The sequence below is a fragment of the Vulgatibacter sp. genome, from assembly GCF_041687135.1.
Classification (GTDB): Bacteria; Myxococcota; Myxococcia; order Myxococcales; family Vulgatibacteraceae; genus JAWLCN01.
In genome coordinates this window covers 114,085-161,798 of the sequence record NZ_JAWLCN010000011.1, presented here as the reverse complement: position 1 = coordinate 161,798, position 47,714 = coordinate 114,085, and the positions used below count along the sequence as shown (strand labels likewise).

Below are 47,714 nucleotides of genomic sequence, written 5' to 3'. Positions count from 1 at the left end.
CTACCTGAGCCGCGATGGGGCATTCCGTGGCGGGGCTCTCGCGGGCCTCCGGCCTCCGGACCGCCGATCGCGGAAGGCGTTTCTTTCACAGTCTCTGAGTCGCGGCGGCGCAGGCCTTCGAACTCGTGCAGCGATCACCTTCCGATCCAGACGAAGCCCACGACGACGGGATCGCTCGGCGCTCGCTCGTCGCGCATGTCAAGGCGGACCTGACGAAATGCAAGCATTCGCTGGATCCCATGTGGCAGAGCTAGCCCGACTACACGGTGCGCTTTGCGCTCTGTGAGCCGTCGTGCGCTTTACCGAAGCGAACCGGCCCGTCCCGGGTAGGGGCGGCTCGGTCCTTCCATTCGCAGGAACCGACTTCATCCCCTCCCCGCTTGGTGCGAGACTACCTTCGCCTCGCAGCACGGGCGGGACGAGGGACCATGATCCGAATCTTGGGGGCAGTCGCTGCTTGCGTGCTTCTCGCCGCCTCGGCGGGATGCGCCTCGACCGGCGCAACGCCCGCAGCCACCGAAGCAGCAAGCACGTCACCTTCCCCGGCACCGGCATACAGGTCGCCGGGACCGTGCACGTACCCGCGGGCGATCCCGGCACCCGCCACCCGGCGGTGGTCCTCCTCCACGGCAGCGGCCCGCAGGCGCACGCTCAGAAGAGCGGCGACCAGCTCAACATGGGCTTCGGCTTCCAGATCCCCGTCTTCGACGAGATTGCAGAAGTCCTCGCCGATCAGGGCTTCGTGCTGCTGCGCTACGACAAGCGGAGCTGCGGTCCCTTCAACGGCTGCGCGGATAGCGGCTACGTCCTCGATCCAGCGACCACCGTCGAGAGCTTCATCGGCGATGCGGTGGACGCCGTCGACTACCTCGCCGCCCGCCCCGCCGTGGATCCGCAGCGGCTCTTCGTCATCGGCCACAGCCAGGGCGGCACCTTCGTGCCCTCGGTGCTCGAGGCCCGGCCGCAGGTGCGCGCAGGCGTGATGCTCTCCGCGAACCACCGGCCTATCGACGCCATCCTCGAGGCGGAGACCGCTTTCGCCCGCACCATCCTTGGCGGGGCGGGCGTGCCGGCGGAGATGGTCGCCGCGGTTGCGGCGACCCTCGACGAGCTCGTCGGCGAGAGCGTTGCGAGCCGCGCCGGCACCATTCAGCGTGAAGGCGCCGGCGGAACATCGGTCGCGTTCTGGAAGTCGGCGCTGGCGCACGGGGACGCGGTCCCTGCCGTCGCCGCACGGATCGACCGACCGCTGGTCCTCCTCGGCGACACCTACGACTGGAACGTGCCGCCGGCGGAGATGGAGGCCTAGCAGAAGACCTTAGCCGCCGCCGGCGCCTGCCTGCATCGCACGAAGGACCTTCCGTGCGTGACCCACCTTGGCAAATCCGTCGACGAGCCGAATTACCTCCATTTGAAGCCGGCGATGATCAGCCAGAAGGTGGCCCCGAGGTCGTCACGTAGATCGCCAGCTTCCTGCGAGCTGGCCACGGGACGTAGGCTGCGGTGATGGAAGGTCGATCCCTCTGGACGGGCAAGCATGCCTCCAACCTGCACGAAGTCCGGCTGGATCCATAGCCGCTAGTCGGCAACAAGCGGGGGGAGCAGGCAGTGCTGGTCGAGCCGGAGCACGAGGCGAAGCTCCGCGCCTTCGTCGACTACGCCCGCCGATCGGTGAAGGCGTTCTGGGCGCTGCTCGTCGCCTCGCTGGTGCTCTGCCTTGGAGGCACGCTGCTCTCGCTCGCCTGGGCGCCGGCGATCTGGGCGGTGCCGGCGGGGCTGCTTCTCACCTGGATGCTCGTCGCCTACCCCTTCGCCACGCCGGAGACGATTCGGGCGATGGGGATCCGGCGGTCGGTGATCCTCGCGCGGGTCGGTGCCGGGATGATGTTCGTGCTGGCGGTGGCGACGGTGCTGCTCGCGCTGCGGGCCGATTGAGGGCAACGCGTCAGGAGAGGCCCAGCCGTGGGCCGAGAAGGCGGCGCACGAAAGCATCATCCTGCCCCACGATCTCCCGGAGGCGGGTGGTGGCCTCCTCGGCGCGGCCCAGCCGCTCGGCGGGCAGCATCGCCCGCTGGTAGGCATCGAGCACGTCGGCGTTGGTCACGTCGTAACCGCAGCCTGCGGCGAGCCAACGCGTCGCGGCGATCCCCGACGCCATGGCGATGGCGGGCTCCTTCTCGGCGAAGTCGCGCGCCGCGCGGGCGAGGGTCGCGGGGTTGCAGGGGCTGCTGCTCATCAGGCGGATCGCCTCGTTGAACAGGCCTGCGTCCTTCGCGGCGGCAAACCACTTGCCCTCCTCGCCGGGGGTGCTGGCGGCGAGGGCGGCGAGGATCTCCGCGGCGCTCTTGCCCGGGTACTTCTTGGCGAGGCCGCGGAAGCTGGCGAGGTGGGTGTTCCCCGCCGCGGCCTCGATGGCGTAGCGCTTCCAGGCTTGGTCGACGAGGCCGGAGGAGAGCAGGATCTGCTCGCACGCCCGGGCGACGGCGACGGCAGGAGTCCAGGGGCCCCGCGACGCCTCGGCATAGCGGACCGCCTCGGCATAGCGGACCGCCTCGGCATAGCGGACCGCCTCGGCATAGCGGACCGCCTCGGCCTTGCGCCCAAGGGCAACGAGCGCCTTCACGCCCCATTGCCGCGAATGCCACGAAGCCCGCGGATTCCGCTCGATGAGCCGGAGGATCTCCTCGTAGGCGCCGGCGCGGAGCAGCGAGCTGAAGACCGCGCCCTCGCCCCGGAAGAACGAGCCGTCGGCGAGCGCCTGTTCGAGGATGGGCCGCAGCCGCGCAGCCCACGCCGCCGCCACCTCGGCGCTGCCGCAGACCTCGCCCCAGTGGTCGGCGAGGGTCTCGATGTAGGGGATCTCGTCGGCCTCGAAAGCGTCCCACAGCCGCTCGAGCCAGGCCTCCCGCAGCGCGGGCTCGGCAGGGGCCGAGCCGATCAGCGCGGCGAGCTCCTCGACGGCGGCGTTGACGGCGCTGCCGATGCTCCCGGAGGACGAGTCGACGTTCTGCAGCGCGCCGGAGACCTTCTCGAGGAAGAGCGCCGCGCCCTCCGCTGCCGCCACGGGCTCGGTGCGGGCGACTTTCCGGATCTCCGCCACCGCCTCGCGGACCCGCGTCACCGCAGGCTGGGATTTCCAGCCGAACGCCCCTTTGCGAAAGCGGGTGCGGAAGGCCCACGGGTGGGCAGGGGCTTTGGGCTTGCGGGTGGCCATCGACTCGGACTCGGGCGCGGTTTTGGAGGCGCGTTCTACCCCGCGCCTCCGCACGCGGCCAAGGGACGCGCTACTCCGCCTCCTCGTCCTCGGCAGGCAGCTCCTCGGCCCAGGCGTCAGGAGCAGCCTCCTCCTCGGCGGCCACCGCAGCGACCTGCGCCTTCTCCTGGTACTCCTGGAACGCAGGCACGGCCACCGCGGCCATCACCACGGCGACGTAGACGACGATCACCAGCGCGATCGACGCGCCGCCGCCCGCGGCCACGCCGAGCATCGGCGCCAGCACGAAGCCCGGCACGCTCCGCGGCACGGGCCGCAAGGAGCCCGGCGCCTCGAGCTCCGCCAGCGCCGCCACCCGCTTGCACAGGTAGGGGTGGCTCGCGACCAGCTCGTAGATCGACATCCAGAAGCCGCCGGTCTCCTCGCGCTGGGCCATGAAGGCCTGCAGATTCATCTCGGCGGTGAGCTTGCCGCCGGCGGCGAGCACGCAGAGGCCGCGCATCGACGCCTCGAGATCGCCGACCACGTGGTGGCCCGCCCGATCGCAGGTGTACTCGCACGCGCGGCTGTAGGCGGGCCCGAGCCAGGGCACGAGGTGGAAGGGCAGCAGCAGCGCCTTCCACTTCAGGTGCCCGGCGGCGAGGTGCGCGATCTCGTGGCCGATGACGAAGTCGAGGTGGCGCACGTCGTGGCAGTTGTCGACGAGGTCGGAGTAGATGACCACGAAGCGCCGCGAGAAGAGCTTGGTGGCGAAGGCGTTCAGGCTCCCGCCCGCCTGGAGCACGTAGACATCGGGCACCTCGTCCAGGCCCAGCTTGCGCGAGGCGAGCTTCACCCGCTCGTAGAGCCCGGGCAGCTGCTGCTCGGAGATCCGCACGCCGTTGCCCCGCACGTAGGCGAGGAAGAGCGCGTGGGCCATGAGCACGCCGAGGAAGATCATCGCGCCGTAGAGCAGGCCGATGATCGAGATGACCATCCCGAGCCATACGAAGGCGGAGAAGATGACGCCGATGATGAAGAGCGGCTGTTCCTTCGGCGAGCGAAGGCGCGGGTCGAATGCCATGTGAGTCCCCCAAAGCGCGGCGGCCTGGCGCCGTGAACCTGCAAAGCGCGCAGGGTAGCCCGGGAGCGATGTCGCACTTCAAGAGCCAAAAGCTCGCTCCAGGCGATGGAATCGCGCCCAACCCCGATATGCGAAGTCCCCAACTCCTGCCGTGGCCCGGGCCCCCTACGACGCAGGTGACTAGTTTGAGGGGCTGCAACGGCGGGTATAGGCTCCCCTACTTCACCCAGGGGGAAAAATGGACGCCAAGCAGCTGCTCGACCTGGTCCAGCGCTACCACGAGAATCGTGAGTTCATCGGGAACGAGGAGACCGCCAAGGTTGCCCTCGTGATCCCGTTCATCAAGCTGCTCGGCTACGACCCGAGCATGCCGCGAGAAGTCCGGCTCGAATACTCGGCAGACTTCACCGTCGGCGACGGCAAGCGGCTCCCGGATCGGATGGATTTCGCCATCTTCGATCGAACGGGTGCCAAGCCGCTCATGGTGATCGAGACGAAGCCCCTTGGGACCGACCTCCTCTCGAAGTCGCAGCAGCTGGCCCGGTACCTCGCCCAGATGAAGGACCTCCACTTCGGCATCATCACGGACGGCTGCCACTACTACTTCTTCGGCGACCTCGAGAGCCCCAACCAGATGGACGGCGAGCCGTTCTTCACCTTCTCGCTCGATGACACGAAGACCGATTGGACCAAGGTCGCCAACTTCCTGGGCAAGTTCTCCCGCGAGTCGTTCAACGCCGAGACGCTGATCACCGATGCGGAGAACAGCCGGTATCGGCAGGGGATGATCGATCGCCTGGTCAAAGCGCTGCGCGCTCCAGCGGACGACGAGGCCTTCCTCCGCTGGCTCACGGAAGACGTCTACAAGGGCAAGCGGACTGCCGCGGTGATGACGCGCCTGGGCGACGTCGCCAGGGAGGCGGTCGAGCCGGCGCTCCTGCGGGTCATGGGCGATGATTTCGTCGAGAAGCTCAAGCAGCGCATCCAGAAGCTGAACGAGAGCGGCAGCCCCGACGGCAAGGAGACGAACACCGTCCGTGATGTGCCGACGAACCTGCAGCCGGTCACGAAGCCGCAGCCCACCGACGAGGCGCAGAAGCCGCCGGCCAGTGGCGTGGAGACGACGGCAGAGGAGCTCGAGTTCTTCGAGACCGTGAGCGGCATTTGCGTGAAGGCAGGGTACGAGCGAGCCGAGATCCTCCACCGCGACACGGTGAACTACTTCAACGTCTCGTACCGCCGGCCGACCAAGTGGTTCATCCGCTATTTCAGCGGCGGTCGTCGCCGCAACATCGTCACCCTCGTGCCGGTCGAGGAGGCGAAGCAGCTCTGCCCCGGCTTCGAGGTGGAGGAGTCGCCTGCCACCTTCGGGATCTCCCGGGTGAACATCGACAGCGTTGCCCAGCTCTGGGCGCTGTCCGCCCTCGTGACGCGCAGCCTCCAGCTGCTGCAGGCGAGCAAGGACGAGGGGGACGCAACGACCGTCGCCTCTACGCCGACGGTCTGACGATCTCCCGCGACGAGCGCGCCGCCTCGTGCGGCGCCTCGCACCCGCCACAGCAGCCCGCCCTTCAGCGCACCGGCTTCGCCTCCGGGAACCGCCAGGTGCCGTCGAGGATCTCGCGGCGGGGCCGGTAGAGGCGGACCATGTAATTCCACCCGGGCACGATCGGCAGGCAGTTCGGCGCCCCGCCGTCGCAGCCGCCGAACTGGACGGTGACCGAACCGTCGCCCTCACGCCGCGCGGTCACGCCGTTCACCGTGTACGCCTCCCGGTCGTTCGGCTCGAAGTAGCCGGCAGCGTTGTAGACGCTGATCGACCAGAAGCCGTCCACCGGCACGTCCCGCAGCGACAGCCGGTGCACCGTCGTGCCGTCATTCCGCTCCGGGACGACGTTCAAATAGAGCGCATCCTCGTCCGGATTGCCGCCCCACGCGCTCGCGCTGCCGATGAGGTGGCGCACCGGATCGACGTCCTCCCGCTTGCCGAACATCCGGCGGGTGTCGCCCAGGGTCGAGCCGAGCACGAGCAGCGCGTCGCGGATCTTCTGCTGGCTCGCAGCGTCGAACGCCTGCGCCTCGAAGACGCCGCGCCCCGCCTGCTCGACGCCGATCGCATCCTGCAGCCGGTGCACCTCGGCGAGGTCGGCCGGGTCGTTGGGATCGACCAGGATCCGGATGGCCGTGAGCACATACCGCGTCCCGATTCGCGATCGCTCGAGCGTGTGCCTGCCAGCGCCGTAGGCGACGAGCGGCGTGTAGTGGTCCTCGTCGATCACCTGCAGCGAGAGGAAGCGCTCGCCCACCTCGGGCAGGGTGAGCGTCACCGGCCCCGCTTCGAGGTCGAAGACCGCCGCCGAGTAGAGCGTGTCGCGGTTCATCCGGATCACGGTCTGGTCGTCGATGGGCGTCACCGCCCGGTTGTGGTCGAAGAGGCCGATCCCCCGCCGTCCGGCGACGGACCGGAAGTAGAGCGTGCTCTCCGCCCGCGCGAAATTGTCCGGAGTCACCGGCACTGCAGCAGCCATCGTTCCAGCCCTCCCGCGGCGAACGCCGCCGCCGTCCGGAACCTTGCGTCGTGCAGGTGGTTCAGGGCGAGCCCCTGTGCGGGCGCAGCCGTCCCTCGAAAACTCGCACCGGCAGTTGAACCACCTCCCCGCCGCCGGCGTACCGTGCCCGGAAAGCGCGCAGGCGCTGCAGGGGGGAAGAAGATGCTCTCGATCGAAGGACTCACCCACGTCTATCCGAACGGCACGCGGGCGCTGGACGGCGTAAGCCTGCAGATCCCCAAGGGGATGTTCGGCCTGCTGGGCCCGAACGGCGCCGGTAAATCGACGCTGATGCGCACCCTCGCCACCCTGCAGCAGCCCACCGCGGGCTCGGTACGCTTCGGAACGATCGACATCGTCGCCGAGCCCCACCTCCTCCGCCGCACGCTGGGCTACCTGCCCCAGGACTTCGGCGTCTACCCCCGCGTCTCGGCGTACGACCTCCTCGACCACCTCGCCCTGCTCAAGGGCATCACCACCAAGGCCGACCGCCGCGCCACGGTGGAGACGCTCCTCCACCAGGTGAACCTCTGGCCCCACCGCAAGAAGGCGATCGCCGGCTTCTCTGGCGGCATGCGCCAGCGCTTCGGCATCGCCCAGGCGCTCATCGGCAACCCGCAGCTGGTCATCGTGGACGAGCCCACCGCCGGCCTCGATCCCGAGGAGCGCAACCGCTTCCTCAACCTGCTCGCCGCCATCGGCGAGAACGTGGTGGTGATCCTCTCCACGCACATCGTCGAGGACGTGGCCGATCTCTGCCCCCGCATGGCGGTGCTCGCCGAAGGGCGCATCCTCCTCGAGGGCGCGCCGCTCGCTCTCGTCGACGGCCTCGCCGGCCGCATCTGGAAGAAGGCGATCGACCACCGCGAGCTCGACGACTGGCGCGCCCGCTGCGAGGTGATCTCGAGCCGCCTCTTCGCGGGCCGCACGGTGATCCACGTGCTCGCCGACGCGCCGCCGGACGAGGGCTTCGTCGCCGCAGCCGGCGGCCTCGAGGACGTCTACTTCTCCACCCTCGCCCAGTCCCGGAAGGCAGCGTGAGAGCCCTCTCGCCGATCGCGGCCTTCGAAGTCCGCTACCAGCTCCGCCAGCCGCTCTTCTGGAGCATCTTCGCGATCTTCTTCCTGCTCTCCTTCGGCGTGATCGCGCTCGAGCAGATCAAGGTGGGCGCCGGCGGCAACGTCCTCAAGAACTCGCCCTTCGCAATCGCCCAGCTCCACCTCGTCTTCACCCTCTTCTTCATGTTCGTCACGACCGCCTTCGTGGCGAACGTGGCGCTCCGGGATGACGAGACGGGCTTCGGCCCCATCCTCCGCGCGACGCCCATCGCCAAGGCCGCCTACCTCTACGGCCGCTTCGCGGGCGCCTTCGCGATGGCGGCGCTCTGCTTCCTCGCCATCCCCTTCGGCGTGCTCCTCGGCACGGCGATGCCCTGGGTGGATCCGCAGGTCGTCGGCCCCAACAGCCTGGCAGCCTACGCCTACGCCTACCTCTTCCTCGCGCTGCCGGGGCTCTTCGTCACCTCCGCCGCCTTCTTCCTCCTCGCCACCTCGACGCGCTCGCCCACCGCGACCTGGATCGGCGTGGTGGCCTTCTTCGTGGTCTACCTCGCCGCGAACGTGCTCCTCGACGAGCCGGGCTACGAAACGATCGTCGCCCTGGCGGAGCCCTTCGGCCTTTCGGCCTTCAACGAGACCACCCGCTACTGGACCGCCGCCGACCGCAACACCCAGCTCGCCGGCACCGCGGGCCTGCTCCTCTACAACCGGCTCATCTGGATCGGCGTGAGCGTCGTCCTCCTCGCCCTCGCCCACCCGCTCTTCCGTTTCGGCGAACGCAAGCGCAAGGCGAAGCCCAGCACGGACGAGCCTGCCGCCCCGCCCCCGCAGCGTCCCCTGCCCGCGCCGCGCTTCGGCCCCCGCACCATCACCCTCCAGCTCGCCGCCCAGGTGCGCTTCGAGACGCGCCAGGTGCTGCGCAGCCGCGGGATGATCGTCCTCCTCGAGCTCGGCGTGGTGAACGCGGTGATCGCGCTCGCCAACGTGAGCGAGCTCTTCGACGTCGATCTCCACCCGGTGACCCGGGTGATGATCGAGACCCTCGAGGGCTCCTTCGGGCTCTTTCCGCTGATCATCGCCGCCTTCTACGCAGGCGAATTGGTCTGGCGGGAGCGCGACCACCGGATCCACGAGATCGTCGACGCGACCCCGCTGCCGGATTGGGCCTTCCTCGTTCCCAAGACGATCGCCCTCGCCCTGGTGCTCCTCGCGATGCTCGGTGTGAGCGCCGTGGCGGCGATCGGCGTACAGGCCTGGCAGGGCTACACCCACTTCGAGCTCGGCAAATACCTCGGCTGGTACATCCTCCCTGGCGCGATCGAGTGGACGCTACTCGCTGTACTCGCGGTCTTCCTCCAGGTGATCGCGCCGAGCAAACCGATGGGCTGGGGGCTCATGCTCCTCTACCTCGTGGCCACGATGGTCCTCTCGAACCTCGGCTTCGAGCACGGCCTCTACCGCTACGGCGGCGGCCCCACGGTACCCCTCTCCGACATGAACGGCACCGGCGACTTCGCCGCTGCGGCGAATTGGTTCCGGGCCTATTGGTCGGCCTTCGCCCTCCTGCTCCTCGTCGCCGGCCACCTCCTCTGGCGGCGCGGCACCAACCGCCAGCTGCGCACGCAGCTCCGCAGCCGCTTCCGGCCGACGACCGCCGCCCTCAGCGTCTTCGCCCTCCTCCTCCTCGCCGGCATCGGCGGCTTCGTTCTCCTCAACACCCACGTGTGGAACGACTACGCCACCGCCGAGGAGAACGACGAGCGCCTGGCCGCGATGGAGAAGGAGCTGCTCGCCTACGAGAAGGTCCCGCAGCCCGCGATCACCGACGTGAAGCTCGATCTCGATCTCCACCCCCACGAGCCGCGCCTCGTCACCACCGGCAGCTACCGCCTCGAGAACCACACCGCCGCGCCCCTCGCCGAGGTGCACATCGCCCACGCCGACGGGCTCGAGGTGGCGCACCTCGCGATCGAGGGCGCCCGCCTCGAGAAGGAATACGAGCGCTTCGACTACAGCATCTACCGCTTCGAGCCGGCGCTCGAGCCCGGGCAAGCCCGCACCCTCTCCTTCCGCACGGTGCTCGCGCAGAAGGGCTTCAAACACCGCGGCAACACCACCCGCCTCGTGGACAACGGCACCTTCGTGAACAACGCCGAGTTCGCCCCGCTCCTCGGCTTCCACCGCTCGGGCCTGCTCAAGGACCGCGCGAAGCGGCGCAAATACGGCCTGCCCGAGGAGCTGCGGCCCGCCCGCCTCGAAGACGAGAGCGCCCGCGCGCACAACTACGTGCACGTGGACTGGGTGAACGCGGAGATCACCGTCACCACCGACGCGGACCAGACGCCGATCGCCCCAGGCTACCGGGTGAGCGACGAGAGCCGCGACGGTCGCCGCACGGCGCGCTTCGTCACCGAGGCGCCGATCCTCCACTTCTTCTCCGTGCAGTCGGCGGCGTACGAAGTGGAGCACGCCGAGCACGAAGGCGTGGAGCTCGCCGTCTATTACGACGGTCAGCACCGCTACAACGTGGACCGGATGATCGAGGCGATGAAGGCCTCCCTCGCCACCTACCGAGACGTCTTCGGCCCCTACCAATTCCGCTACGCCCGCGTGGTCGAGTTCCCCGCCTACGCGATGTACGCGCAGGCCTTCGCGGGCACGATGCCCTACGCCGAGGGGCTGGGCTTCATCGCCCGCTTCGAGGACGAGGAGGCGATCGACTACGTCACCTACGTCACCGCCCACGAGGTCGCGCACCAGTGGTGGGCCCACCAGATCATCGGCGCCGACGTGCAGGGGGCCACCGCGCTCTCCGAGACCCTCGCCCAATACTCGGCGCTTCTGGTGATGGAGCGGCTCTACGGCCCCCACCAGATCCGCCGCTTCCTCAAATACGAGCTCGACCGCTACCTGCGCTCCCGCGGCAGCGAGGCGGTGGAGGAGCTGCCCCTGGTGCGCGTGGAGAACCAGCCCTACATCCACTACCAGAAGGGCTCGCTGGTGATGTACCTGCTCAAGGAGCGCATCGGCGAGGAGGCGGTGAACCGCGCCCTGCGCACGATCCTCGAGCGGCACCGCTTCCAGGCCGCGCCCTTTCCCACGGCGCAGCACCTGGTCGATCTGCTCCGCGCCGAGGCGGGCCCCGAGCACGACCAGCTGATCACCGATCTCTTCGAGCGGATCACCCTCTACGATCTGCGGGTCGAGGAGGCGAAGGTCGCTGCCCGGGGCGACGGCCGCTTCGACGTCACGCTGCAGGTCCACGCGCGCAAGCTCTACGCGGACGGCAAGGGCGTGGAGACCGAGGCGGCCCTCGGCGAGGGCGAGAGCTTCGACGTCGGCCTCTTCCTCGAGAAGCCCGGCAAGGCGGGCTTCGGCGACGACGACGTGCTCCACCTCGCCCGCCTCCCGCTGCGGGAGGGGGCGCAGGAGGTGACGCTCACCGTGGAGCGGCGGCCGGCCTTCGCCGGGGTCGATCCCTACAACAAGCAGATCGACCGCAACTCCGACGACAACCTGGTGGCGGTCGCCGACTGACGGAGCGCTACTCCGTCTCGAGGGTCAACGCAGGCAGCGAGTCCGTCGCCTCCGCACCGAGCCGGTAGGCGGCGTCGGTGGACGAGAAGGTCCGCTCCTCGCAGCTGACGAACTCGTTCTCGAAGTAATAGGTGGGGCCGACCTCGGCGCCACGTTCGTAGGCCGTTCCCATCGGCAGGACCCCGATTACGTCTTTGCACTGCCGGGCGACGTACTCGATCAGGATCCGCGGGGCGCTCCCGGTGCAAGAGGAGGCGACGCCGATGCGTGCCGCCTCCCCGCACGTGGCATCCGCAAAATACATCCCGCTGATGATCCCGCGATCGCTGGGGACGCAGACGAAGTCGCCGCCGGCGGTCTGCGCCACGAAACAGATCTCGTCCCGGCTCGTGTCCCAGAATCCGCGCACGTTCCCCAGCGGCGCCCCGTCGGCGTCGGTGTAGCGCATGCCCTGGAGAAGTTCTTCGCCCTCGCGCGCGATCGTCGCGTGCGGGATCGCGTCGTCGGAGAGCGCCTCACCGAGGCGGTGGTAGCGATAGCTGCCGACCGTCGTGGAGGTGCAGGTGCCGCCGGCGTCGCGGAAGTAGACCTGCGCGGGCGTCACCTGCGCGCCGAGTGCGTAGATGCGCGAGCCGCTGTAGCAACCGCTTCCGTCGCGGTCCTGGAAGACGATGAGCGACGGTGCGGTGGCGGTTGCGGTGGAGAACATGGCGATCGGATCGGTGCAGCCCGCATCGAGGAAGCGAGCCACGGCGATCTGCGGCGGCACGCAGCGCCCCTCGTCGTCGAACTGGCAGCGGTAGCCCAGGGTGCCGTGGACGGTCTCGAGCAGGGCGCGGCTGCCGTCCTCGCCGTCGACGAAGCGAGCGACCATGCCTTCGGCCCGGACCTCGTCGTCCCGGGTGCCCCGCACGAAGGAGGCGGAAGGGACGTGCTCGGCGACCCACTTCGGACCGCTGGTGTCGACCCCAAGCGCCATGCAGCTGCTCTCGGAGCGGTAGTAGATCCGCCCCTCGGTGAGCACGGCAGGCTCGTCGGTGCGCCGGTAATAGGCACCGGTGGCTTCGCTGCGCGCCCAGCCGGCACAGCCCTCCGCGTCGGCCTCGAGGTAGACGGGCTGGGTGCAGCCCTCGTCGGCGAAGTAGACGGACGCCGCGCTCGCGGGCAGGCAGCGGAGCGCGTCGTCGGCGGCGGTGGCGAAGGTGCAGGCGACCTCGAGCTCGCTGTCCCAGAAGTCGGTGGTCTGCCACGCGCCGGGTGCTGCCTCGAGGTAGCGGCGCCGCAGGCGGGTGCCGCTCGAGCCGGTGGGGTCCTCGTAGCGCAGCTCCTCGCCGCCGCCCGCACCGCCGATGCCCCCGGCACCGCCCGCGCCCCCCGTGCCGCCGGCACCGCCTGCTCCGCCTGCTCCGCCCGCGCCACCGGCGGAACCCGCCGTGCCGCCAGCGCCACCGCGCCCGCCGCCGTCGTCGTCGTCTCCGCAGCCGGCAGCGAGCGCGGCGCAGGTGAGCCCGGCGACGAGCAGCACCGTCCACCTGCTTCGAATGAAACCGTTCATGGGACCCCTCCCGGTGGGCGGTCCCGGCCGCCCACTTTCGCCGCAACCTACCGGGGCCAGCGTCCCAAGCCAATCCACCGGGAGTCCGGTGCCACCCTGCCCGACACGGCAGGCAGATCTACGGGCCGGCGAAGGCTGCAGCCGCCGCTGCGGGCCGGGCGAGGATCCGCGCGGTGATCGCCCGGATCGCCTGCCGGGTGGCGGGCGCTTCCGTCACCGCCGGCCAGGGCTGAACCTCCTCGAGCATCTGCCAGTTCGCGACGCCTGGCGGCGACCACCGCTCGCGTGCGAGGATCCGGGCCAGCCGTGCGGCGCAGACCTCCGGTGCCTCCCAGCGGCGCTTCACCCGCTCGAGGAGCCAGCCGAGGGGCCCGGGGCGCTGGCCCAGGTCGGTCCGCACCACGCCCGGGTGGACGACGAGGACGTCGACCGCCGGGTGCTCCGCCGCCACCTCGCGCATCGCGATGGCGAAGCAGAGCTTGGTCGTCGCGTAGGTGCGGATCGCCGAAAAGTCCGCGCCGCTCGGCGTGCGCTCGGGATCGAAGCGGCCCTTCACGAGCAGGCCGGCGCTGTTGACCAGCACCCGCCGCAGCTTGCCCGAGGCGAGCAGCTCCTCCTGCAAGGCGAGGGGGCCCAGGTGGTTCACGGCGAACGCGGTCTCGAAGCCGTCGACGGTGAGCGTGCGCCGGGAGGGCCAGAGACCGGCGTTGTGGATCAGGGAGGCGCCATCCTCCACCCATGCGGCGAGCTGGCCACCCAGGGCGCGGGCTTCGCCGAGCGCGGAGAGATCGCCCGGGAGCGCGACGGCCTCGCCGCCCCGCGCACGGATCTCCGCCGCCAGATCCTCGAGACGCTGCTCGTCCCGCGCGACGAGGACGAGCCGATCGCCGTGTCCCGCGAGCTCGAGCGCCAGCGCGTGCCCGATCCCCCGGGATGCCCCCGTGATGATGAAGTCCGCCATGCGGAGCAACATCTCCCTGGCCACAACGACTTGGAAGTTTTCTCCAACTACAAGCCATCGACCCGGCGTCTCTCATTGCCTACAATCGGACGCATGGTCGTCGGAGCAAGGCGGGACGGAATCGAACGGCGGGACGCGGTCCTCGACGCGGCGCTGCGCTGCTTCAACGATCGCGGGGTCCTGCTCACGGGGATCGAGGAGATCCGCCGGGCTGCCGGCGCGAGCCCCTCGAGCATCTACCATCTCTTCGGCGGGCTGCCCGGCATCACCACCGCGCTCCTCGTGCGGATCTTCGAGCAGCTCTTCGCTTCCCTCGCCGCCGCCATCGCGAAGAAGCGCACCGCGAAGGGATCCGTCACCGCGCTGGTCGCCGCGCACATCGACTGGATTCTCGCCCACCCGGACGAGGGCCGCTTCATGTACCAGGCGATGTCGCTCGAACTGGGCCCCGCGGTGCAGGAGCCGCTGCAGCTGCGCAAGGCCGAGCTCCTCGCCCCCATCGCCGCCCACCTCCGCCGCTTCATCGAGCGGGGCGATCTCCCGCGCTGGTCGCCGCTGCAGCTCGACGTCGTCCTCCTCGGCCCCAGCCACGAGGCCCTGCGCCGCCACCTAGCCGGCGCCCCCCTCGATCCCGCCTGGATGCGCACCACCCTGCCCGCCCTCGCCTGGCAGAGCGTCGCGCCGCGGGGTAGGCTTCTCATGTGAACGCTGCTGTCACGGAGCGACTGATGACCCGAATCGCGTGGGCCCTTCCCCTCCTCTTCGCCGCTTGCGGCGCCGACGACAACCAGCTCGGCGATGGCGAGTACACGCAGCACTGCCACCTCACGACGACGATGACCGTCGAGAACTCGGATCCCGTCAGCCGTTGGATCGCCACAGGCTGGGGGGTCGAGGCGTTCGAAGAGGTAGAGGAGACGAGCGTCACCTGGCGCGCCACCCATTGGCACGGCGAGGCCGTCGACCTGCGGATCGAACAGGGTGTCTTCCCTCCGCAGCAGCTCTACCTCCCGCACGGGGAGGGCGACGGCGGTCGCTGGGTCGAAGCCGAGGGCACGTGTTCACGCACGCTGGTTCCGTCCGGCGAGTTCGGCGACCTCCCCCGCTACACGTGCTCGCTGACCGCCACCTTCGATGGTGCCGATCGGCCCGTGACGATCGACGTCGGTGAACTCGAGGTCTGCGCCGTCGAGTGAGGCGGCAGCGACCCGCTTGACAGATCGGCTCCGCCGACCTTCTACTTCGCCCTGCATCAAGAGCGGCCCCGCCTTCCGGCGCGGGCCCGACAACCTGGAGACGGACCTCCAAGGTGTCTTGAACGATGCGGTCCTGGCTCTGGTGGCCAGGGCAATCCAAGCGTCCGGAGCGAGGCCCTCCTCGGCATCCGGGAATGAGGGTCTGCACGTGGCTTCGACGCCATCCATCCGTCTCGATCGTTCCTCGTCCATCCAGCTTCGTTCCGACCGGCTCACGGCGCTCCGCCTGGCCCTCGCGACCCGTGTGCTCGTCCTCGACGGCGCCATGGGGACGCAGCTCCAGCAGGCCGGGCTCACCGCCGCGGACTTTGGCGGCGCGCCGTACGAGGGCTGCAACGAGCGCCTCGTCCTCACCCGCCCCGACGTCGTGCGCGGCATCCACGCGAGCTACCTCGAGGCCGGCGCGGACATCGTGGAGACGAATACCTTCGGCGGCACGCCGCTGGTCCTCGGTGAGTTCGCGATCGCCCACGAGGCCGAGGGGATCAACCGCGCCGCAGCGCAGCTCGCCCGGGAGGCGGCGGATGCCCACGCGACGCGGGAGAGGCCGCGCTGGGTGGCGGGCAGCATCGGCCCCACCACCAAGGCCCTCTCGCTCACCACGAGCATCACCTTCGCCGAGCTGGTGGAGCATTTCCGCATCCAGGCCCGCGCGCTCCACGAGGGCGGCGTCGACTACTTCCTCGTCGAGACCTGCCAGGACACCCGCAACATCAAGGCGGCGCTCCTCGGGATCGAGCAGGCCCAGGTGGATCTCGAGCCGAAGCTGCCCGTCGCCGTTTCCGCCACGATCGAGCCGATGGGCACGATGCTCGCCGGCCAGACCGCGGAGGCCCTCGCGGCTGCGCTCGACCACATCGGGCTCCTCTACCTCGGCCTCAACTGCGCCACCGGCCCGCTCTTCATGACGGACCACATCCGCTCGCTCGCCGCACTCTCCCGCACCCGCATCGCCTGCGTGCCCAACGCCGGCCTGCCGGACGAGGAGGGCCGCTACTCCGAGACGCCCGAGGCCCTCGCCCTGGTTCTCCAGCGCTTCGGCGAGAACGGCTGGCTCAACCTCGTCGGCGGCTGCTGCGGCACGGGCCCTGCGCACGTGCAGGCGCTCGCCGCGATGGCGCAGCGGCTGCAGCCGCGTGCGCCCGCGGCGCGCACGACCTCGACCCTCTCCGGCCTCGAGCTCCTCGAGGTCACCGAGGAGAAGCGCCCCATCCTGGTCGGCGAGCGCACCAACGTGATCGGCTCCCGCAAATTCAAGCGGCTCGTCGCCGAGGGGCTGCTCGAGGAGGCGGCGGAGATCGCCCGCGAGCAGGTGAAGGGCGGCGCCGCCATCGTCGACGTCTGCCTCTCCAACCCCGACCGCGACGAGCTCGCCGACACCGACGCCTTCCTCGAGCGGCTCACCCGCACGATCAAGGCGCCGGTGATGATCGACTCCACCGACGAGGTGGTGATCGAGCGCGCGCTCACCCACCTGCAGGGCAAGGCGATCATCAACTCGGTCAACCTCGAGGATGGCGAGGAGCGCTTCGCGAAGGTGGCGCCGATCGCCCGCCGCTACGGCGCCGCCCTCGTCGTCGGCTGCATCGACGAGCAGGGCATGGCGACCACCGCCGCCCGCAAGCTCGAGGTCGCGCTGCGCAGCCACGAGCTCCTCACCACGCGCTATGGGATGCGCCCCGAGGATCTCTACTTCGATCCCCTGGTCTTCCCCTGCGCCACCGGCGATGCGGCCTACCTGGGCTCGGGCCCGGCGACGATCGAGGGCGTGCGTCGGATCAAGGAGCAGCTGCCGCATTCGAAGACGGTGCTCGGCATCTCCAACGTCTCCTTCGGCCTGCCGGATGCGGGGCGCGAGGTCTTGAACTCGGTCTTCCTCTACCACTGCGTGCAGGCGGGCCTCGACCTTGCCCTCGTCAACACCGAGAAGCTCGAGCGCTACGCCAGCATTCCGGAGGAGGAACGCCGGCTCGCCGAGGAGCTGCTCCACGGCAGGGGCGCGGATCCGGTCGCCGCCTTTGCCGCCCGCTTCCGCGATCGCAAGAGCGCAGTACGCGCGAACGACCGGGACCTGCTTCCCATCGACGAGCGCATCGCCCGCAACGTGATCGAGGGGAGCCGCGCCGGGCTCCTCGAGGATCTCACCGAGAAGCTGCGGACGCAGGACGCGCTTTCGATCGTCAACGGGCCGCTCATGGCCGGCATGGACGAGGTCGGCAGGCTCTTCGGCAGGAACGAGCTCATCGTCGCCGAGGTGCTGCAGAGCGCCGAGGTGATGAAGGCGGCGGTGGACTTCCTCGAGCCGCACATGGAGAAGGCGGCGATCGGCTCCCGCGGCAGGCTGCTGCTCGCCACGGTGAAGGGCGACGTCCACGACATCGGCAAGAACCTCGTCGAGATCATCCTCGCCAACAACGGCTTCGAGGTGATCGACCTCGGGATCAAGGTGCCGCCGGAGCGCCTCGTCGCCGCGGTGCGCGAACACGCGCCCGACGCCATCGGACTCTCCGGCCTGCTGGTGAAGAGCGCGCAGCAGATGGTGGCCACGGCGACCGACCTCCGTGCGGCGGGGATCGCCCTGCCGCTGCTGGTGGGCGGCGCCGCGCTCTCCCGGGCCTTCGTCGAGCGCAAGATCGCCCCGGCCTACGACGGGCCCGTCGCCTATGCCCCCGACGCGATGGCGGGCCTCGAGCTGGCGCGCGGGATCCTGACCGGCGCTCCGACCGAGCGCCCGCGGCGCGCCGCCTCCCCCGAGGTGCCCACGCGGCGCGCCCGCCCGATCGTCTCCACCCGCCGCTCCCGCGAGATCCGCCCGCTCGACGAGCTGCCCACGCCGCCGGACCTCTGCCGCCACGTCCTCCGCGAGCTGCCCCTCGATGCGATCTGGCGCTACGTCAACCCGATGATGCTCTACGGGCGCCACCTCGGGCTCAAGGGCCGGCTGGTGCGGCAGATCGAGGAGCTGCCTGCAGCCGAGCTGCAGCGCACGGAGCTCGGCCGCAAGGCGCTCGAGCTGCGCGGCGTGGTGGACGAGGTGAAGGCCGCGTGCAGGGACGGCTGGATGCACGCCCGGGCGGTCTACCGCTTCGCCCGGGTGGAGGCGGAAGGCAATTGCCTGCACCTCGCGGACGAGCGCGGCGAATGGGCGGGCACCTTCACCTTTCCCCGGCAGCAGCGCGACGGCGGCCTCTGCCTCACCGACCTCGCGGAGCGGAGCGACACCATCGGCCTCTTCGTGGTCACCGCCGGCGAGGGGATCCGGGCCAGGGCCGCAGCGCTCAAGGCGAAGGGGGCCTACCTGAAGAGTCACGTGCTCCAGGCGCTGGCGCTGGAGACCGCGGAGGCAGCGGCGGAGTGGATCCATGGCGAGCTGCGTGCGCAATGGGGCTTTCCCGACGCGCCGGAGCTCACCATGCGCGATCGCTTCCGCGCCGCCTACCGAGGCAAGCGCTACTCCTTCGGCTACCCGGCCTGCCCCGACCTCGAGGATCAGCGGCTCCTCTTCCAGCTGCTGAAGCCCGCACAGATCGGGGTCGAGCTCACCGACGGCTGCATGATGGATCCGGAGGCGAGCGTCTCCGCCCTCGTCTTCCACCACCCGGACGCGAGCTATTTCTCGGTGGAGGCGGAGGTCGACGAGGGCGGCAGGCTGGGGGTGGCGCGGTGATCCTCCAGCACGTCACACCTGCCGTTTCCAGTGTGCGCGAGCGGCTCTTCGATCGCGCGCCGTGCATCTCCTTCGAGATCTTTCCGCCCCGCACTTCGGAGGGAGCCGCGCAGCTCGCGCACACCCTGGACGACCTGCAGCCCTTCGATCCGGGCTACGTCTCGGTCACCTGCGGCGCCGGCGGCTCCAGCCACGAAGGCACGCTGGAGACCGCGCGGCTCGTGCAGGCGCGCGGCGTCCGCGTGCTCGCCCACCTCACCTGCAGCGGCCAAGACGGGGCCGAGCTCCACGATCTGCTGCGGCGCCTGCGGGACGAGGGCGTCGAGGATCTGCTCGCGCTGCGCGGCGATCCGCCGGCAGGCGAAACGCACTACGAGCCCCGCCCCGGCGAGCTGGCCCACGCCAGCGACCTGGTGCGCTTCATCCGCGCGAGCAGCGCGCCCTTCTGCATCGGTGCGGCCTGCTACCCGGAGGGCCACCTCGAGAGCGAGAGCAAGGCCGCCGACCTCGACCATCTCCGCGCCAAGGTGGCGGCAGGCGCCGAGTTCCTCGTGACCCAGGTCTTCTTCGAGAACGCCTTCTACTTCGACTTCGTGGAGCGCTGCAGGCGCGCGGGGATCTTCGTCCCGATCGTGCCGGGGATCATGCCGGTCACCTCCTACGAGCAGATCGAGCGGTTCACCAGGAAGTGCGGGGCCACCGTGCCGCGGCGTCTGCAGCTCCAGCTCGAGCGCTACCAGCACGCGCCGGAGGCGGCGCGGCAGGCAGGCGTCGAGCACACCTCCGAGCAATGCGCCGAGCTCCTCGAGCGCGGAGCGCCGGGGATCCATTTCTTCACGCTCAACCGGAGTGACCTCGCGAAGCGGGTTCTCGCGTCGCAGCGGCTCGCTGCGCGGGTGTCTTTTCGCTGAAAGCTCACGGCAGCTCGGCGAGCTCCTCGGCGATCTCGGCGTGCTCGTCGAGATCGAGCTCCTCGCCATCGAGCGGCGCGAAGGCGATCCCCGGGCCGGAGCGCAGCACGAGGAACTCGCGCCCGCCGAACTGCTGCACGACGAGCTCCTCGCCGCCGTACACCCCGACGCCCGACCCGGCGCCGTAGACCCCGACGCCCGAGCCAGCGCCGTACACGCCGACCCCGGAGCCGGCGCCGTACACCCCGACGCCCGAGCCGGCGCCGTACACCCCGACCCCCGAGCCGGCGCCGTATACCCCGACCCCCGAGCCGGCGCCGTACACGCCGACGCCCGAGCCGGCCGCCGCCGCTCCGGGGCCCACCACCGCCACGAGGACCAAAGCTGCCTTGCGCATCCGGCTCATGCCTCGAGCTTGCGCACGCGCCCGCCCCGGCGCGAGCCTCACTTCGGCCGGCGCGTCCAGCTGAGCAGCGGCGTGAAATCGACCCGCCCCCGCTCCACCAGGCCGCCGATCAGCGACCTGCCGAGCTTCGCCAACTCCACCAGGTTGGCGGTGCGCTCGCGGCCGAAGCGGCCCGCCCGGCGCCCCTGCGCGTCGCCGATCTTCGCGGAGAGATCGAAGAGCTCCGCTGCCTGCGCGAACGACTCCAGCGCCCGCTCGATCTGCACCAGCTCGCGCTCGCGGTAGACGCGGGAGACCATCTTCCAGATGTCGGTCTCCGCCTCGAAGAAATCCTTCCGCTCGCCGGGCGGGCGGTGGCGGAGCACGACGCCCCAGCGCTCGAGCTCCGCGAGCGACATCGAGGCGGCGCCGGTGGAGATGGAGAGGCGATCGCAGAGCTCGGAGGCGGAGAGCGGCTTCTCGCTCAGGTAGAGGATCGCCCAGATCCGCCCCAGCACCGCCCGGAAGCCCCAGAACTCGATGAGCCTTCCGACCGCTTCCGCGACCAGGAGCTCCGCCTCCGCCTGCCGATCGTCCCGCTTGGCGCCCATGCGCCGGGCACCATAGCCCAAAGCAGTGCCGCCGGGCGCAACGGATGCGAGGCGTGCGAGGCGCGTTCACAACAAGCGCCTGCCTCGCGTACGATGCCCCCACCATGCGCCTTCTCCTCGCCCTCCTCGCCCTGGCGCTCCTCGCCGGCTGCGCCGAGACGCCCATCGCCTACCAGGAGCGCAAGGCCCGCGAGATGCGGGCGGCGCAGCTGGTCCCCGCAGCAGCCCCGCGCCGCGAGGTCCGCACCGCCCGGGTCCGCATCCACGCCGATCCCGCCTACCAACAGGAGGTCCTGCGCTGGCGGGAGCGGGCCCGCGCCCAGGTCGAGCGGGCCAGCGTCCTCACCGCGGCGTGGTTCGGCGTGCGCCTGCAGGTGGTCGACGTGGTCCCGTGGCAGGGCGCCGGCGGATCGGATCGCCTCGCGGACGTACTCGCCGCCCTCGAGGCCCACGATCGCGGCACCGACGTCGACTGGGTGCTCGGCTTCACCGGCGCGCTGCCCACCGTCACCGCCTCCCTCCACGAGCTGGGCATGGCCCGCCCCCTCTCCCGCCACTTCGTCCTCCGGGCCATGGACGACGCAGCGGAGAGCGCCGCCCTCGACGCCACCTTCGACCTGATTGGCGAGGGCGAGAAGGCCGGCCTCTACCGGCAGCGCAAGCAGCACAAGGAGACGGTGGTCCTGCTCCACGAGTGGGCCCACACGCTGGGCGCGGTCCACGTGCGGGGACGGGAGGACGACCTCCTCGATCCGCTCTACGCCCCGGAGCGCACCGAGATCGGCGGGACGAACCGGAAGCTGATCGAGCTCGGCCTCGCCCACCGGCCCAACTTCGGCAAGGCCTGGCACGAGGCCCTCGAGGCAATCCTTGAAAGGCCCGCCCCGGACCTCGATGCCGAGGCCCTCGCGGAGCTACGGCGGGCCTCGGTGGGCGAGACGCAGCAGTTTTTCGTCCCCCTCGCGCCGGACGACGCAGCCACCTACAACGAGGCCCGCCGCCTCGTCGGCGAGGCGAAGTGGTCACAGGCCTGGAGCGTGCTCGCGCCGCTCGCCTACGCGGCGCCGACGCACCCGCAGGTGCAGCTCCTCGCCTGCCACGTGGCGCTGCGGGCGAGCACCGTCGCCGAGGAGGTCTGCGGTCGCGCGGTGGCAGCGGCGCCCGCCGATCCCGATCTTTGGCTCGTCCTCGCCGAGGGGCGCATGGAGAAGGGTGATCGCGCCGGCGCCGCACAGGCCCTCGAGCAGGCCCGCCTCGCCCTGGGCGAGAGGGAGCAGCAGCAGGCGTGGACCAGCCTCGCCGTGCAGTACATGCGGCTCGACGAGGTGAGCCGCGCGGAGGCTGCGGCGGCGCGCGCAGGCGAGGGGCCGGCGCCGGCGGAGGTGCGGCGCTGGAGCCTCGCCACCCGCAGGCAGCTCGGCCTCACGCCGGGCACCGTCTCCGCCGCAGAGGAGGCGACCTACGTGGCGGCGGTGCGCGACGCGCTGCAGCTCGCCGCCGCCCGCAAGCTCCGCGAGGCGGAAGCAGCGGTGCGCGAGGGGCTCGCGCGCTACCCGAAGGCGCCGGGTTTCCTCGTGGTGCGCTGCGATCTGGCGCTGCGCCGCGGCAACCTCGCCGCAGCCCGGGCCCGCTGCGACGAGGCCCTCGCGGCCTGGGACGAGCTGCCCTGGGCCCACTTTCTCGCGGCCCACCTGAACCGCGGTCCTGCGCGCGCCGAGCAGCACCTGCGCCGTGCGATCGAGCTGGAGCCCGAGGGCGAGCACGCCTGGCGCGAGCTCGCGCGCATCTACCAGCTGCAGCGCAAGGCGGAGGCCCTCGCCGATCTGCAGCAGCGCTTCCGCGATCGGTTCGGCAGGGAGCTGCAGCTCCCGGACGGCAGCTGATCGCCGGCACCTTCTTGGTGCCCCGCCGCAGCCGGCTCGTGTAGCCTCGAACTTCACAACCACGCACCACCCCCGGAGTGCCGATGCGCAGCCTTCTGCTCCTGCTTCCTCTCGCCCTCCTCGTCGCCTGCGGCGGCGGGGAGAAGGCTGCGCCCACCTGCGAGGAGGGCTGTGCGGTCAACCAGGTCTGCGAGGAGGGGCTCTGCGTCTGCGACACGGACGCGGTCGACTGCGACGCCGACATGTCGAACGGCTGCGAGCCGGCGAGCACCTGCTTCTGCGCCTTCGAGGGCGACGCCGCCTTCTGCGAGCGGAACGGCGCGAGCTGCGGCTTCCTCGCCGCCGCCGACAATTGCGGCAACCGGCGGGTGATCGACTGCGGCGCCGGGAGCTGCCCGGCGGACCAGAGCTGCGGCGCCGAGGTCCGCAACGTCTGCGGCGAGGGTGAGTGCCGCGCCGAATCGATCGAGGGGATCTGCGCCGCGCTCGAATGGCAGTGCGGCAGGGGCATGGGCACCGATCGCTGCGGCGAGGCCCACGAGATCGACTGCGGCGACTGCCCCGCCGGCTTCGCCTGCAACCCGCGCCGGGAATGCACCAAGGACGGCATCGGCCCCTGGGAGGTCTGCTTCGCCATGGGCGTCGACTACGGCCCCTGCGCCCCCAACCTCGAGTGCGTCGGCGGCGAGTCCTATGCGGTCTGCGTGCCGCTCTGCTCCGAGGAGGTGGCCTGCCAGTCGCCCTGGCAGTGCGCCGACAGCTACTTCGGCAACGGCATCGGCCTCTGCGGCGATCTCCGCATGCACCTCGAGAGCTGCCAGCCGGAGATCGAGGGCCCCGGCTTCTGCTGGGACGACACCGGCACCCTGGCCTGCGTCTCCAGCACCTGCCACTACGTCTGCGACGTGCAGGGCCAGGGTGAGGTCCCCTGCCCCGCCGGCCTCTTCTGCGGCAGCACCTGGCGCGACGCACCCGAGCTGGGCAACGGGGTGCGCGTCCGCGTCTGCCAGTAGATCAGCGCCGGAAGAAGGAGACCTGCTGGAAGCGAAGGCCCGCGAGGATCTGCTCCACCCGCCGCTCGGAGAGCGAGCCGATCCGCTCGCCGAGGCGGGCCTTCTCCACCGAGCTGATCTGCGACACCACCACCACGCTCTGGCGGGGGAGGTTCGCCTCGCCGGGCTCGAGGAGCACGTTGCCGGGCTCGGTCGCGCGGTGGAGGTTCGAGGTGAGCGCGCAGACGACCACGGTGGTGATGCGCGAGTGGTTGAAGAGGTCGTCCTGCACGACGACGTGGGGATGTGAATAGCTTGGGGCCGGGCCGCGGCTGTCGTCGGGGGCGAGCCAGAAGACGTCCCCGCGGAGGACCTCCGCCGGGCGCGATGCGTCGTCTTTCATCCTGCCGGAGGATAGCGCGCTATGGCGTCCGTGCCAGCAGCTGCTTGAGCGCCTCGAGGTCGGGCGGCTTGGACATGTGCTCGTCGAAGCCGGCCTGCTTCGCCTTCTCGACGTCCTCGGGGAGGGCGTAGCCGCTCAAGGCCGCCAGCACGACGTCCCGGAGCTCGGGGTCCCCGCGAATCGCCGTCGCGACCTGGAAGCCGTCCATGCCAGGCAGGCCCAGATCGCAGAGGATCACCTCGGGCCGGAACTCCCTGGCGCAGGCGATCCCCTCCACGCCACTGTGGGTCAGCGCGACCTGGTGGCCTTCGAAGTCGAGGACGTCGCGCAGGGTCTCGGCGGCGTCGACGTTGTCTTCGATGAGGAGGATGCGGCGCGGGATGGGCTGGTTGGTCGCGGCCACCAGCGGCTCGCCCTCGACGGCTCCCGGGGACTCGACCCGCAGCCGCAGCACGAACGCTGCCCCCTGCCCCACCCCCGGGCTCTCGGCGCTCACCTCGCCGCCGTGCATCTCGACGAGGCCCTTCACCAACGCCAGCCCGAGGCCGAGCCCGCCGCTGCGGCGGTCGAGGGTGGTGTCCGCCTGCACGAAGGGCTCGAAGAGGTGGGGCAGCAGCTCCGGCGCGATCCCCTGCCCCGTGTCGGCCACCCGGATCTCGGACCAGCCCTCCGCCCCGCGGGCGAGGGAGACGGTGGTGCTGCCGCCGCTGCCCGTGAAACGCGCTGCGTTCTGAAGGATGTTGCCGAGGATCTGGGTGAGCCGGTTGGCGTCGCCGCTGGTCCAGATCGGATCGTCGGGCAGCACCAGATCGAGCGAGGTGCCGGCGCGGTCGAAGACGTCGCGGTGATCCTCTACGATCCGCTGCACCAGCTCGCCGAGCTCCAACCGGTCGACCTTGAGCTGGATCTTCCCGCGGGAGATGCGGGTGAGGTCGAGCAGATCGTCGATGAGGTGGGCCATGTGGCTCACCTGGCGGTCGATGATCCCGAGCGCGCGCTCGGCCTTCTCCGTCCCCGGGGCCCGCTGGATCACGTAGAGGCCGTTGCGGATCGGCGCGAGCGGGTTGCGCAGCTCGTGGGAGAGCACCGCGATGAACTCGTCCTTGCGCCGGTCCGCCTCGCGGAGCGCCTGCGCGAGCTCGCGGAAGCGGTGCTCGCTCTGGCGCAGCGCCTCCTCGGTTTCCCGCTGCCGGGTCACGTCGGTGTTGGTGCCGAACCACCGCAGCACCTTGCCGCTCTCGTCGTGGATCGGCTTGGCGCGAGAGAGAAACCAGCGGTAGGTGCCGTCGTGGCGCCGGAGGGGAAACGTGTCCTCCCAGGCGTCGCCGCTCTCGATGCAGGTCCGGTACCTCTGCTCCACCCGATTCACGTGATCCGGGTGGTGGACCTTGCGCCAGCCCCAGCCCTGCATCTCCTCGAAGCCCATGCCCGTGTATTCGAGCCAGCGCCGGTTGTACCAATAGATCCAGCCACTCTCGTCTGCGATCCAGGCGAGCTGGGCAATGTTGTCGGCGAGCGCAGCCAGCTCCCACTGCCCCACGCCATCTGGCTTCGTCCTCCCGGACATCGACCCCTCGGAGTTGCCGCCCCTCCCCCCGGGGCGCAGTCGTCGCCCGCATCGTACGCACCGAAGCCGTAGGCTGCACACCAACTTCCCGGCTGGGTTCTATTCCCGGCCGGGGGACGAGGCCACTTCCGACACCCAGCTGCGCGATCAGTGCAAGGTCTGCCGCGCCTCGCGCCGCTCCGCTGCGGGAACCTCCTGCGCCACCTCGACCGCAGCCACCGCCGCAGCAGGGTCGCGGAAGATCGCAGGCGACCAGAGCCGCTGCAGCTGCCAGCCCTGCCCCTCGAGGATCGCGGCGCGGAAGAGATCCCATTCCACCGCGTCGTCCGCCTTCTCGTAGCGGCTGCCGTCCACCAGCACGCCCGTCGCATCGTGCGGTCTGCCCGGCGGGTGGAGCGCCACGTCGACGCAGAAGCCGTCGTTGCCCCAGTGGACCTCGCCGGCGAGCCCCGCCTCGGCCCACGCAGCGCCCAGCGCCTGGGCCACCGCCGAGGGGCGGCGGCTCTGCCGCACCTCCATCGACGCGGAACCTTCCTCCTCCACCGTGCCGTAGGCGGCGGCGAGCTCCTCCGCGTACTTCAGGTACGAGAAGAGCAGCCAGCCGCCGTTGGGCTGCTGCCCCTGCGCCACCGGCGGCAGCACCCGGTAGATCTCGGGCGGGATCGAGGTGACCAGATGGACCATCTGCCGGGCCCTGGTGACCAGCACGTTGAGGCGCCTGCCGCCGCCGGGCATGCCGAGGGGACCGAAGCGCCGGTAGAATCGCCCCCGCCCGTCGGGACCGTAGGTGGTGGAGACGATCATCACGTCGCGCTCGTCGCCCTGCACGTTCTCGAGGTTCTTGACGAAGAGCCCCTCGAACGAGCCCGCGCCCCGCCGCTCCCGCGCTGCGGCGAGCCGCGTGGCGAACGAGGCATCATCCGCGGCAGCAGCGTCGAGCGCGTCGGCGATGAGATCCCGCTGCGCGAGGTTGAAACAGGCGATGCCGATGCTCGGCGGCGCCTCCGCAGCGAGGAGCTCCCGCACCAGCTCCACCACCGCCTTCGCCTCTGCGGGGTTCTGCCGCTTCTCGTAGGTGCCCGCCACCTGGAGCAGCCGGATCGGCGGCACCTCGGCCCGGTTCTTCGGATGGCCCGGGATTGCCTGGAGCCGCGACTCGTAGAAGGCGTGGTTGGAGAACTCGATGAGGTCCGCGTTGGCGCTGCGGTAGTGCACGTCGAGGTGGCTCTGCTCGATCTCGAGGTTCAAGGCCGCACCCAGCAGATCCTCGACGTCTGCCTGCTGCTCCTCGAAGAGCCCCTGCTCGTCCTCGGCCTCGAAGGCCCCCTCGCTCTGCGCCACCGCGCTCTCGAAGAAGCGCGTGGGCGGCAGCTGCTTCGGGTCGCCGGCGATCACCACCCGCCGCGCCCGGAGCAGCACCGGCAGCGCCTCCTCGAGCCTGCACTGCGAGGCCTCGTCGAAGATCACCACGTCGAAGATCGGCGCCGCCGGGAAGATCTGCGCCACCGTCTGCGGGCTCGCCATCCAGACCGGCCGCAGCTCGAAGATCGGATCGCCGCCCTCGATCCCCTGGCCCGTGGCGATCACCTGCCGCACCCGCATCGCCCGCTCGCCGCGGAGCATGAGCCGCCTGCGCACCTCGGTGCCGGCGCCGTTCAGCCGGGTCCCCGTGGCGGCGAGGAGCCGCTCGCGCTGCACCGCGGTCCAGCGGTGGAGGATGGTGCGGCGCACCAGCTCCTGCTTGCGGTCGTGCAGGGCGCGGAGCCGATCGTGGGAGGCCTGCAGCCTGCCTGCGTCGAGCTCGACCAGCTGCGGGTGCGCTGCGAGCCTCGCGCGGATCGCTTCGCCGAGGCCGCTCTTGCGCAGCAGCGAGAGCGCCTCCTCCGTGCCCCGCCGCTCCGTCACCAGCTGCAGCGCCGCGTCGGCGAGGGGCCCGGGCAGCAGCCCCAGGGTGCGGCGCATGCGCAGCAGCCCCTCGACGCTCCCCTGCCGCCGTACCAATGCGGCCAGAGGCTCTGCGATCGATCCGCCGCTCCGCACGTCGCGGCGCACCCCGTCGAGCCAGCCAGCAGCGAAGAGCTCCGTGGCCGCGAGCGAGGCTTCGGCCCGCGCCACCGCAGCTGCCCGGGCGGGCGCGGCGCGCAGCGTCGCGAGGAGCGCCACAGGATCCCCGAGTCCCGCCGGGATCGTCTCGCGATCCGCGGCGAGCTCCGCCGTCTGCTCGACCACAGCGAGCAGGCGCAGCACCGCCCGGTGGGCATCTGCGCCACGCAGGAGAGCCGCGTCCGCTGGGAGGCCGGCTCCCGCTTCGCCGCCAGCGAGCGCCAGCTGCACCGCGTGGAGCTGCTGCCGGATCTGCATGCCGTGCAGGTAGGCCGCGACGCGATCCCCCGCCTCCGGATCCGGCGTGAAGCCGAAGCGCTCGAGCACGAGGCGCGCCGCCTTGCGCCTGCCGAAGAAGAGGAAGCCGTACCAGCGCCGCGCGACCTGCAGCCAGCTCACCAGGCGCACCAGCCAGACCGCGGCGTCCGCAGGGCCGGGCCGCTGTACCAGCGAAAGCTGCGGATCGAGCGGCGCCTTGCGGACCTCCTCCACCTGCGGCGCCACCGCCACCAGCTGCGCCAGGGCCTGCGCCCGCGCCTCCCGGGGCTGCGCCGCCCAGTGGACGAGGTCGCCCACCGCAGCGACGCCCAGCGTCTCCTCGAGCTTTTCGGCGAACGCCTCGCGCGCCGCAGCCACCTCGGCCACGTCGCCCGCCACCGGGAAGGGCAGCGTCGAAGGCGCCGCGTCGAGTGCCCGCGCCGCCTCTGCGGCAGCGCCGAGGCGCGCCTGCCAGGTCGCCGCCGGCGTTGCGAGGTAGCTGCCGAGTTCGGAGCCGAGCGCCTCGCGCCACGGGTTCTCCGCGTAGCCCTCCGCCGCGCCGCGGTCGAGGATCTCCCGCAGATCGCGGTCGTGGGCGTCGACCGCGTCGAGGCCGACGCCGTCGAGTTCCTCGCCGGTCGCCTCCTCGGCGAGCCACGCGCCGACTAGATCGTGGAAGGATTTGCCGTTTTCACCGCCGAGGAGCGCGTCGTGGTGCGCCGCCAGCTCGGCGTGGATCTTCGCGCGCTCGGCCTCGAGCGACGCGAGCTCGGCTTCCGCCCGCGGATCGACCGGCGCCTCGGCGAGGCCGTCGAGCTGCTCGCGGATCCCGAGGTAGAGATCGCGCTGGTCCCGCTGCGGATCGTGGACCACGGCGCAGAGGCGCCCGAGCCCGAGGTGCTCGAGCCTGTCGTGGACCACGTCGAGGGCGGTGCGTTTGTCGCAGACGAAGAGCACCCGCTCGCCGCGGGCGAGGTGGTCGCCGACGATGTTGGTGATCGTCTGGGATTTGCCGCTCCCCGGCGGCCCGTGGACGACGAGCCCCTTGGCCTCCCGGGCGAGCCGGACCGCCCGGGCCTGGCAGGGATCGGCCCGGGTCACGAGCCGCTCGCCAGCTGCCGGCGGCGCCACCGCGCCGGCGGTGCCGAGGCCCATGCCCGCCTGGAGGAAGCTCTGCACCGGCCCCTCGGTGCCGACCTCGCCGCGGAGCATCGCCTCGGTGTCGCGGATGAGGCCCAAGGAGGCGATCGGGAAGAGCCCGAGCACGGCGGAGGGGAGCAGCGCCACCTTCTCGCCGTCCTCGTCGTCGCTGCGGCGAGTGGGCACGATCGGCTGTCCGGGCGCCGGGAGGAGCGGCGCCTCGATCTCGAGGGCCCCTGCGACGGCGGCGGCGATCTCGTGGAGCTCGCGCCAGGGATCGGCGCCCTCCTCGTCGTGGAAGAGCTCGCCGAGCTTCTTGCCGGTCTGCCGCTCCACCCAGGCGAGGAGCGCGACGTTGGGGACGACGCGGTCGATCCCCTCGCCCACCGCAGCGAGCTCCACGCCCTGCACCCTGCCGGTGCGCACCGTGACCTGCAGCGGCACGAAGGCGAGCGGGGCGAGGATGCGCCGGGTGCTCACCGATCCCGGTGGCACGTGGAGGAGCGGGTAGCCGAGCTGGAGCACGTGGGCGCCGTGATCCTGCGCCCAGGTGCGGGCGTCGTCGGCGATGTTCCGCAGCTTGGCCAGCACGCCCTGCTGCTGCTCCCAGGCCTCGGTGGCCCGCAGCTCGTCCGGCGTCGGCTCGTCGCCCCGCCGCGGCGGCGGCATCGGCACCGCCGCCTTCAGCCTGGCGACGCCCTTCTCTGCGAGCAGCGCCTCCACGATCCCGTGCGGCGCTGTCCCCTCGAGGCGGGCGACCAGCGAGAGGTCGATCCGCTGGCGGCTGTTGTGCGGCCTGCAATTGATCGCGGGGCCGCTGCCGATGGCGGCGTAGAGCCGCTCGAGCATCCGCTGGAGCATCCGGTTGTCGCGCATCGCATCCTCGGTTCGGGCGAGAGCGCACTCTAACTTGGGCGGCGGTGCCGGTGGTATGCTTCGCCGCTGGTGCAGCGGGGGAGTCGAGATGAAAGCCCGGTCAGCCCTTCTACTTCTCGCCGTCGCAGGCTGCGGCCTCGACGACTTCGACTGGGACAATTGCAGCGTCCCGTGGGAGATGCGGATCGAGCACGAGGAGGAGCTGCCCGACGAGCTCGAGCCCCTGAAGCGCGGTCTTCCGGCGCGGAACGTGAAGCAGCAGGGCGACAGCGTGCAGTGGGAGATCGAGCTCGAGGATCTGCGCCTGCGCTTCCGCATCGACGAGGGCCAGTTCTCCACCCAGCACCTCTTCGTCGGCGAGCGGGAGGGCGAGGCACAGCGCGGCTTCTTCGAGGGCACGTGCACCCACGACAGGCGGGAGAGCGACATGTACGACGAGAAGCTCGATCGCTACGTCTGCAACGGTCTCAGCTATTCGGAGAGCGATCCGGTGCGCCGGCGGAGCAAGCTCGTCCTCGAGCAGGTCGACCGGTGCGGGACGAATTGATGGCCACCAAGCTCGAGACCGAACGGCTCCTCCTTCGTGAATTCACCTGGGAGGACCTCGACTTCCTCGCCTCCCTGCTCGCCGATCCGCAGGTGATGCACTTCTGGCCCAAGCCCTCCTACGACCGCGACGAGGCGAAGGCCTGGATGCAGCGCACCCTCGACCGCTACGCCCGCGACGGCTACGGCCACTGGCTCGCCATCGAGAAGTCGACCGGCAGGCCCGTCGGCCAGGTCGGCCCCCTCCTGCAGGAGGAGGAGGGTTTGCGCTTCACCGAGGTGGGCTACATCTTCGCCACCGCTGCGTGGGGCAAGGGCTACGCCACCGAGGCTGCGGCAGCCGTGGTGCACTGGTGCTTCGAGACGCTGGGGCTCGATCGCATGCACGCGCTCATCCGGCCGGAGAACACGCCCTCGCAGCAGGTGGCCAGGCGCCTCGGCATGCGGCCCGGCCGGCAGGTGATGCACGGCGGCTTCGTCCACGACCTGTGGTACGTCGACCGCGAAGCGGAGGAGCAGCGATGATCGAGCAGAGCGGCACGTTCACGTTGGGCGATCGCAAGGTCCACCGCCTCGGCTTCGGCGCGATGCGGATCACCGGCGAGGGGATCTGGGGCGAGCCTGCCGATCGCAAGGAGGCGGAAGCGGTCCTGCGCCGGGCGATCGAACTCGGCATCGACCTCTTCGACACCGCCGATTCCTACGGCCCCGACGTCTCCGAGCGGCTCATCGGCGAGGTGCTCCATCCCTACCCGCCGCAGCTGGTGATCGCCACCAAGGGCGGGCTGACCCGCCCGGGACCGAACGAGTGGCGCCGCAACGGCAGACCCGAGCATTTGCGCCAGGCATGCGAGGGGAGCCTGCGCCGCCTCGAGCTCGAGACGATCGAGCTCTACCAGCTCCACGCGCCGGATCCCGACGTGCCCCTGGAGGAGTCACTCGGCGCGCTCGTCGATTTGCAGCGCGAGGGAAAGATCCGCCACATCGGCGTGAGCAACTTCCAGGTGCCGGAGCTCGAGCGCAGCGTGAAGGTGGCGCGGATCGTCTCGGTCCAGAACCGGTACAACCTCGCCGACCGTGGCTCGCAGGCGGTGCTCGATTGGTGCGAACGGCAGGAGATCGGCTTCCTGCCCTGGAAGCCGCTCCACGTCGAGGGGCTCGAGGACGGGCCGCTCGCGCGGATCGCCGCAGGGCACGGAGCTACGCCGCGGCAGATCGCGCTGGCGTGGCTGCTCCACCGCTCGCCGGTGATGCTGCCGATCCCCGGGACTTCGTCGGTGCGCCACCTGGAAGCGAACGCAGCGGCGGCACGGATCCGGTTGGCGCCGGAGGAAGTGCAGACGTTGAACGCCCTGGCGTGAAACCCTCGCCAGCTCGATCGCTCGAGCCGAGCAGGCCGCCCCCATCCGCAAGCATCAACGACAACAGCATGCTTTCCCCCTACTCGAACCTCTAGCAGGCCCGCGGCTGGCGGAGGAGTGCGGTTTTTCGCACCTCCTCCCTCGCACTGCCCTTTGGCAGAACGGTCGGCGCAGGGCGGTGCCCGCACCGGGTACCGGGGGGGAGGCTCGATGCGACCGACGATGCGGCTCTTGTCGCTGCTGGCGCTCTTTGCGCTCGTGGGCAGCGGTTGTGGAAACGACGGCACCGACTCCAACGGCAACGCCGGTGGCGCCGGCGGCCAGGGCGGAACCGGCGGTGTCGGTGGCACGGGTGGCACCGGTGGAACCGGTGGCACGGGCGGCGGGACCGGTGGAACCGGCGGCGACGGCGGTGCCGGCGGGGCCGGCGGGGCCGGTGGCCAGGGTGGCGCAGGCGGCAGCATCGGCTGCGAAGAGGGCCTCCCCTGTGATCTCGGCGTGGTCTGCCTCGTGGGTGAGACCGAGTGCGTCGATGGCGATACCGTCTGCAGCAGCGTCGGCAATGAGCCCGACGGCACCTCCTGCGGCGACGACCTGGTCTGCGACGAGGGCCTCTGCGTGGCGTGCGCGAGCGACGCCAGCTGCACCCCCGAGAATCCCTGCCTCGAAGGCAGCGTCGACTGCAGCACCGGCGAGGAGGTCTGCGTCGCAGGCGACCCGGTGGCGAACGGCACCAGCTGCGGCGACGGCTCCGTCTGCAGCGACGGGGAATGCCTCGCCTGCGTCGAAGACGAGGTCTGCGTTCCCGAGAACAGCTGCCACGTCGGCGCCACCAGCTGCGACACCGGCGCCAGCGTCTGCGTCGACACCGGCGCCGCCGTGCCGGACGGCACGCCCTGCGCGACCGGCGGCTGCGCGGACGGCGTCTGCTCGCCCTTCTTCCAGCTGGTCCTCGAGAGCGGCGACAGCCAGACCGGTGTGATCAACACGCAGCTCGCAGCGCCGGTCGTGCTCCGGCTCACCGACGACGGCGGGCAGCCGGTGCCGAACTTCCCGCTCTCGGTCGAGGCCCCCGCCGGCGCGCATGCAGCGCTGCAGGCCGCCACCACCGATGACGACGGCCGGATCCGCATCGATCTGCGCCTCGGCCGCGACACCGCGCAGCCGCAGCGCTGGCTCGTCTTGTCGCCGCGCCTCGCCCAGCCGCTCGAGTTCTTCGCCACGGCAACCGAGCCCGCCGCCGGGACCATCCTGCCCCTCGTGAACCTCGGCTACACCATGGGCAACGGCCCCATCCCCGGCCCCGGTCCCGTCGCACAGATCGGCGAGCCGCAGGGCCTCGACGTGGCGGCGGACGGCACCGTCTACTTCTCCGACGACAGCTGCCGCGTCTTCCGGCTCACGCCAGCAGGCGCCCTCGAGTGGATCGGCGGCACGGTCTGCGGCCCCGCTGCTGGCGATGGCGGCCTCGCCACCCTGGCCACCTTCGACCAGATCTACAGCGTGGCGGTGGACGTCTCCTCGGACAGCCTCTACGTCGCGGATGCCGAGAACGGCCTCGTGCGCCGGATCGATCTGGGCACCGGCATCGCCACCACCTTCGCCGGCGGCGGCACCACGCCGATCTTCGGCCGCGGCGACTCCGCCACCGCCACCGGCGCCGACCTCTGGTACCCGGCACAGGTCGCCGTGGCTCCCGGCGGCGGCATGGTCTACATCGGCGAGTCCGGCCTGCACCTCATCGCCGAGGTGGATCCCTCGTCCGGCGTGCTCAGCGCGATCTGGTCGCCGGGCAGGCCGCTGTGCAGCTCCACCGACGTGGCGCTGATCGGCTGCGGCAGCGAGATGGAATGGGGCTGCGGCCTCGAGGTGCGCAGCGACGGCGTGCTCTTCGTCGCTGGCGAGGTCTGCGGCGACGGGCGCCAGCCGACGCCCGCGATCTTCTCGATCGACAAGAGCGACGGCACCGTCGCGCTCCACGTCGGCAGGGACGGCGGCAGCGACCTCGACGGCGCCGCGGGCCCGGACGTCTACCTGCGCAACACGCCGCACGTCGCGCTAGACGCCGGTGGCAACGTGATCTTCGCCGATCCCACCACCCACCGCCTCCGCCGTGTCGACGCAGCTACGGGGCTCGTCTCCACCCTCGCCGGCGACACCATCTCCGGCAGCACCGGGGACTGGGGCCCTGCGACCAGCGCACGCCTCGCCACCCCGCGCGCCCTGGCGCAGCACGGCGGTCACATCGTCTTCGCCGACTCGCTCAACTACGCGGTTCGCACGATCCACTGAGGTAGTCGAAGATGCACGCCCTGCCCGCCTTCGCGCCGCCGCTGGCCAGGCTTCGCGACGAGATCGAGCCGCTCGTGAAGAGCGCGCTCCGCCTCGTCCCGGCGACGAGCCGATCGGGCAGGACGTGGCTCGGCGGCAGGCCGCTGGCGCCGCCAGGCGCCGGCTGGCCCTGCTCGCCCAATGGCCCCCTGTGGTTCGTGGGCCAGATCGATCTGGAAGAGGTGCACGAGGCGGGAGCGCCGCTGCTTCTCCCGAAGCACGGGCTCCTGCAGCTCTTCTACGATTTCGATGCGATGCCGACGGGGCACAGCCCCGCCGACCGCGCCTTCTGGAGCTTGCGGTTCGTGGCGGATCCCAGCGGCGCCTTTCCGGTGGCGCCGCCCGCCGGCTGCGACGAGCTCGCCCAGCGCCTCCTCCGGCCGGAGCTCGAGCTCACCCTGCCCGCGATCGGCGACCTCGAGATCCCGCCCTCGATCCTCGCGCAGGACGCGGCGTGGTGCGCCTTCTGGGATCTGCAGGCGGAGATGACCCGGGGCCGCGGTCCTGCCCACCGGCTCGGCGGCAACGGCGCCTGGGAACAGGACGATCCGCGGCCCGAGGCGGAGCTGGTTTCGCTCGGCCACGACTGCAGCGACGGTCCGCCGACGCCCCTGCCGGACGACGTCTACGAGGCGAGCACCGACTGGACGCTGCTCTGGCAGATCGACGGCGACGACGAAGCCGGCTTGCGTTGGGGTGAATCCGGCAAGCTCTACCTCCTCGCGCGCACGGCGGATCTCGCCCGCGGCGACTTCTCGCAGGTGCAGCTCGCGCTACAGTGCGGCTGAAAGGGTCACAGGGATGAAGCGGACGATCGGATGGGCGCTGCTCGCGGTGCTGCTCGCAGGCTGTGGCACCGAGGCGGCGAAGCCGAAGGTGGAAGGGCCCGGCGGCAGCGGCGGTGACGGCGGGAGCGGTGGGAGCGGTGGGAGCGGTGGCACCGGCGGCAGCGGCGGCGCCGGCGGAATGGGCGGCGCTGGTGGTGCAGGCGGAAGCGGCGGTGCCGGTGGTGCCGGTGGCGCTGGTGGTGCGGGTGGAGCAGGCGGCGGCGCTGGCATGGGAGGCGCCGGCGGTGGATCCGCCTGCATCCCCGACGAAAGCTGCGACCTCGCCGCGCAGCCGTGCAAGGTCGGCGCGATCGATTGCTCCGGCGACGAGCCGAGCTGCGTCGCCGTCGACGACGTGGCCGACGGCACCGCCTGCGGCGACGACCAGGTCTGCAGCGGCGGCGTCTGCTACCCCTGCACCGAGGGCGCCTCCTGCGCGCCCACCAACCCCTGCACCGAGGGGATCGTCGCCTGCGGCAGCGGCCTGCCCGTGTGCAACGCCACCGGCGTCGCCCTGGAGAACGGCACCGACTGCCCGGGCGGCATGTGCTGGGACGGCGCCTGCACCTCCTGGGAGCTGCAGGTGGTCCACTCGCCGATCCAGGCGCTCTGGCCCCTCGAGCTGCAGGCTGAGCTCCTCCTGCGGATCGAGACCCCGCAGGGCGCCGGCGTGCCCGACCGCCTCGTGACCATGAGCCCGCCGGCGAGCACCGGTCTGCCCCAGGTGACTGCGACCACCGACGCGGTGGGCATCGCCCGCTTCGCGATCCGCAACCCCCGCCTCCCGGGCGAGTACCACTACGTCTTCTCCGCCGACCATGTCGATCCGGTGGAGGTGATGGTCCCCGTCGACACGCCCTGGAGCGAGGCGATCTATTCGGTCGTGGGCGGCAGCTTCACCCGGGGCAGCACCGGCATCCCCGGCCTCGGCTTCGACGCGCAGATCGACGAGCCTGCGGGTCTCGCCGCCGCCGCGAGCGGGGACGTCTACTTCGCGGAAGGCTGCAGGATCCATCGCCTCGCCACCACCGGCCTCGTCGAAACCATCGCCGGCGGCGCCTGCGGCACCACCGCCGGGAACGGCGGCCCCGCGGTGCAGGCCACCTTCGGTACGATCAGCGACGTGGCGCTCACGCCCACCGCCGAGCTTTACGTGGCGGATCGGGACAACGCGGTGGTGCGGGTGATCGATCTGATGACGGGCACGGTGACCGCTGCAGCCGGCGGCGGCGCTGCCGGTGCACCGGACTACGGCGCCGGCGGTGCTGCCAGCGGCGCCAACTTCGGTGCCCTCACCACCCTCGCCATCGGCTGGGATGGCGCGGTCTACATCGGCGACGACCTGCGCGACCGGATCTGGCGCCTCGACCCCGCCACCGCCACCATCGGCACCTGGCTCCAGGCCGATCCCGCCTGCACCGGCGCGGTGGCGGTCGCCTCCTGCGGCGACGCGAAGACCGGCTGCGGCGTCACGTTTGCCTCGGGGGGTGATGCCTTCGTCGCCGCGGAGATCTGCGGCACGGCGGTCGGCAGCCCGACCTTCGGCATCGTCCGCCGCGTCGCCGCCGACGGGAGCTTCGTCCACGTCGCCGGCAGCGCCACCGGCGAGCTCGGCAACGACATCGTCGCCACCGGCAGCCGCTTCCTCGCGGTCCCCGGCCTCGCCCTCGACTTCGAGGGCAACCTGCTCGTCACCGACCGGCTCGACCACCGTCTCCGCCGCATCGAGCGGTGGGGGCGGATCATCGGCATCTCCGGCGCCTCGGGCCAGCCGGGCTCGAGCGGTGATTTCAACGGCGCCTTCGGCGCACGGCTCGACGGCCCCACCCACGTCGAAGTGGTCGGCGAGAACCTCGTCGTCGTCGACGCGGGCAACTTCGCCCTGCGGGAGATCTACGCCGCGGCGCCGCCGCTCGCCGTGCCCCCCTTCCTCTTCCTCTTCGACGGCGACGGCCAGACCGCCACCGTGGGCACCGCCCCCGCCCTGCCCCTCGTCCTCCGGGTCACCGACTTCGGTGGCATGCCCTTCACCGGCGCCCGGATCACCTGGGAAGCAGGCACGCCGGGCGGCAGCGTCGACGCGCAGGCCTCGCTCGTCGACGCGAACGGGCTGACCCAGACCACCGTGGTACTCGGCGCCACCCCGGGCAGCTACGCCTTCAACGCCACGCTGACCGACATCCTCGGCGGCACCGCGTCGACCACCTTCACCCTGCAGGCGACCGCGGCGCCCTGACCTGCAGGCACTCGGTAGCGACGGCGCGCCGACGCGAAGCATGCGTCGGCGCGCCGTGGCGTTCCTGTCAGGCCCTGCCCACTCGCACGCGATCGCGCGGCTGCATAGCGAATCGATCCGGCCTGGACCCGATCGCAGCCCCGGCGGGGTCTATTCGCAGATCGAGCGGTATGGGATTCTATGCCCATTCAACCGTGGGGGCGGTGATGGCGCGGGTTCTCGGAGCGAAGCGGCGGCGGAGCCGGAAGAAGGGCCAGCAGGACCTGCCGTTGCCGGAGGTCTTCACCCACGGCGGGAAGCGGACGGGAGCAGGCCGTAAGCGGATCGCGCCGCGGCCACAGGTGAAGCACCGCCCCCGCCCCGTGCTCGGCGAGGACCACCCGGTGCTCGTCACCTGGCGCGTCCTCGACCACGTCTGGAGCATGCAGTCGAAGCGGAGCTTCCGCGTGCTCCTCCGCGCCTTTCGTCCGGCGGTGGAGCGCTTCGGCGCGCGGATCACGCACTTCTCGGTGCAGGGCAACCACCTCCATCTCATCGTCGAGGCGAGCGGGACGCAGGCGCTCTCGAGCGCGATGCAGGGGCTCGGGGTGCGGATCGCACGCGGGCTCAACCGGCTGATGGGGCGCGCGGGGAAGGTCTTTGCCGATCGGTTCCATGCGCACGCCCTCGGCTCACCTACGGAAGCGCGCAACGCGATCGAATACGTGCGCGGCAACACCCGCATCCACGCCGAGCGGCAGCGGCGTGCCGTCTCGAGCTACGTGGATCGCTTCGCCGTCTCGCACGAGCAGCTCGGCGACGAGAAGGCGTGGTGGCGGACCTTCGACGACGGCAGCCCACCGGTGGCCCCGCCGGCCAGCTGGCTCCTCGAGACGGGCTGGCGCCGGGCGCGCCCGAAGAAGACCGTGCCGGCCTTCGCCTTCCCGGGGTAGCAGGGCCTCAGTGATAGAGCCGGCGCAGCCCCAGCCGCCGCGCGAGCCGCAGGCGCCTGCGGTTGCGGCGGACGATCGACGCGTTGAGCGCCGCGGCGAACGTGGTCCACGCCAGGTAGGGCACCAGCAGCAGCCCCGCCCTGCGGTCGACCCTCGCGGTGGCAGCGGTGCAGGCAACCAGCGTGGGCTGGAGCAGGCCGATGTCCGCCAGGGCGAGCCCCGGTCGCCGCAGGCCGAAGAAGAGCGGCGACCACGCCGCGTTGAGCGCCAGCTGCGCGCTCCACAGTCCCAGGGCCCGCCGCCTCGCCCGGGAGGGCGGCGCCCGCCAGACCCGCCACGCCGACCAGGCCATCATCCCGTAGAGCACGGTCCAGACCGGGCCGAACGCCGCCGCCGGCGGCTGCCAGGGCGGCTTCTCCAGCGCCCGGTATTCGGGCCCCAGCCCGCTCCTCGTCGCCACCGCTCCCAGCAGCGCGGTCCCTGCCACCGCGCCCCCGATCCCCACCGCTGCCCCGACGTCCCATCGTTCCATCTCCCGAAGGTGGGACCTCCGCGCACCTTGGACAGCGACCGCCAGGCGCCGGTCCGGTTGCCTCTTGCCTCGACGCCGGGTACGGGAAGGCCCCCCCACCGAAGTGGGTTCGAGGGGGGCGAAACGGCCCTCCCACGGGGGAGGCCCCCCTCGCAGCACCGAGGACCTGCAAGCGTTCCGAATTGGGGCAGGTTCTCCTTGCGCAGGGATACAGGGAGTTTAGAAGTCCGTTGATTCGGCGTTTCAGCGCGGAACAACACGGATCGGCGGCTCAGAGGGCCGTTGCCGGGAGCGGCCCGAGGTCATGAAGGACAACCACCCAGCGGTCGAGGCGGAAGGGCTCTGCAGGCGCTACGGGCGCTCGTGGGCCTTGATCGACATCGACCTGAAGGTTCCCCGCGGCACCGCCCTGCTCGTCGCCGGCCGCAACGGCTCCGGCAAGTCGACGCTCTTCCGCGTCCTCGCCGGCGCGCTGAAACCGGACCGCGGCAGCTACCGCATGAACGGCCACGACGGCATCCAGGCCAGGCAGGAGGCCCGGGCGCAGGTCGGCCTCCTCGGCCACTACTCGAATACCTGGGACGCCCTCTCGGCGCTGCAGAACCTCCAGGTCACCGCCCGCTTCGCCGGCAGACCCGCAGGCAGGCGCGACCTGATGCCGCTCCTCGAGGAGGTCGGCCTCGCCGAGCGCGCCGACAGCCCGATCACCTCGTTCTCGGCCGGCATGCGCAAGCGCATCGCCTTCGCCCGGGTGCTCCTCCAGGAGCCGAGCGTGATCCTCCTCGACGAGCCCTACGGCCAGCTCGATCCCCCGGGCTTCGCCTTCGTCGACGCCCTCATCCCCAGGCTCACCGCGCGGGGCACCACCGTGCTCATGGCCTCGCACCACCTCGAGAAGGGCGCCGAGCTCTGCGACATGGGCATCGCCCTGGAGCGCGGCCGGGTGATCTTCAGCGGCAGGGCGAAGGACCTCCCTGCAGCCTTCGCCGCGCACCACGCCCCCGCCCGGAAGCTGGAGGCCGTTCGATGAGGCAGCTCGTCGCCGCCGCCCACAAGGACCTCCTCCTCTCCTGGCGCACCCGCGCCCAGGCGAGCGCGGTGATGGTCTTCGGGGCCACCACCCTCCTCCTCTTCTCCTTCGCGGTGGGCCCCAACTCGGCGGCCCTCCGCGCCAATGCCGGCGGCTTCCTCTGGGTGGCCCTGCTCCTCTCCTCCACGCTGGCGCTGGCGGAGAGCTACCGCAGCGAGATCGAGCAGAAGGCGCTGGAGGGGCTCCTCCTCCTGCCCGCCTCGCCTCGCGCCCTCTACTACGGCAAGGCGCTCGCCAACTGGCTGCAGCTCCTGCTGGTCGGGATCGGGCTCATCCCGGTGATGATCGTCCTCTACGATCCCGGCTCGCAGAATCTGCTCGCCCTCGTCGGGGTTCTCGCCCTCGGAACGGCAGGGCTTTCCGCCCCGGGCACCCTCTACGCGGCGATGGCCTCGCAGGCCCGGGCGCAGCAGGTTCTCCTGCCCCTGCTCCTCTTCCCGCTGGTGGTGCCGGTGCTGCTCGCCGCCGTGAAGGCGAGCTCGCTCCTGCTCCTCGGCGATCCGATGGGGCAGGCGTCCTCCTGGGTGCTGCTTCTGGCTGCATTCAACGGTGTTTTCTGGCCACTCTGCGGTCTGCTGTTCGGCCAGGTGGTAGAGGAGTAGGAGAGCCCATGGCTTCGACGACCAACGAAAAACGCCCCCTGCTGGCGTACGGCCTCATCGGCCTTGCCGTGGTGCTCTTCACCATCGGCTCCTACATCGGCCTCGCCGTCGCCCCCCGCGAGCACTTCATGGGCGAGGTCCAGCGGATCATGTACGTCCACGTGCCCACGGCGTGGATCGGCATGCTCACCCTCACCTTCGCCTTCGTCTGCGCGCTCCTCTTCCTCTTCAAGCACGACTGGAAGTGGGACTCGCGGCTCGAGGCGGCGATCGAGGTCGGCGTGCTGCTCTGCTTCCTGCTCTGTGTGCAGGGCGCGATCTGGGCCAAGCCGACCTGGGGCGTCTGGTGGGATTGGGATCCCCGGCTCACCGCGGTGGCGGTGATGCTCTTCGCCTTCATCGGCATCCTCGCGCTGCGCCACTTCGTCGAGGAGCCGGTGCGCCGCGCGACCTGGTCGGCGGTCGCGACCATCATCGCCTTCGCCGACGTGCCCATCGTCTACTACTCGGTGAAGTGGTGGAACTCGCTGCACCAGGTGCAGTCGACCCCCGAGACGGTGGACGGGCCGATGATCACGCCGCTGCGGATCAACGCCTTCGCCATGCTCTTTCTGATGATGGGCCTGGTGTCCCTGCGCACGCGCCTCGCCGCGCGGCGCCTCGAGAACGAGATCGCTCCGCCTCTGCCGGAGCGCGAGCGCAGCGACGATCGCATCGCCGCTGCCGGAGGTGAGGCATGACCGGCGGCATCGTCATCGGCGGCTGGGAGTACGTCTGGGCCGCCTACGGAATCACCTTCACCGTCCTCGGTGGCTACACCATCTCGTTGCTGCTCCGCCTCAAGGGCGAGAAGCGCCACAACGATGAGGAAGTTCGATGAGCACCGCTGCCCCTGCCCTCCCCCCGATTTCGAAGAAGACGAAGATCTTTGCAGTGGTGGCCCTCGCCATCGCCGGCGCGGCTTTCTCCTTCATCGCCCTCGGCGGTCTCGGTGAGAACCTCGTCTACTACTGGGCCCCGAGCGACCTGCGCGCCAACGCCGACAAGGCGGTGGGCGCCACCATCCGCCTCGGCGGCCAGGTGGCCCCGGGCACCATCGTCTTCGACGGCACCAACAAGCTCGCCTTCGAGGTGACCGACGGAAAGGCCAACGTCCCGGTGAAGGCCGAGGGCGTGCCGCCCGCGATGTTCCGGGAGAGCATCGGCGTGGTGGTCGAGGGGACGATGACGGCGGAGGGACACTTCACCTCCAACCGCCTCATGGTCTCCCACGACAACGAGTACCGCGCGCCGAAGGAAGGCGAGGCGTACGACGCCGAGAAGATGATCAAGCAGGTGATGAAGGACAACGAGGACGGGCGATGAACGCGATCCTCGGCCAGACGCTGGTGCTCCTCGCCCTGCTCACCGCTGCGGTGGGCAGCGTGCTGGGCTTCACCTCGGGCTTCAAGAAGAACGACGCCGCCCTGCAGTGGGCGCGGCGGATGGCCTACGCCTTCTCCGCGCTGATGATCGGCGCCAACGTGCTGATGGTCTACGCGCTGCTCACCCACGACTTCTCGGTGAGCTACGTGGCGCAGGTGGGCTCCCGCGCGACGCCGACCTGGGTGACGGTGGTGAGCCTCTGGTCCTCGCTCGAGGGCTCGATTCTCTTCTGGGGCGCGATCCTCGGTCTCTACGTCGGCGGCGCCGTCTACTGGAGCCGCAACAAGCACCCCGAGGTGATGCCCTGGGCGCTGGGCATCCTGCTCGCGTGCTCGGTCTTCTTCGCCTTCCTGATCGCGGGGCCTGCCAACCCCTTCCATGTGGTGCCCAACCCGCCAGCCGACGGCCCCGGCGCGAACCCGCTCCTCCAGAACCACATCCTCATGGTCGTCCACCCGCCTGCGCTCTACCTGGGCTACGTGGGCATGACCGTCCCCTTCGCCTTCGCCGTGGCGGCGCTGATGGCGGGCCGCCTCGGTCCCGACCTGCTCAAGAGCCTGCGGCAGTGGCTGCTCGTGCCCTGGATGTTTCTCACCGTCGGCATCGTGCTCGGCGGCTGGTGGGCCTACGAGGTCCTCGGCTGGGGCGGCTACTGGGCGTGGGATCCGGTCGAGAACGCCTCGCTGCTCCCGTGGCTCACGGCCACCGCTGCGGTGCACTCGATCCTCGTGGTGGAGCGCAAGGGGATCCTCAAGGGCTGGACCGTCACCCTGGTGCTGGCGACCTTCCTGCTCACCATCCTCGGCACCTTCATGACGCGCTCGGGCGTCTTCAACTCGGTGCACTCCTTCACCCAGTCGGACATCGGCCCGACCTTCCTCGGCTTCCTCGGCTTCGGCCTCGTCTTCTCCGTGCTGCTCCTGGCCGCGCGGATCGGCACGCTGGAAGCGGAGGGGCGGATCGACGATGCGAAGAGCCGCGAGAGCTTCTTCCTCGTCCAGAACCTGATCTTCGTCGGCCTCACCTTCACCGTGCTCATCGGCACCGTCTTCCCGCTGATCGTCGAGGCGGTGAAGGGCGTGCAGATCAGCGTGGGCGAGCCGTACTTCAACCGGATGGCGATCCCGCTCGGCGTGGCGCTGCTCTTCGTGATGGGCATCGGCCCCGCGCTGCCCTGGGGCCGCTCGAGCCGCCAGGAAGCCGTGCGCGCGGTGCTGCCGCCGCTCGCAGGCGCTGCCGTGGTCACCGCGATCGGCGTGGCCCTGGGCGCCCGCAGCCCCTGGCTCATCCTCACGCTGCTCACCGGCGGCTACACGCTGCAGGTGACGCTCAAGGAGATGTTCCTGCCGGTGCGCCAGCGCCTCAAGGGTGGCCGCAACAGCCTCGGCCAGGCGCTGACCTCGCTGGTCGGCCCGGGCCGGCGCCGCTTCGGCGGCTACGTGGTCCATCTCGGCGTGGTGCTGGTGATGGTGGCGATCGGCGTCTCCAGCACCCACAAGGTGACGGCGGAGACGACGCTGCCGCCGGGTGGTTCGACCACCCTCGGCCCCTACACCCTCACCTTCCTCGGCACGCAGGATCGGGTGGAGCCGCACCGCCGCTCCACCATCGCGCAGGTCGAGGTGAAGAAGGGCACCGAGTCGCTCGGCATCCTCGAGCCGGCGATGAACCATTACTTCACCCGCCGCGAGCCGATCGGCACCCCCGCGGTCCACAGCACGGTGAAGGAGGACATCTACCTGTCGATGATGAGCATCGACGGGAAGGGCAACCTCGGCCTCCGCGCCTTCCTCGAGCCGATGGTCGGCTGGATCTGGTTCGGAACCGCCATCATCGTGCTCGGCTCGCTGCTCTCGATGTGGCCGCGCCGCTCGCTCGCCACCGCTTCCGCGCGGAGCCGGCAGCCCGTCGCCGCCGGTGGCCCTGCCCCCGACAACGTGGAGCCCGCAGCGTGAACAAAAAGGTCCTCATCGCAGGATTGGTCCTCGTGCTGCCGCTCATCGCGCTCTTCGCGATGAGCTTCGGCAACGACCCGCACTCGGTCCGCTCGCCGCTGGTGGGCAGGCAGGCGCCGCCCTTCGCCCTCACCAGCGTCGGCGAGAAGCAGACCGTTTCTCTGGACGCGCTCAAGGGCAAGCCGGCGGTGGTCAACTTCTGGGCCACCTGGTGCCAGCCCTGCAAGATGGAGCACGGCGTGCTCACCCGCGGGGCGAATGCCTTCGGCGAGCAGGTGCAGTTCGTCGGCGTGGTCTACGACGACAAGGAAGAGGCGATCACCGAGTTCCTCGATCGCTACGGCAGCGGCTACCCCGCGCTGATCGACGAGGGCGGCAAGACCGCCATCGCCTACGGCGTCACCGGCGTGCCCGAGACCTTCTTCATCGACGCCAACGGGAAGATCGTCTCGAAATACGCCGGGCCGCTCTCCCCCGATCTGCTCGCGAAACACGTGCGCGAGCTGCTGGAGGCGCAGTGAGCCTGCTCCGTTTCTCCCTGCCCTGCTGGGTGCGGATGGTCCTCGCCTTCCTGGCCGCAGGCTGGGTCGGTCTCGGCGCGGTGCGCGCCGGCGCCACCAAGCCCCTGCCGCCCAACCACCCGCCGGTCCCCGCTGCAGCTGCGCCTGCGGCGCCCGCAGGCGACGGCATGGACGCCGACGCAGCCGCGGTGCTGAACCAGGCCGCCGCCCGTGCCGAGCAGGCAGGCAAGCCGGTCGACCGCGCCTTCGTGGTTTCGGTGGTCGGTGAGCCCGAAGACGCGATCCCGGCGACGCCCGAGGCCCTCGAGGAGAAGACCCACGCGGTGGCGCTGCTGCTCCGCTGCCCGGTCTGCCAGGGCAGCGCCGTCGCCGACTCGCCCTCCTCCACCGCCGTCAACATGAAGAACGAGGTCCGCGACCTCGTGGCCCTCGGCTTCGGCCAGAACCAGATCCTCCGCTACTTCGAGGCGTCCTATGGCCAGTTCGTGCTGATGGAGCCGAAGGCCGAAGGGATCAACTGGCTGGTGTGGCTCGGCCCCGGCGTGCTCGTCCTCGCGGGCCTCGGGGTGGTGGCCTACACGGTGAAGAAGCTCGGCGCCGGCAAGGCGGGTGCGGTGGCGGGCCACGTGCCCGGCCGCGGCGAGCTGCCCGAAGATGCGGAGCTGTCGCGCTACGTGCGCAAGGTGCGCGAGCTGGCCTACGGCTGGTCCGGCGGCGAGCCCCCGGCGGATCTCGCGAAGGGAGCGGAGTGATGGGCGGCGGGATGCACGAGACCAACTGGCTGCCGCCCCTGCTGGTGCTGGGGCTGGGGCTCCTCGCGGGCCTCGTCCTCGCGGTGAAATTCGCCCGCTCGAAGCGCGGCGCCGCGGCGGCGATGCCGCACGCGGTGGCGATCGAGGACGTCGAGGTGCGCGATCTGCGCGTGCAGCGCGACCTGCTCGTGGCGCAGCTGCGCGAGCTCGACGACACGGCGGGCAAGCGCACCGCCGACGAGCTCGCCCGGGACCGCTTCGCGCTCGAGCTGCAGGCGGCGGCGGTGCTGCGCGATCTCGACCTCGCCGAGGCCCGGGAGCGCAAGGCGGAGGCGGCTGCAGCTGCAGCGCCCGCCGCTGCTGCGGCGAAGCCCACGCCGGCGTGGGTGGGCGCTGCCTGGGGCGGCGGCGTGGTGCTCTTCGGCGCCCTGCTCTTCTTCATCCTCCAGAGCGAGTCGGGCAACCGCGCCCCCGGCGGCTCGATCACCGGCAACGGCCCCACCGTAAACGGCCCCGCTGGCAACGGTCAGATGGCCGAGGGGCAGCAGGCCCCGGCGCAGCCCGATCCCGAGCTCGAGCAGTTCATCGCCAGGGCGCAGGCCAACCCGCAGGATCTCGAGGCGCAGCTCGACCTCGCGCAGGCCTTCCTCTACCGGGAGCGGCTGGTCGAGGTCTTCCAGGTGGTCCAGCACATCAAGACCCTCGACGCCGAGAACCCGCGGGCGCTGACCTACGAGGCGGTGGTGCGGCAGGCGATGGGCATGGCCGAGCAGGCCCTCGCGCTCCTCGACACGGCGGTGCGGAAGGATCCGCAGCTCGCCGAGGCGTGGGTGCGCCGCGGCCTCGTCGCCTTCGACGTGGCGAAATACGACGTGGCGGTGGAGTCCTGGGAGAAGGCGCTGGCGATCCGGCCCGACGGCAAGGAGGCGCTGGCCCCGGTGATCGCCGAGGCGAAGCTCCGCATGGAGAACAAGGGCAAGGTGGCGCCGGTGCCGTCGCCGGAGGAGCTGGCTGCAGCGCCGGTGAAGGCACCCGCACCCGCACCCGAGCCCGCCGCTGGCCCGAACGATCTCCAGGTGGTCCTCGAGCTCGATCCGGCCCTCGCCGGCAAGGTGGCCCCGGGCACGCCGATCTTCGTCTCCGTCCGCTCCGCCGGCGTGAAGATGGGCCCGCCCGCTGCCGCCAAGCGGCTCGCCGCAGGCAGCTTCCCGCTCACGCTGGTCATCGGCCCGGGCGACACGATGATGGGCCAGCCCCTGCCCAATCCGGCGTACGTCGAGGCCCGCATCGACGGCGACGGCAACGCGATGACACGCGACCCGTCCGACCCCTCGGCCAACGCCGACGGCGTCGCCGCAGGCAAGGCGACCACGCTGGTGCTCCGCGCCGGCAACTGACGGCAAGCGCTGCTGCAAAGAGAGACGCCCGGCCCGCATCGAAGCGGCGCCGGGCGTTTCCATTTGCAGCTGCAGCTCCGGCCTACCAGCTCACCGTGAGGTCGTAGACGCCTTCGTGGAAGGAGCTGAAGCCGTCGACGATGGCGAACCAGAGGCCGTCGCCGACGAGGGGCACGCCGGTGAGCTCGGAGGCCCGCCCGCAGGATGCGTCGTCGTTGCAGGCCACCGGCGAGCCGGTGCAGGTGGAGCCGATGGCGACCACGGTGTCCCAGGTGGCGCCGCAGGTGGTGGCGCTGGCGGTGTGGGTGCCGGGGCAGGTGGTGAAGTACCAGAAGTCCTCGGGCCCTGCTGCACCGGAGCAGGCCACCCGCGTGTTGGTGCCGCCGGTGGTGTCGCCGCTCACCTGCACGCCGCTCTCGATCGGGCTCGCTCCGCTGCAGCTCGAGGTCTGCACCTTGATCTGCACGGTGGTGTCGGCGGTGACCCCGTGGGCCTCGACCACGACGAAGTGCGTGCCGGCGGGAAGCACGCCCACCCACTGTTCCTGCTGCGTGCCGCAGGCGTCGTCGGTGCAGCTCGACTCCGTCCCCGTGCAGCTGCCGGTGCGGACGGAGAGCGAGGTGGAGACGGCGGAGCCGAAGGTGGAGAGATAGACGAGCTGCTCGCTCGGCAGATCCAGCTGGAAGATCACGTCGCGTCCCGAGGCAGCGCCGCAGCTCGAAGTGACGTCGTCGACCGTGGCCGTGCCCACCGCCGCGGTGAAGGTGCCGTCCCGCACCAGCGGGAACGCGTTCGCGCAGCTGTCGTTGGTGTCGATCGGCGGGCAGCGATCGTCGGGCATGCCGTCGCAATCCTCGTCGATGCCGTTGTGGCAGATCTCGGCGCTCGGCACGCAGCTGTTCGGATCGTGGGGGATCTCCACCGGGATGGTGGTGACGTTGTTGGTGTAGTCGAGCTCCGCGAAGACCCGCGCCGGGTTGACGGCGATCTCCAGCTGGTACTGGCCGGCGGGAACGCCGGTGATGTCGACCCACTGGCAGTCGAGGCCGCTGCCGTAGGTGTCGGCCCAGCCCATCGAGATCCCCTGGTTGCTGCAGCCGTACTGGGGGGAGGTGGCGGGCGCGTCGGGGTCCACGCGGTTGATGTCCATCAGGCAGAAGGCCTGCTTGTGGCCCACCGCCGCCACGTTCCCCTGCATGTCGAGGAGCCGGTAGCTCG

The 47,714-nt window shown here is 71.1% G+C and carries 39 protein-coding genes and 1 riboswitch (1 of these 40 running past the window's edge); of the genes, 27 read left to right on the top strand and 12 right to left on the bottom strand.

Annotated elements, in window-relative coordinates; all coding sequences use genetic code 11:
- Nucleotides 1-457 precede the first annotated feature (457 nt).
- Together ACESMR_RS20570 and ACESMR_RS20565 are read left to right on the top strand one after the other, a co-directional pair.
- A complete protein-coding gene (locus ACESMR_RS20570) occupies nucleotides 458-1,309 on the top strand; it encodes an alpha/beta hydrolase family protein (protein ID WP_373049000.1) in 852 nt (283 codons plus the stop codon).
- Between the two features lie 299 nt (nucleotides 1,310-1,608).
- On the top strand, nucleotides 1,609-1,935 hold the full coding sequence (locus ACESMR_RS20565; protein WP_373048999.1) for a hypothetical protein: 327 nt from the start codon (nucleotides 1,609-1,611) through the stop codon (nucleotides 1,933-1,935).
- 10 nt (nucleotides 1,936-1,945) lie between these two features.
- On the opposite strand, the gene ACESMR_RS20560 is transcribed toward ACESMR_RS20565, so the two are convergent.
- Together ACESMR_RS20560 and ACESMR_RS20555 are read right to left on the bottom strand one after the other, a co-directional pair.
- Entirely contained in the window at nucleotides 1,946-3,214 is a 1,269-nt protein-coding gene (locus ACESMR_RS20560) for a hypothetical protein (RefSeq protein ID WP_373048998.1), read from the bottom strand.
- Nucleotides 3,215-3,284: 70 nt separating this feature from the next.
- Nucleotides 3,285-4,277: a M48 family metallopeptidase gene (locus ACESMR_RS20555; protein ID WP_373048997.1), complete on the bottom strand. Its 993-nt coding sequence runs from the start codon at nucleotides 4,275-4,277 to the stop codon at nucleotides 3,285-3,287.
- 238 nt (nucleotides 4,278-4,515) lie between these two features.
- On the opposite strand from ACESMR_RS20555, the gene ACESMR_RS20550 reads away from it, so the two are divergent.
- On the top strand, nucleotides 4,516-5,784 hold the full coding sequence (locus ACESMR_RS20550) for a type I restriction enzyme HsdR N-terminal domain-containing protein (protein ID WP_373048996.1): 1,269 nt from the start codon (nucleotides 4,516-4,518) through the stop codon (nucleotides 5,782-5,784).
- A 64-nt stretch (nucleotides 5,785-5,848) separates the two neighbouring features.
- On the opposite strand, the gene ACESMR_RS20545 is transcribed toward ACESMR_RS20550, so the two are convergent.
- Nucleotides 5,849-6,805 (bottom strand): DUF1254 domain-containing protein, encoded by a 957-nt coding sequence (locus ACESMR_RS20545; protein WP_373048995.1) that lies wholly within the window; start codon nucleotides 6,803-6,805, stop codon nucleotides 5,849-5,851.
- Between the two features lie 183 nt (nucleotides 6,806-6,988).
- Between ACESMR_RS20545 and ACESMR_RS20540 the strand changes: the two genes are divergently transcribed.
- Nucleotides 6,989-7,867, top strand: a complete 879-nt coding sequence (locus tag ACESMR_RS20540; RefSeq protein ID WP_373048994.1) for an ABC transporter ATP-binding protein — start codon at nucleotides 6,989-6,991, stop codon at nucleotides 7,865-7,867.
- On the top strand, nucleotides 7,864-11,421 hold the full coding sequence (locus tag ACESMR_RS20535; RefSeq protein WP_373048993.1) for an ABC transporter permease/M1 family aminopeptidase: 3,558 nt from the start codon (nucleotides 7,864-7,866) through the stop codon (nucleotides 11,419-11,421). Before ACESMR_RS20540 ends, ACESMR_RS20535 begins: the two co-directional genes overlap by 4 nt.
- Before the next feature lie 7 nt (nucleotides 11,422-11,428).
- On the opposite strand, the gene ACESMR_RS20530 is transcribed toward ACESMR_RS20535, so the two are convergent.
- Nucleotides 11,429-12,976, bottom strand: a complete 1,548-nt coding sequence (locus ACESMR_RS20530; RefSeq protein ID WP_373048992.1) for a hypothetical protein — start codon at nucleotides 12,974-12,976, stop codon at nucleotides 11,429-11,431.
- Nucleotides 12,977-13,094: 118 nt separating this feature from the next.
- The gene (locus tag ACESMR_RS20525; RefSeq protein WP_373048991.1) at nucleotides 13,095-13,937 is read right to left on the bottom strand and encodes an SDR family NAD(P)-dependent oxidoreductase; all 843 of its coding nucleotides are present in this window, start codon (nucleotides 13,935-13,937) and stop codon (nucleotides 13,095-13,097) included.
- A gap of 93 nt (nucleotides 13,938-14,030) precedes the next feature.
- Here ACESMR_RS20525 and ACESMR_RS20520 point away from each other — a divergent pair, with 93 nt between their 5' ends.
- From ACESMR_RS20520 to metF, 4 genes are all read left to right on the top strand, one after another.
- The gene (locus tag ACESMR_RS20520; RefSeq protein ID WP_373048990.1) at nucleotides 14,031-14,642 is read left to right on the top strand and encodes a TetR/AcrR family transcriptional regulator; all 612 of its coding nucleotides are present in this window, start codon (nucleotides 14,031-14,033) and stop codon (nucleotides 14,640-14,642) included.
- Nucleotides 14,643-14,665: 23 nt separating this feature from the next.
- Nucleotides 14,666-15,133, top strand: a complete 468-nt coding sequence (locus tag ACESMR_RS20515) for a hypothetical protein (protein ID WP_373048989.1) — start codon at nucleotides 14,666-14,668, stop codon at nucleotides 15,131-15,133.
- Between the two features lie 48 nt (nucleotides 15,134-15,181).
- A riboswitch (SAM-I-IV-variant riboswitch) is annotated at nucleotides 15,182-15,302 on the top strand.
- A gap of 39 nt (nucleotides 15,303-15,341) precedes the next feature.
- The gene (metH, locus tag ACESMR_RS20510; RefSeq protein ID WP_373048988.1) at nucleotides 15,342-18,860 is read left to right on the top strand and encodes a methionine synthase; all 3,519 of its coding nucleotides are present in this window, start codon (nucleotides 15,342-15,344) and stop codon (nucleotides 18,858-18,860) included.
- The gene (gene metF, locus ACESMR_RS20505) at nucleotides 18,857-19,771 is read left to right on the top strand and encodes a methylenetetrahydrofolate reductase [NAD(P)H] (RefSeq protein ID WP_373048987.1); all 915 of its coding nucleotides are present in this window, start codon (nucleotides 18,857-18,859) and stop codon (nucleotides 19,769-19,771) included. The genes metH and metF overlap by 4 nt, the downstream gene beginning before the upstream one ends.
- 4 nt (nucleotides 19,772-19,775) lie before the next feature.
- Here the strand turns inward: metF and ACESMR_RS20500 are convergent, their stop codons facing one another.
- Both ACESMR_RS20500 and ACESMR_RS20495 read right to left on the bottom strand, forming a co-directional pair.
- Nucleotides 19,776-20,177, bottom strand: coding sequence for a hypothetical protein (locus tag ACESMR_RS20500; protein WP_373048986.1), 402 nt, complete (start codon nucleotides 20,175-20,177; stop codon nucleotides 19,776-19,778).
- Nucleotides 20,178-20,215: 38 nt separating this feature from the next.
- Nucleotides 20,216-20,767 carry a GbsR/MarR family transcriptional regulator gene (locus ACESMR_RS20495; protein ID WP_373048985.1) on the bottom strand — a complete coding sequence of 184 codons (552 nt, stop codon included), beginning with the start codon at nucleotides 20,765-20,767 and terminating at the stop codon, nucleotides 20,216-20,218.
- A gap of 104 nt (nucleotides 20,768-20,871) precedes the next feature.
- On the opposite strand from ACESMR_RS20495, the gene ACESMR_RS20490 reads away from it, so the two are divergent.
- Both ACESMR_RS20490 and ACESMR_RS20485 read left to right on the top strand, forming a co-directional pair.
- Nucleotides 20,872-22,650, top strand: a complete 1,779-nt coding sequence (locus ACESMR_RS20490; protein ID WP_373048984.1) for a hypothetical protein — start codon at nucleotides 20,872-20,874, stop codon at nucleotides 22,648-22,650.
- 83 nt (nucleotides 22,651-22,733) lie between these two features.
- Nucleotides 22,734-23,663 (top strand): hypothetical protein, encoded by a 930-nt coding sequence (locus tag ACESMR_RS20485; RefSeq protein WP_373048983.1) that lies wholly within the window; start codon nucleotides 22,734-22,736, stop codon nucleotides 23,661-23,663.
- Nucleotide 23,664: 1 nt separating this feature from the next.
- Here ACESMR_RS20485 and ACESMR_RS20480 read toward each other — a convergent pair whose 3' ends face one another.
- The 3 genes from ACESMR_RS20480 to ACESMR_RS20470 all read right to left on the bottom strand — a co-directional run bounded on the left by ACESMR_RS20480 (nucleotide 23,665) and on the right by ACESMR_RS20470 (nucleotide 29,989).
- Entirely contained in the window at nucleotides 23,665-24,045 is a 381-nt protein-coding gene (locus ACESMR_RS20480; RefSeq protein ID WP_373048982.1) for a type II toxin-antitoxin system PemK/MazF family toxin, read from the bottom strand.
- A 19-nt stretch (nucleotides 24,046-24,064) separates the two neighbouring features.
- The gene (locus tag ACESMR_RS20475) at nucleotides 24,065-25,612 is read right to left on the bottom strand and encodes an ATP-binding protein (protein WP_373048981.1); all 1,548 of its coding nucleotides are present in this window, start codon (nucleotides 25,610-25,612) and stop codon (nucleotides 24,065-24,067) included.
- A gap of 147 nt (nucleotides 25,613-25,759) precedes the next feature.
- Nucleotides 25,760-29,989: an AAA domain-containing protein gene (locus tag ACESMR_RS20470; RefSeq protein ID WP_373048980.1), complete on the bottom strand. Its 4,230-nt coding sequence runs from the start codon at nucleotides 29,987-29,989 to the stop codon at nucleotides 25,760-25,762.
- Nucleotides 29,990-30,077: 88 nt separating this feature from the next.
- Here ACESMR_RS20470 and ACESMR_RS20465 point away from each other — a divergent pair, with 88 nt between their 5' ends.
- The 7 genes from ACESMR_RS20465 (at nucleotide 30,078) to ACESMR_RS20435 (ending at nucleotide 38,222) form a co-directional block, all read left to right on the top strand.
- Nucleotides 30,078-30,536 carry a hypothetical protein gene (locus ACESMR_RS20465; RefSeq protein WP_373048979.1) on the top strand — a complete coding sequence of 153 codons (459 nt, stop codon included), beginning with the start codon at nucleotides 30,078-30,080 and terminating at the stop codon, nucleotides 30,534-30,536.
- A complete protein-coding gene (locus ACESMR_RS20460; RefSeq protein ID WP_373048978.1) occupies nucleotides 30,536-31,060 on the top strand; it encodes a GNAT family N-acetyltransferase in 525 nt (174 codons plus the stop codon). The genes ACESMR_RS20465 and ACESMR_RS20460 overlap by 1 nt, the downstream gene beginning before the upstream one ends.
- On the top strand, nucleotides 31,057-31,896 hold the full coding sequence (locus ACESMR_RS20455) for an aldo/keto reductase (RefSeq protein WP_373048977.1): 840 nt from the start codon (nucleotides 31,057-31,059) through the stop codon (nucleotides 31,894-31,896). Before ACESMR_RS20460 ends, ACESMR_RS20455 begins: the two co-directional genes overlap by 4 nt.
- Before the next feature lie 210 nt (nucleotides 31,897-32,106).
- Nucleotides 32,107-34,188, top strand: coding sequence for a hypothetical protein (locus ACESMR_RS20450; RefSeq protein WP_373048976.1), 2,082 nt, complete (start codon nucleotides 32,107-32,109; stop codon nucleotides 34,186-34,188).
- Nucleotides 34,189-34,199: 11 nt separating this feature from the next.
- On the top strand, nucleotides 34,200-35,015 hold the full coding sequence (locus tag ACESMR_RS20445) for a YwqG family protein (RefSeq protein ID WP_373048975.1): 816 nt from the start codon (nucleotides 34,200-34,202) through the stop codon (nucleotides 35,013-35,015).
- A gap of 13 nt (nucleotides 35,016-35,028) precedes the next feature.
- A complete protein-coding gene (locus ACESMR_RS20440; protein ID WP_373048974.1) occupies nucleotides 35,029-37,290 on the top strand; it encodes a hypothetical protein in 2,262 nt (753 codons plus the stop codon).
- 206 nt (nucleotides 37,291-37,496) lie between these two features.
- Complete coding sequence (locus tag ACESMR_RS20435; RefSeq protein ID WP_373048973.1) at nucleotides 37,497-38,222, top strand: transposase; 726 nt, start codon at nucleotides 37,497-37,499, stop codon at nucleotides 38,220-38,222.
- A gap of 7 nt (nucleotides 38,223-38,229) precedes the next feature.
- Here the strand turns inward: ACESMR_RS20435 and ACESMR_RS20430 are convergent, their stop codons facing one another.
- A complete protein-coding gene (locus ACESMR_RS20430; RefSeq protein WP_373048972.1) occupies nucleotides 38,230-38,754 on the bottom strand; it encodes a TspO/MBR family protein in 525 nt (174 codons plus the stop codon).
- A 304-nt stretch (nucleotides 38,755-39,058) separates the two neighbouring features.
- On the opposite strand from ACESMR_RS20430, the gene ccmA reads away from it, so the two are divergent.
- From ccmA to ACESMR_RS20385, 9 genes are read left to right on the top strand one after another with little or no spacing between them, the layout of a single operon-like run.
- Nucleotides 39,059-39,784, top strand: a complete 726-nt coding sequence (gene ccmA, locus ACESMR_RS20425) for a heme ABC exporter ATP-binding protein CcmA (protein WP_373048971.1) — start codon at nucleotides 39,059-39,061, stop codon at nucleotides 39,782-39,784.
- Entirely contained in the window at nucleotides 39,781-40,446 is a 666-nt protein-coding gene (locus ACESMR_RS20420) for a heme exporter protein CcmB (protein WP_373048970.1), read from the top strand. Before ccmA ends, ACESMR_RS20420 begins: the two co-directional genes overlap by 4 nt.
- 8 nt (nucleotides 40,447-40,454) lie before the next feature.
- Nucleotides 40,455-41,186 carry a cytochrome c biogenesis protein CcsA gene (gene ccsA, locus ACESMR_RS20415; RefSeq protein WP_373048969.1) on the top strand — a complete coding sequence of 244 codons (732 nt, stop codon included), beginning with the start codon at nucleotides 40,455-40,457 and terminating at the stop codon, nucleotides 41,184-41,186.
- Complete coding sequence (locus tag ACESMR_RS20410; RefSeq protein ID WP_373048968.1) at nucleotides 41,183-41,326, top strand: heme exporter protein CcmD; 144 nt, start codon at nucleotides 41,183-41,185, stop codon at nucleotides 41,324-41,326. The genes ccsA and ACESMR_RS20410 overlap by 4 nt, the downstream gene beginning before the upstream one ends.
- Entirely contained in the window at nucleotides 41,323-41,811 is a 489-nt protein-coding gene (locus tag ACESMR_RS20405) for a cytochrome c maturation protein CcmE (protein WP_373048967.1), read from the top strand. The genes ACESMR_RS20410 and ACESMR_RS20405 overlap by 4 nt, the downstream gene beginning before the upstream one ends.
- A complete protein-coding gene (locus ACESMR_RS20400) occupies nucleotides 41,808-43,826 on the top strand; it encodes a heme lyase CcmF/NrfE family subunit (protein WP_373048966.1) in 2,019 nt (672 codons plus the stop codon). Before ACESMR_RS20405 ends, ACESMR_RS20400 begins: the two co-directional genes overlap by 4 nt.
- Complete coding sequence (locus tag ACESMR_RS20395) at nucleotides 43,823-44,347, top strand: TlpA family protein disulfide reductase (protein WP_373048965.1); 525 nt, start codon at nucleotides 43,823-43,825, stop codon at nucleotides 44,345-44,347. Before ACESMR_RS20400 ends, ACESMR_RS20395 begins: the two co-directional genes overlap by 4 nt.
- Nucleotides 44,344-45,099: a cytochrome c-type biogenesis protein CcmH gene (locus ACESMR_RS20390; RefSeq protein WP_373048964.1), complete on the top strand. Its 756-nt coding sequence runs from the start codon at nucleotides 44,344-44,346 to the stop codon at nucleotides 45,097-45,099. Before ACESMR_RS20395 ends, ACESMR_RS20390 begins: the two co-directional genes overlap by 4 nt.
- Nucleotides 45,099-46,496 carry a tetratricopeptide repeat protein gene (locus ACESMR_RS20385; RefSeq protein ID WP_373048963.1) on the top strand — a complete coding sequence of 466 codons (1,398 nt, stop codon included), beginning with the start codon at nucleotides 45,099-45,101 and terminating at the stop codon, nucleotides 46,494-46,496. Before ACESMR_RS20390 ends, ACESMR_RS20385 begins: the two co-directional genes overlap by 1 nt.
- A gap of 82 nt (nucleotides 46,497-46,578) precedes the next feature.
- Here ACESMR_RS20385 and ACESMR_RS20380 read toward each other — a convergent pair whose 3' ends face one another.
- Nucleotides 46,579-47,714: the final stretch of an MXAN_6577-like cysteine-rich protein gene (locus ACESMR_RS20380; protein WP_373048962.1), read on the bottom strand. It continues 1,336 nt past the right edge of the window; 1,136 of the gene's 2,472 nt are visible here — the last part of the coding sequence; its start codon lies off the right edge, out of view — the gene reads right to left on this strand; the stop codon is at nucleotides 46,579-46,581.

Excerpts from the sequence above, each read along its gene's own strand:
- ACESMR_RS20490 (WP_373048984.1), top strand. The coding sequence starts at position 20,872 with ATGCGCCTTCTCCTCGCCCTCCTCGCCCTGGCGCTCCTCGCCGGCTGC.
- ACESMR_RS20455 (WP_373048977.1), top strand. The coding sequence starts at position 31,057 with ATGATCGAGCAGAGCGGCACGTTCACGTTGGGCGATCGCAAGGTCCAC.
- ACESMR_RS20550 (WP_373048996.1), top strand. The coding sequence starts at position 4,516 with ATGGACGCCAAGCAGCTGCTCGACCTGGTCCAGCGCTACCACGAGAAT.
- ccsA (WP_373048969.1), top strand. The coding sequence starts at position 40,455 with ATGGCTTCGACGACCAACGAAAAACGCCCCCTGCTGGCGTACGGCCTC.
- ACESMR_RS20530 (WP_373048992.1), bottom strand. The coding sequence starts at position 12,976 with ATGAACGGTTTCATTCGAAGCAGGTGGACGGTGCTGCTCGTCGCCGGG.
- ACESMR_RS20465 (WP_373048979.1), top strand. The coding sequence starts at position 30,078 with ATGAAAGCCCGGTCAGCCCTTCTACTTCTCGCCGTCGCAGGCTGCGGC.
- ACESMR_RS20475 (WP_373048981.1), bottom strand. The coding sequence starts at position 25,612 with ATGTCCGGGAGGACGAAGCCAGATGGCGTGGGGCAGTGGGAGCTGGCT.
- ACESMR_RS20385 (WP_373048963.1), top strand. The coding sequence starts at position 45,099 with ATGGGCGGCGGGATGCACGAGACCAACTGGCTGCCGCCCCTGCTGGTG.
- ACESMR_RS20445 (WP_373048975.1), top strand. The coding sequence starts at position 34,200 with ATGCACGCCCTGCCCGCCTTCGCGCCGCCGCTGGCCAGGCTTCGCGAC.
- ACESMR_RS20410 (WP_373048968.1), top strand. The coding sequence starts at position 41,183 with ATGACCGGCGGCATCGTCATCGGCGGCTGGGAGTACGTCTGGGCCGCC.
- ACESMR_RS20405 (WP_373048967.1), top strand. The coding sequence starts at position 41,323 with ATGAGCACCGCTGCCCCTGCCCTCCCCCCGATTTCGAAGAAGACGAAG.
- ACESMR_RS20450 (WP_373048976.1), top strand. The coding sequence starts at position 32,107 with ATGCGACCGACGATGCGGCTCTTGTCGCTGCTGGCGCTCTTTGCGCTC.
- ACESMR_RS20515 (WP_373048989.1), top strand. The coding sequence starts at position 14,666 with ATGACCCGAATCGCGTGGGCCCTTCCCCTCCTCTTCGCCGCTTGCGGC.
- ACESMR_RS20480 (WP_373048982.1), bottom strand. The coding sequence starts at position 24,045 with ATGAAAGACGACGCATCGCGCCCGGCGGAGGTCCTCCGCGGGGACGTC.
- ACESMR_RS20430 (WP_373048972.1), bottom strand. The coding sequence starts at position 38,754 with ATGGAACGATGGGACGTCGGGGCAGCGGTGGGGATCGGGGGCGCGGTG.
- ACESMR_RS20555 (WP_373048997.1), bottom strand. The coding sequence starts at position 4,277 with ATGGCATTCGACCCGCGCCTTCGCTCGCCGAAGGAACAGCCGCTCTTC.
- ACESMR_RS20470 (WP_373048980.1), bottom strand. The coding sequence starts at position 29,989 with ATGCGCGACAACCGGATGCTCCAGCGGATGCTCGAGCGGCTCTACGCC.
- ACESMR_RS20485 (WP_373048983.1), top strand. The coding sequence starts at position 22,734 with ATGCGCAGCCTTCTGCTCCTGCTTCCTCTCGCCCTCCTCGTCGCCTGC.
- ACESMR_RS20440 (WP_373048974.1), top strand. The coding sequence starts at position 35,029 with ATGAAGCGGACGATCGGATGGGCGCTGCTCGCGGTGCTGCTCGCAGGC.
- ACESMR_RS20545 (WP_373048995.1), bottom strand. The coding sequence starts at position 6,805 with ATGGCTGCTGCAGTGCCGGTGACTCCGGACAATTTCGCGCGGGCGGAG.
- ACESMR_RS20500 (WP_373048986.1), bottom strand. The coding sequence starts at position 20,177 with ATGAGCCGGATGCGCAAGGCAGCTTTGGTCCTCGTGGCGGTGGTGGGC.
- ACESMR_RS20495 (WP_373048985.1), bottom strand. The coding sequence starts at position 20,767 with ATGGGCGCCAAGCGGGACGATCGGCAGGCGGAGGCGGAGCTCCTGGTC.
- ACESMR_RS20460 (WP_373048978.1), top strand. The coding sequence starts at position 30,536 with ATGGCCACCAAGCTCGAGACCGAACGGCTCCTCCTTCGTGAATTCACC.
- ACESMR_RS20420 (WP_373048970.1), top strand. The coding sequence starts at position 39,781 with ATGAGGCAGCTCGTCGCCGCCGCCCACAAGGACCTCCTCCTCTCCTGG.
- ccmA (WP_373048971.1), top strand. The coding sequence starts at position 39,059 with ATGAAGGACAACCACCCAGCGGTCGAGGCGGAAGGGCTCTGCAGGCGC.
- ACESMR_RS20520 (WP_373048990.1), top strand. The coding sequence starts at position 14,031 with ATGGTCGTCGGAGCAAGGCGGGACGGAATCGAACGGCGGGACGCGGTC.
- ACESMR_RS20540 (WP_373048994.1), top strand. The coding sequence starts at position 6,989 with ATGCTCTCGATCGAAGGACTCACCCACGTCTATCCGAACGGCACGCGG.
- ACESMR_RS20525 (WP_373048991.1), bottom strand. The coding sequence starts at position 13,937 with ATGGCGGACTTCATCATCACGGGGGCATCCCGGGGGATCGGGCACGCG.
- ACESMR_RS20435 (WP_373048973.1), top strand. The coding sequence starts at position 37,497 with ATGGCGCGGGTTCTCGGAGCGAAGCGGCGGCGGAGCCGGAAGAAGGGC.
- ACESMR_RS20560 (WP_373048998.1), bottom strand. The coding sequence starts at position 3,214 with ATGGCCACCCGCAAGCCCAAAGCCCCTGCCCACCCGTGGGCCTTCCGC.
- ACESMR_RS20400 (WP_373048966.1), top strand. The coding sequence starts at position 41,808 with ATGAACGCGATCCTCGGCCAGACGCTGGTGCTCCTCGCCCTGCTCACC.